Here is a 56264-nt window from a genome sequence, read left to right on the forward strand (position 1 = left end):
CTCGCCCCCCATGGCGCCGAGGGAGAGCTGGAGGCCCTGTGGGCCCGGCTCCAGCAGCCGCCCCGCCCCGACTTCCGCCTGCTGCAGGGAGTGGTTCCCGATGGGCTGGTCCCGGTGGCGGACCTGCCTGATTGTCTCTGCCTTGCGGAGGGCGCCCCCTTCCCCCGCCCCTGGCTGGAGGCCGGAGACGGCATGGTGCAGGACCGCAGCTCCCAGGCCCTGCTGGCCTACCAGTGGGAGCGGCCCGTGACCCGCATCCTGGACGCCTGCGCCGCCCCCGGTGGCAAGACCACCACCCTGGCCCGCCGCCACCCCGGTGCGGCCATCACGGCGCTGGAGGTGCATCCCAGGCGGGCGGCCCGCCTCCGCCAGACCCTCCAGCAGCGGGGCGTGGAGGCCCAGGTCATCCAGGCGGACGCCGCCGAGTGGCTGGAAGTCTGCGGCGCCACCTTCGATCTCATCCTGCTGGACGCGCCCTGCAGCGGCAGCGGCACCCTGCAGAAGCACCCGGAGTGGCCCTGGCTCAAGCACGACGACCTGCCCCGCCTGACAGGCCTCCAGCGCCGCCTGCTGACGGCCGCTGCCGACCACCTGGCCCCCGGCGGGCTGCTCATCTATGCCGTCTGCTCCTGGCTGCCCGAGGAGGGCCTCGCCCACCGTGGCTGGCTGGTGGAGGCCCGGCCGGACCTGCATCCGGCCGCGGCATGGCCTGCGGCCATGGGCGCCGAGGTTGATGCGGAAGCGGGGCTCAGCGCCACCTTCCGCCCCCACCCCCTGCGCTGGGAGGGGGAGGGCTTCCAGGGCTTCGCGGTGCGGCGGGCCTAACTTTCCCGCCGGGTTCTAACGCCCGAAGACCTGGAGGGACCAGGCGGCTTCGCCCTCCTTGATGAGGGCCACCAGCAGGTCCTTGCGGTCCCAGAAGGCCCAGATCTCGCCCGGCAGGCGCCGCTCCTGGGCCACCTTGGCCTGCTTGGCATCTAGGATCTGCAGGATGCTCTCCTTCTTCGCCTTGTCCCAGGAGCCCACCACGGCCTGGCCCTGGAGGACCACGGGATCGAGGAAGCGTCCCCAGGGGCCCTTGAAGAAGCCCATCTGGAAGTCCCCGGCCGCCGGGATGGGGCTGCCAGCCTTGCCACTGGCCAGATCCACCACGTGGATGCGGTTGTCCTTGGTGATGTAGATGACCTTCCCCTCGTGGACCACGGGCCAGGCGGAGCTCTTCTCCTTGTACTCCCAAGCCTGGGTGCCCGTGGCCAGGTTCAGGCAGGTGAGCCGGGTGCCGCCCATCATGCCCCACTCGATGCCCACGAGCCGGTCCACCTCCACTCGGAGGAGACTGGGACCGCCGATGTCGTATTTCCAGCGGGGCCTTCCCGTGGCGGCCTCGAAGGCGTACAGAGTGCCGCCGAAGGCGCTTTGCTGAGCGCCGTAGTGGCCCGCAGACATGAGCAGGGTGTCGCCCGCCACCTTAAACATCCACTGGTTGTCGCTGCGGGTGCCGGCCTTCCAGACCTGCTTGCCCGTCGCCAGGTCCACGCCGTAGCAGGCGGCGATGCCGCCGAACAGCACCAGGCCCTGGTGGACCACAGGCGGATTCTCCACCCCGTCCTCCGCCTCGAAGGACCAGAGCAGCTTGCCGTCCTTGCGATCGTAGGCGTAGAGCTTTCCGGTGCGCCCCTTGAAGAAGGAGCCGCCGAAGGTGCCCACCAGCACCTTGTCCCCCGCCACCACCGGTCCCTTGAGTCCGCCCCGGATCACCACCAGGTTGCCCCTGCCGAAGCCGGCATCGCCCTCCTTCACGATGGGCGCCTTCCACGCCTGCTGGCCCGTGCGGGCATCCAGGCAGGTGAGCTCGTACTGGGCGTTCATGAGGAAGAGCAGGCCGTCCTCCTCCCGCACGGGGTATCCATCCACCGCCACAGACCAGAGTTCAGCGCCATCCGCGAGGTTGAGTCGCTTGAGGGTGTCCCCATACCGGAGCACCACCGCATCCTGGCCCACGACGAGGCCCGGCATGCCGCCCGTGGCCTTGGCTGACCAGAGGGGCTTGTCTGAGAGCAGGCCCGGAGCCGCGGCCGCTACGGCGGCGGGGGGAGCCTGGGGCATCGATGTCGGCTGGGCTTGCAGGCAGAGGGCGCTCAGGCAGGCGGGAAGCCAGGCTGCGCGGCAGCGGCGAAGGACCATGGACACCTCATCGTGGGCCGGGATGGCGGCCACGGTGAGGGTGGGCCTGCCGGGCAGGTGGGGAAGGACCTCAGTGTATAGCAACCCACGGGGTCGTCATCCAGCAACCTCAGCGGATCCAGGTCATGGGTGCCGGGCCCGGATCAGACGATCTTGCAGGGAATCCAGGCGCCCTCGTCGAAGCCATAGATGGCGCACAGGCGGTGGTAACCGTCGGCCACCACCACCTTGCCATTCGGCGCATCCCGCACCAGTAGGAGGGGCGAGAGGGGGGCGCCCTTCTCGATCTTCTTCCGGTCCTTCTCCACCCGGGCGTTGCTCACGCCCAGGGAGGAGAGCCCGGAGGCCCGGAAGATGTCCTTGGCCTTGAACCGGACCAGGGGGGCCGCCCGCAGGCGCGCCACCAGGTCCGCGGCCCGGTCCTCCGGATAGATCAGGCCCAGGTAGGACTCCGCGGCCGGATAGTCGTGCTCTTCCACGTCGGGCAGCCAGAGGATCTCGGGTATGTCCGCCATGGGGCTGGTCTCAGCCCTTCCGGGGCGCGGGGCCCAGGGTGGCGCCCTCCAGGATCTGCACGGGGACGATGGTGTGCCGCACGGCCTCGCGGTCGATGGCGCCGAGGGCCAGGGTGACGGCCTCGTGGGCGATGGCGGGGATGTCCTGGGCCACGGAGGCCAGGCCCGGGTAGAGGTCCACCAACCCGTCGAAGCCAAGCACGGAGACCTGGGTGGGCACGGCCACGCCGAGATCGGCCAGGGCGCCCAGGGCCCCCACGGCCATTTCATCGGTGGCGCAGAAGATGCCCGTGGGCCGGTGGCCCTGCTGCCAGGCGTCGCGCATGAGGCGGTAGCCGCCCAGCACCGAGCCGCCGCCCCGCAGGATGACGGGCGCCAGGGAGCCTCCGACATGCTCGGCCAGGCAGCTCGTGAAGCCCGCCGCGCGGTCCACGGCCCACTGGTGCTCGTCGGCCACGGTGAGGTGCAGCAGGTCTCGGTGACCCAGGGAGAGGAGCTTCGCCGCGGCCAGGCGCCCGCCACCGATGTCGTCGGGAGCCACGCAGGAGACGCCGGGGTGATGCCCGATGAGGGCGCCGGGCACCCCGCGCCGCCACAGGGTGGCCAGGCGCTGGTCGATGTCGGCGCAGTGAAACATGAGCACGGCGTCCATGCGCCGCCGCACCGGCGTGATGTCCACCGGCAACTCCACGAACTGGGTGGCGTGGCTCTGCATCTCATGCAGGAGGGCGCGCCAGATGACGTTGAAGTAGGGCGACAGCCGGTTCTCGCCCGCGCCCACCCAGATGCCCAGGGTGTGCTTCGTGCGCCGCGATAGCTCCCGCGCCACAGGGTCGGGTTCGTAGCCCAGCTTCTTCATGACGGCCAGCACCGTGGCCCGGGTGTCGGCCGCCACCGTGGGCTTGCAGTTGATGACGCGGCTGACGGTTCCGGTCGAAACGCCGGACTGGCGGGCAATCTCGCCGATGGTGATCTTCATGGGGGGCCGCAGGAGTTGGGGAACGGAAGGAAGAAAGCGACTCCCCATGAATACCGTTTGGTTTCCGGAGCTGTCAATGCGTGGTTGCCGCCGGGGCGACGATTTCGCGCTAGGGAAGGCAGTCCGGCGCGTGGGCCGCGCCGTAGAGGCTGAGGTCGTAGTCGTGGACCAGGAACACGGGCGTGGCGCGGGTCAGGAGGTCCAGATGGGCCCGGTAGTTCCGCTCGAAGCGGGCCATGAAGCGCGGGTCCTCCACGAAGTGGGGGGCGTTCTTGGCGGCGATGCCGCCAGCGAGGAAGAGCCCCCCCGTGGGGAGGAACACGGCGCAGAGGTCGGCGCAGACTCGGGCGTAGAGGTCCACGAAGAGGGCCATGGCGCGGGCGCAGGCGGGATCCGAAGCGGCCTGGGCCGAGATGGCCGCAGGCTGGTCGGGGGCCGCCAGGGCCAGGATGGCCGTCGCAGCCGGGGTCCAGGCCGCGCGCCTGGAGTCCAGCAGGAAGCGGAAGAGGTGGGCGAGGCCCACGCCCGAGACTCCCATCTCCGCGCCCGGCGGGCCGGGCAGGCCTTGCTGCAGATGCCGCCACAGGGCCAGCGAGTCCTCGTCGAAGATGGGCAGGCCGATGTGGCCGCCCTCGCTGGGGAAGGCCCGGGCACCCTGGGGAGTGCGCACGACAAACCCCACGCCGAGTCCGGTTCCGGCCCCCACCACGAGGGCCAGCCCCTGCGGATCCGCGGCGGGCAGGCTGCCGTCGCCATGGACGAGGGGCGTCACCTGGGTGGGATCTTCCAAGTCGAGCTGGAGCACGCCGCAGGACAGGGCCGTGAAGTCGTTGACCAGCTGGACCGGCACCCCGAGGCTGCGCTCCAGGGCGCTGGCGTCGATGTCCCAGGGCGCGTTGGTCAGGTGGATGCGGCGGTCCAGGACCGGCCCCGCGCCCGAGAAGCAGGCCCGGGCGGGCCGCGGGGAGGGGTCGCCGCCGAGGAAGCGCCGGATGGGGTCCAGCAGCGACGTCTCCTCCTGGGTGCTGAAGCGCGCCTTGCGCAAGAGGCGGTAACGGGCGCCCTCCGGGGCCAGGAGGGCCAGGTTGAGGTTGGTGCCGCCCACGTCGGCGACCAGAACGGGATTGTCAACGCTTGCAGACACGGGACCTCACCACCACAGGACAGCAAATGGACTCAGGCACGGGCATCCAGCCTAGGCGGGTACCGATGTGACTTCCATGGTCCCCGGTCCCGCCCCTGGCGTCCACCTGGCGATGGCCGAAGTGGTCAAGGGCAAGCGGCGCACAATCAAGGCTTAACGCTGGGAGCCCTTCCACGGTGCGGGTTTGGTGAACTTTGACAAAAAGTTCCCGGGACCCCGATTTACCCGCTTGACAGGCCCGTGACGCCGGTTGACCATACCTGCGACCTTCTTGTAACCGTTTACACTCCCCCCGCAGCACGACCCCCCTGCCCCTTGAACCATCACCCGAACCAGGCAGGTGCACAGGCGAGATCCGATGCGTGTAACCGGTTACAAGGATAAATCGAGCTTCCACTCTCCGGGTCCCGTTTCGCTTCCACCGCCTTCTCTGGACGTCCCACCCATGTCATTCCTGCCGGCCCACACAGGTTCCCCGACCGTGCCAGCCCCTGAGGCGAGCGGTTCCCGGACCTCCGCCGAGTGGTGGCGCGGCGCCTCGATCTACCAGATCTAGCCGCGCAGCTTCCAGGACACCAACGGCGACGGCATCGGCGACCTGCCGGGCATCACGGCCCACCTGCCCTACGTGGCCGAGCTGGGTGTGGACGCCATCTGGGTCTCGCCGTTCTTCACGTCCCCCATGAAGGACTTCGGCTACGACGTGTCGAACTACCGAGACGTGGATCCCACCTTCGGCACCCTGGCAGATTTTGATCGCCTGGTGGCCGAGGCCCACCGCCTGGGCCTGAAGGTGCTCATCGACCAGGTGCTGTCCCACTCCTCAGACCAGCACGCCTGGTTCAAGGAGAGCCGCACCAGCCGCACCAACCCCAGGGCCGACTGGTATGTCTGGGCGGAGGCCCGGCCCGATGGCACCCCGCCCAACAACTGGCAGTCGGTCTTCGGGGGGTCCGCTTGGTCCTGGGAGCCGCGGCGCCGCCAGTACTACCTGCACAACTTCCTGGAATCCCAGCCCGACCTCAACTTCCACCACGAGCCGGTACAGGCGGAGATGCTGGAGGAGGTGCGCTTCTGGATGGAACGCGGCGTGGACGGGTTCCGTTTCGACGCCTGCAACTTCCACTTCCACGACAGGAAGCTGCGCAACAACCCCCCGGCCAGGCCGGGGAAGGTGGAGCTGACCTCGGTAAGGGAGGGCAACCCCTACGGCTGCCAGATCCACAAGTTTGACAAGAGCCGCCCCGAGAACCTGGCCTTCCTCAAGCGCCTGCGCAGCCTCCTCAACGCCTACGGCGCCATGAGCGTGGGCGAGGTGGGCGACGAGGGCGCCCTGGCCACCATGGCCGAGTACACCGCCGATGGCGACAAGCTGCACATGGCCTACGGCTTCAGCCTCTTCACGGAGGAGTTCAGCGCCGAGCGCATCCGGTCCGTGGTCCAGGAGTACGAAAAGCGCATCCGCAAGGGCGGCGGCTGGGGCTGCTGGTCCCTCTCCAACCACGACAACGTCCGGGTGGTCACCCGCTGGGGCAAAGGCGTGGACGACGCCGGCCTCGCCAAGCTGCTGGTGGCCGTGCTGGGCTCCCTCCGGGGTAGCTTCTGCATCTACCAGGGCGAGGAACTGGGCCTGCCCGAGGGCGAGGTGCCCTTCGACCGCCTCATCGATCCCTACGGCATCGCCTTCTGGCCGGACTACAAGGGCCGCGATGGCTGTCGCACCCCCATGCCCTGGACCAGCGACGCGCCCCGGGGCGGCTTCTCCACCGTGGAACCCTGGCTGCCCATGTCGCCGGGCCACCTGGACCGTTCCGTGGCCACCCAGACCAGCGATGCACAGTCGGTCCTGGGCTTCTATCGCCAGTTCCTGGCCTGGCGGAAGGATCTGGACCCGCTCTGGCGCGGTGGCATCCACTTCTATCAGACGGCGGAGCCGATCCTGGCCCTCCGGCGCGACCTGGGCCCGGACCGGATCCTGGCCGTCTTCAACCTCAGTCCCGAGCAAGTCCGGCATACCCTGCCGGCCACGGTGCTTTGCCTGGAGGGCCACGGCCTCGCGCCCTGCCCCTGGGAAGGCCGGGACATCCTTCTCCCCCCCTGGGGAGGGTTCTTCGGTCGCCTGGTCTGACCCCATGCGCCGACCCTCTCCGCCACCTGCCACTCACCCTGCCGCACAGCGGCATCACTCACTGGAGGCAAGACCATGAAGTCTCTCTCCCTACTCAAGGCCGCGCTGCCCCTGGCGCTGGTCTGCGGCTCTCTCGCCGCCGACGACGTCGTTGAGATCCACGGCTACACCCGCGCTGGCGTCGGTCGTTCTTCGAACGGCGGCGAGCAGGTGTCCTTCTTCCTCGCCAACACCGGCGGCAGCCCCACGGGCGGCCCCGGCTACCGCCTCGGCAACGAGACCGACAACTACCTCGAGCTGGCCGTGGACGTGAAGGCCTACGAAAAGGGCAACACGAACTTCAAGCTGCACTTCCGCCCCGCCTTCCGCCAGTACTACCAGGTCCGTGACGCGTCGGCCGACGCGGGCGGCGATGTGGACAACAGCAAGAGCCCCAGCCCCAACCAGCAGATCTGGATCCGTGAAGCCTGGGGCGAGGCCACCGGCATCTTCGGCAACAGCGGCGTCCTCAAGGATGCCTCCCTGTGGGCCGGCCGGCGCTTCTACATGCGCCAGGACCTCCACATCCGCGACCAGTGGTACTGGAACAACAGCGGCGATGGTGTGGGCCTCGAGAACATCGACTTCGGCTCCTTCAAGATGCACTACGCCTACATCCAGCACGACACGGGCAACGTGAACAGCGACTGGAACAACGGCGCCATCCGCGGCCAGCTCAACCCCTACAGCGGTTGGGTCGGCGGCGGCGGCCACGTGATCGTGGGTTCACACGACCTCCGCTTCTCTGATATCAAGCTCTGGACCGGCGCCTCCCTGACCCTGGGCGTGCAGTACAACGACGCGCACCCCAAGTCCGGCACCGAGAACGACGGCAACAAGAACAAGGGCACGCAGTTCAACGTGATCCTCAACCAGGCCGGCGTGCTGGGCGGTGACAACCGCATCTACGCCACCTACGGCAACGGTTCCACCTTCTGGAACTGGTACAACCCCGATGTGAAGACCGAGAACACCTGGTACCACATCATGGACGTCTTCTACATCAAGCCTATGGCGAACCTCGAGATGCAGGGCACCGTCCAGTACCGGAAGCAGAACGGCAAGGGCTCCATGGCTGGGAACACCAACACCTGGATCTCCGCCGGTGTCCGCCCCGTCTATTTCTTCACGAAGCACTTCAGCGTCGCCTACGAAGTGGGCATGGACAAGCTGAAGTTCGACAACGAGACCGAGGATCGCAAGCTCCTCAAGAACACCATCGCACTGCAGTGGAGCCCCCAGGCCTCCTTCTGGAGCCGCCCGGTCATCCGCATCTTCGCGACCCGCGCGGACTGGAACAAGAACGCCAACAACTGGAACAAGGTGGGTGAAGGCCAGTTCGGCAACTCCCTCCAGGGCATGACCTTCGGCGCCCAGGTGGAAGCCTGGTGGTAGTGCCGCTTTGATGGAACGGCCCGTCCCCTTGGACGGGCCGTTTCCTCGCTGGCTTTGAAGGGAAACCGACGTGATGCTCCGTCCCGTGCTGACCACCGCCGCCCTGCTCCTGGCTGGGCTGGCGTGCCATGGCCCCAGCGCGGACGCCAGCCGCTACCCCGTGGACTCCACGACCATCGGGCCCGGGCAGCAGCTGGAGAGCGCCCCCGGCTGGCACGGAGACGCCGTGATCTACCACGTCTGGGTGAAGGCCTTCGCCGATGGCGCCTATTCGGACGGCATCGGCGACCTGCCCGGCCTCCAGGGCAAGCTGGACTACCTCCAGTCCCTGGGCGTCAACACGCTCTGGCTGTCGCCCATCTTCGAGTGCGACAACAAGGGCACCAACATGCACGGGTACGACACGACGGACTACTACGCCGTGAATGACCGCTTCGGGACCAGGGCCGACCTGAAGGCCCTCATTGACGCGGTACACGCCAGGGGCATGCGGATCCTCTTCGACTTCGTGCCCAACCACACGTCCACGAAGCACGGTTGGTTCACCAACGCGGCCACCCGGGACAGCTGGTACCTCTGGAACGGGGGCCAGCCTGCCGGCTGGGGCCTCCCCTGGGGTGGCGGCTCACCCCAGGATGTCTGGCGCTCCGGTGCCTCCGGCTACTTCTACACCTCCTTCAGCACCGACTCCCTGGCCGATCTAAATTTCTACAATCCCGCGGTTCAGGCCGAGATGCAGAAAGTGCAGGCCTACTGGCTGGATCGGGGTTTCGACGGCATGCGGGTGGATGCCGTGCGCTACCTCTGTGAGACCGGTCCCGGGCAGCAGGCGGACCAGCCCGATACCCATGCGCGGTTGCGGGTCTTCCGGACCCTGCTGGACGAATACAACACCGGGGATCTGCATCCCCACCCGGGCGGCGACCCGGCGAAGCACGCCAGCAAAGTGATGATCGCCGAGGCCTGGACCAACGACGCCTCCGGCGTGGCGCCCTACTACGGCAACGGGGCCAACGAGTTCCACCTGTGCCTGGATTTCAGCGCGCCCTGGGCCATTTCCAACGCCATCTCCCGGGGGGATGCCACCCAGGTGACTGCCCTGTGGGAGTTCGAGCAGAGCCACTACCCCGCGGGGTACCGGTCAGCCGTCTTCGACTCCAACCACGACAACCTCATCTCGCGGCCCGGCACCCAGTACGGCGGCAGCAAGGCCAGGATCATCCTGGCCGAGGCCCTGACCCTGCTCTCGCCGGGCACGCCCATCCTCTACTACGGCAACGAGGTCGGCATGACCGGCCAGTCCGGCACGGATCTCAACCTGCGCCAGCCCATGGACTGGGCCGCGGTCACGGCCCAGTCCGGCCAGCCCGACTCCATCCTCAGCTGGTGCAAGTACCTCATCCAGGCCCGCAAGACCTACCCGGCCCTGCGTGGCGGCTACACCACCCTGGGCACCGATGTCGGCCCTACCAAGGCCCTGGCCTACCTTCGCGACGCCGGTACCGAGCGCGTGCTGGTGGTGGCGAACCTGAGCGCCGCCACCCAGACCGTGGTGGTGGGCGGCCTCACGGCGCACGGGGTGCCCTCGGGCGGCCCCGTCCAGGCCATCCTGGGCGACCTCAAGGGCGTGACCGCCCTCGCGGGTGACGCCTACACGGCGACGAGCATCCCACCCTACGGCGTGCGGGTGCTCTACCTCGCGGGCACAGGTTTCCAGACCACCCTCCACGGCGACCTCCCCTGACCTCTCCGGACTCCCCCATGGCCAACCTCCAGTTCAAAGCCCTGCGCAAGTCCTTCGGCGACTTGGAGATCCTCCACGGGATCGACCTCGAGATCGAGGACGGCGAGTTCATCGTGTTCGTGGGCCCCTCGGGCTGCGGCAAGTCCACCCTGCTGCGCTGCATCGCAGGGCTGGAGGAGATCACCAGCGGCAAGCTGTCCATCGGCGGCCAGCCCATGAACGAGGTGCCGCCCTCCAAGCGCGGCATCGCCATGGTGTTCCAGAGCTATGCCCTCTATCCCCACATGACCGTGGCCGAGAACATGGCCTTCGGTCTGAAGCTGGCCGGCCATTCGAAGACGGAGATCACGGAGGCGGTTCAGAAGGCCGCCGAGATCCTCCAGATCGAATCCCTGCTCGATCGCCGTCCCAAAGCGCTGTCGGGGGGACAGCGCCAGCGGGTGGCGATCGGCAGGGCCATTGTCCGCAAGCCGGGCGTCTTCCTCTTTGACGAGCCGCTCTCCAACCTTGACGCCGGGCTGCGTGTGCAGATGCGTGTGGAGCTGGCCCGCCTGCACAAGGACCTGGCCACCACCATGGTGTATGTGACCCACGACCAGGTGGAGGCCATGACCCTGGCCAGCCGCATCGTGGTGCTCAACCAGGGGCGCATCGAGCAGGTGGGGGCCCCGCTGGACCTCTATCGCCGCCCCGCCAACCGCTTCGTGGCCGGCTTCATCGGCTCCCCGAAGATGAACTTCCTGTCCTGCCAGCTGGTCTCGGCCACGGAGGCGTTGGCCACGGTCCGGCTCGAGGACGGCACCCAGCTCACCGCCCAGGTCGATGCGCGGGGCCTGGCGGAGGGCACCAGCCTCACCCTCGGCATCCGTCCTGAGCGCCTGGTGGCAGACACCACTGGCGGCGAGGGCGCCGTCGGAGCCACGGTCATCGTGTCCGAGCACCTGGGGGACACCGTCTTCCTCTACGTCCAGGCCCCGGGCGGGCAGGGCCAGCTCACGGTGAAGGCCCCGCCCGAGACGCCGCTCCACTCCGGCGACGCCACCTACCTCAAGTTCCCCGCCAAGCACTGCCACCTGTTCGGCCCGGACGACCGGGCCCTCCCCCGTCTCATCTAGCACCCCCTTCCCTCCGGCCCTTCCGGCCTTCCCAAGGAGACTTCCGTGAGCCATCCATCCTCCCTCCGCAGACTGGCGGCCACCACCGCCACCATCCTCGTCGCGGGCGCCCTGACCCTGGCCCAGGCCTCCGAGAAGGGCAAGCTCCTTGTCTGGATCAACGGCGACAAGGGCTACAACGGCCTCCAGAAGGTGGGCGACGAGTTCACCAAGAAGACCGGCATCAAGGTCGTGGTCGAGCACCCCGAGGATGCCCCCGGCAAGTTCCAGGCGGCGGCGGAGGAGGGCAAGGGCCCCGACATCTGGATGTGGGCCCATGACCGCGTGGGCGAGTGGGCCGAGAACGGCGTCATCAACGCCCTGACCCCCGGCAAGAAGATCAAGGAGGACATCGACGCCACCGCCTGGCAGGCCTTCACCATCAAGGGCAAAATCTGGGCGTACCCCGTGGCCATCGAGGCCGTGTCCCTCATCTACAACAAGGCCCTCGTCAAGACCCCGCCCAAGACCTTCGAGGAGATCTTCGCCCTCGACAAGAAGCTGGCGGCCCAGGGCAAGAAGGCGATCCTCTGGGACTACACCAACACCTACTTCACCATGCCCATGCTGGCGGCCAATGGCGGCTACGCCTTCAAGATGAAGGCCGACGGCACCTACGACGCCAAGGACACCGGCGTGAACAATGCCGGGGCCCTCATCGGCGCCGAGATGCTCACCCGCCTGGTGAAGGAGGGCGTCATGCCCAAGGGCGCCACCTACGCCGACATGGAAGCCGGCATGGCGCAGGGCAAGATCGCCATGATGATCAGCGGCCCCTGGGCCTGGGACAACCTCAAGAAGGCCAAGGTCAACTTCGGCGTGGCCAAGATCCCCAGCGTGGGCGGCAAGCCCGCCGCGCCCTTCGTGGGCTACCTCGGCGCCATGATCACCAAGGCCGCCTCCGGCGCCGGCAACGTGGACATCGCCCGCGAGTTCATCGAGAACCACATGCTGAGCCAGAAGGGCCTCGAGACCATGAATGCCGACGTGGCCATCGGCGCCCCCGCCAACAAGGCCGTCTACGCCAAGATGAAGAACGACCCCTTCATCCAGGTCTCCATGGCCAGCGCCAAGGACGGCGTGGTGATGCCCAACAACCCCCAGATGGGCCGCTTCTGGGCCGCCATGGTCTCGGCCCTGAACAACATGACCGAAGGCCGGCAGACCCCCAAGGAAGCCCTGGACGCCGCCGCCAAGCGGATCCTGAAGTAGCCCAGACCTCGATGCGGGGCGGGCCCAGGCCCGCCCCGCACGCCTCGCTCCGGACCGCGCCATGCCCAAGGCCCTCAAGCGCTTCCTCCAGCCCGCCCTGATGATCCTCCTGGGCCTGGTGGGGCTGTACTTCATCACCATCATCTACGCCACGGGCGAAAGCCTGCTGGCCGGCGTGATGCTGGTGACCCTGGCGGCGTTCATCTGGATCTACAGCTCCCCGAGGACCTACGCCTACCGCTACCTCTTCCCGGGCATCGGCGCGGCGCTGATCTTCGTGGTGTTCCCGATGCTCTACACCGTGCGCATCGGCTTCACCAACTACAGCTCCAAGAACCTGCTCACCTACAAGCGGGCCACGAACTACCTGCTTGAGGAAACCTACCGCGCCGAGGGCCCCACCTACACCTCCACTCTCCATGCCGAGGGCGGGAAGTGGCGCCTGCGCCTGGAGGATGCCGAGGGTGGCAGCGCCACCCTGGTGACGGAACCCTTCGTCGTGGGCCCACCCAAGGCCTGGACCCTCAAGGCGGAGCCCCTCGCCGCGCCCCTGGCAGGCGAAGAGATGCCCCTGCGCAATCTCATCGAGCACCAGGACTTCATGAAGGGCCTCACGGTGCTGCTCCCCAGCGGGGGCCAGGTGCGCATGACCGGGCTTCGGGAGTTCGCCTCCGCCCGCGCCCTCTACACCCTGAACAAGGACGGCAGCCTCACCAACAACCAGGACCAGAGCCGCCTGAACCCGGACTTCAAGACCGGCTTCTATGTGACCGCCAGCGGCGACCCCGTGGATCCGGGCTTCCAGGTGGACATCGGCTGGAAGCACTACGTGGAGATCTTCACGGACGCCGCCCTGCGCGAGCCCTTCCTGCGGATCTTCGTCTGGACCCTCGTGTTCTCAGCCCTCACGGTGGTCTTCTGCACGGCCCTGGGCATGGTGCTGGCGGTGCTCCTGAACTGGGAGAACCTGCGCTTCCGCTCGGTCTACCGGCTCCTGCTCTTCCTGCCCTACGCCATCCCGGGCTTCATCTCCATCCTGGTGTTCAAGGGCCTGTTCAACAACAACACGGGCGAGATCAACCTCGTGCTGGGCGCCCTCTTCGGGCTCAAGCCCACCTGGTTCTCGGACCCCTTTCTGGCCAAGACGATGATCCTCATCGTCAATACTTGGCTGGGTTTCCCCTACATGATGGTGGTCTGCATGGGCCTCATCAAGGCCATCCCCAACGACCTCTACGAGGCGTCGGCAGTGGCGGGCGCGGGGCCCCTCACCAATTTCTTCAGCATCACCATGCCCCTGATCCTGAAGCCCCTGACGCCCCTGCTCATCTCCTCCTTCGCCTTCAACTTCAACAACTTCGTCCTCATCAGCCTGCTCACGGGCGGGCTTCCGGACTTCCTTAACACCTCGGTGCCCGCGGGCACCACGGACATCCTTGTGTCCTACACCTACCGCATGGCCTTCCAGGATTCCGGGCAGAAGTTCGGCCTGGGCGCCGCCATCTCCACGGTGGTCTTCCTCATGGTGGCCGCCATCTCCATCATCCAGATCCGGTCGACGAAGATCGCCGAAGACACGAAGCGCTGAGAGGGGGAGCCATGGCCATCGTCATCGACAAGTCCCAGCGCTGGCGCGTCATCGTCGCCCATGCCTTCCTGATCTTCCTGTGCTGCCTGGTCCTGTTCCCGGTGCTGGTGACCATCTCCATCTCGTTCCGCCCCGGCAACTTCGCCACGGGCAGCCTCATCCCCAAGGAGATCAGCCTGGAGCACTGGCGCTTCGCCCTGGGCCTGCCCGTGACCAACGCCGACGGCCGGGTGATCATCCCCGACCTGCCGGTGCTGCGCTGGCTCTGGAACTCCGTGAAGGTGGCCACCTTCTCGGCCGTTGTGGCCGTGCTGCTCTCCACCACCGCGGCCTATGCCTTTGCCCGCCTGAAGTTCGCGGGGAAGAAAGCCTCGCTCATGGGCCTCATGCTCATGCAGATGTTCCCCACGGTGCTGGCCCTCATTGCCATCCACTCGATCTTCTCGCGTCTGGGCCACACCTTCCCGCTCGTCGGCATCGACAGCCCCTGGGCCCTGGTCCTCTCCTACTCGGGCGGCATCGCGCTGCACATCTGGACCATCAAGGGCTTCTACGAGACCATCCCCTCGGAGATCGAGGAGGCGGCCACCGTGGACGGCGCCACGCCCTGGCAGGCCTTCTGGCGGGTGCTGCTGCCCATGGCCCTGCCCATCCTCATGGTGGTCTTCCTGCTGGCCTTCATCGGCGCGGTGAACGAGTACCCGGTGGCCTCCATCCTGCTGCGCAGCCAGGACCAGCTCACCATCGCCGTGGGCTCCAAGCAGTTCCTCTACGCCCAGAAGTACCTCTGGGGCGACTTCGCCGCGGCCGCCGTGCTGTCCGGCCTGCCCATCGCCATCGTCTTCATCCTCGTCCAGCGTTGGATGATCTCCGGCCTCACCTCCGGCGCCAACAAGGGCTGACCTTCCCCAACCCGAGGGCCCTCGCCCTCCCATCCCCCCACAAGGAGCCACGCATGAGCCTCCGCTCAAGCCTCCTCAAGGCGATCGCCGTGATCGCCCTGGCCATCTCCCCCGCGATCGCCGCTCCTCCCGACGGCAAGATCGAGATCAACTACCACCGCTGCGACGGCAAGTACGAGAAGTGGGGCGTGCATCTCTGGAAGAGCCCCAACATGCCGCTGCCTGACATCGAGTGGCCCAACCCCATGATGCCCACCGGCACCAACGACTTCGGGGTCTATTGGCACGTGGACCTGGAGGAGTTCAACACCGGCTCCAAGACCCAGGTGAACTACATCATCCACAAGGGCGACATCAAGGAGCAGGGCGCCAAGGACATGGCCTTCGACGGCCGCGCCCACAAGGCGATCTGGGTGGTGACGGGCGACCGCACCATCCATTTCTCCAAGGAAGAAGCCCTGAAGGAACACACCTGCAAGAAGTAGGGCCGGATGCCTCCGGAGCGCTGCTCCGGAGCCGGGCTTTCGCCAGGGAAGGGGATTCGACCTTCCCTGGCGTGTTTCTCCGAATCTGAGCCCAGGGGGTTCCATGCGTTTTGCCACCCGTTCTCTCCTCTTGGCCGCGGCCCTTCTCGCGGCCGGCCAGCGCAGCGTCGCCCAGGAACCCCAGTCGGTCCCCGGCACCTTCGCCGAGAACCCCATCGTCTACTTCGTGATGACGGACCGCTTCGTCAACGGCAACCCGGCCAACGACCAGAGCTATGGCCGGCAGCGGGAGGCCAGCCCCAAGGCGGATGTGGGCACCTTCCATGGCGGCGACCTCAAGGGGCTCACCCTGAAGCTCAAGGAGGGGTGGTTCAAGGCCCTCGGCGTGAACGCGCTCTGGATCACGGCCCCCTACGAGCAGATCCACGGCTGGGTACAGGGCGGGCAGAAGGAGTTCAAGCACTACGCCTACCACGGCTACTACGCCCTGGACTACACGGTGCTGGACAAGAACATGGGTACAGCCGAGGAGCTGCGCGAGCTCGTGGACACGGCCCACGCCCAGGGCATCCGCATCCTCTTCGACATCGTGCTGAACCACCCCGGCTACCTGGACATCCAGTCGGCGAAGGACCTCAAGGTGGAGGTGCTCTGGGCTGACTGGGAGAAGGACGCCAACCTCCTGCGGAACTACCACAACTACATCGACTACAACTCCTTCAAGTTCGGCGACTGGTGGGGCCGCCCCTGGGTGCGCGCGGGCCTGCCCGGCTACATCGACGGCGGCCGCGACGACCTCAGCATGCAGCTGGCCTACCTGCCGGACTTCCGCACCGAGAGCACCGAGTTCGTGAAACTCCCGAAGTTCCTGAAGGAGAAGGCCGACACCCGAGCCGTGGACCTGCCCAACACTACTGTGCGTGGCTACCTCGTCAAGTGGCTCACGGACTGGGTGCGGGAGTTCGGCATCGACGGCTTCCGGGCCGATACGGTCAAGCATGTGGAGGCCGAGGCCTGGGCTCAGCTCAAGGCCGAGGCGGCAAAGGCCCTGGCCGAGTTCAAAGCCAAACACCCCACCCGCAAAGTGGACGACGCCCCCTTCTGGATGGTGGGCGAGTACTGGGGCGTGGGGCCGAGCAAGCACAAGCTCACCGCATCGGGCTTCGACGCCATGATCAACTTCGACTTCCAGCAGCAGGAGGGCGGCTTCGCGAAGCCCGAGAAGCTCTTCAAGAGCTACGCCGCGGCCCAGGTCGGCAAGCCCGTCCACATGCTGAACTACATCTCGTCGCATGACACCGAGCTCTTCGAGCGCGAGCGCCTCGTGGAAGGCGGCACAGCCCTCCTCCTGGCGCCGGGCGGCGTGCAGATCTTCTACGGCGACGAGACGGCGCGCCCCCTGGGCATCTCCCCGCGCACCGACCAGCAGCAGGCCACCCGCTCGGACATGAACTGGGACAAGGTGGATGCCAAGGTCCTGGCCCACTGGCGCAAGCTGGGCACCTTCCGGGCCCGCCACCGCGCCCTGGCCTCCGGCGAGCACCGGCAGCTGGGCGAGGCCCCCTACACCTTCAGCCGCGTGGATGCCACCAGCGGCGACCGCGTGGTGGTGGCCCTGGACGCCAAGGGCCAAGTGAGCTTGCCCGTGGCCGGCGTCTTTGAAGATGGGCAGACCCTGCGCGATGCCTACACGGGTCACACCGCCAAGGTGGCGGGCGGCAAGGTCGCCCTCCAGGCCGAGTCGGTCGTCCTACTGGAGCGCGTCCAGGGCGAAGCCCGCTAGTACCCCCTTACGCGTCATTCGGAACGAAGGGCGCGCCGAGCACAGACTTTGATCGAGAACGAAGGAGCCCGCATGTCCACCAAGAAGCTGCCCCGGGTCGCGTACTTCTGCATGGAGTACGCCCTCGATAGCCCGTTCAAGATCTACGCGGGGGGCCTGGGCATCCTGGCCGGCGACTACCTCAAGGGCGTGAAGGACCACGGCTACCCCATGGTGGGCATCGGCATCCGCTGGAAGCAGGGCTACGGCGAGCAGATGGTGGACGCGGATTCCGGCAAGGTCTACGACGCCTACCGGAGCGGCAACCACGAGTTCCTGGAGGACACCGGCGTCCTCGTCGAGATCGAGATCAAGGGCAAGCCCATCAAGATCAAGGTCTGGCGGGTGAACACCTTTGGCGTGGATTCCCTCTACCTGCTGGACACGGACATCGAGGAGAACGACGGCGAGGCCCGCTGGATCACGGGCCAGCTCTACGGCTGGTTCGGCGAGGAGCGGGTGGCCCAGGAGATGGTGCTGGGCATTGGCGGGGTCCGGGCCCTCCAGGCCCTGCGCATCAAGCCGGATGTCTACCACTTCAACGAGGGGCACGCCCTCTTCGCGGGCTTCGAGCTCCTGCACCAGCGCATGGCCAAGGGCGCCACCTTCGAGGCCGCCCTGGCCAAGACGCGTGACGAGGTGGTCTTCACCACCCACACCCCCATCGTGCAGGGCAACGAGTCGCATCCCATCGACCGCTTCCTGTACATGGGCGCGAACCTGAGCCTGACCAGGGCCCAGCTCAAGCAGCTGGGCGGCAGCCCCTTCAACATGACCGTGGGGGCCCTGCGCCTGTCGCGCATCGCCAACGCCGTGGCCGACCTGCACCGGGTGACCTCCAACAAGATGTGGAAGGACATCTCGGGACGCTGCGAGATCATCGGCATCACCAACGCCATCCACCGTCCCACCTGGGTGGACCCGCGGATGCTCGACCTCTCCGCCGCCTGCGACCGCTCCAAGAAGTCCAAGGACGCGCTGTGGAAGGCGCACATGGACAACAAGAAGAAGCTCATCGCCTTCGTGGAGGGGCGTACCGGCGTCAAGCTGGATGCCGACAAGCTGCTCATCGGCTTCTCCCGTCGCGCGGCCCCCTACAAGCGCTCCAACTTCATCTTCACGGACCGCAAGTTCATCGAGCCCCTGCTCAAGACCGGCCGCCTCCAGATCGTCTTCTCAGGCAAGGCCCACCCCCTGGATGACAATGGGAAGAGGATCGTGGAGAACATCCTGGAGATGACGAAGCGCTACCCCAACAGCGTGGTCTTCCTGGAGAACTACGACATGGAGATCGGCCGCATGCTCACCCGCGGCTCGGACGTGTGGCTCAACAACCCGCGGCGACCGAAGGAGGCCTCCGGCACCTCGGGCATGAAGGCCGCCATGAACGGCGTGCTGAACCTTTCCATCCTGGACGGGTGGTGGCCGGAAGCCTGCGACCACGGCGTGAACGGCTGGCAGTTCGGCGACGGCTTCGAGAGCGAGGACGAGGCCTTGCTGGACAAGCACGACTTCAAGGCCTTCAAGAAGGTGCTGGCCGAAGAGGTGCTGCCCACGTACTACGAACGCCACGACGCCTGGGTGGACATGATGGTCGCCTCCATCCAGAGCACCCGGGAGGCCTTCGGCGTCCAGCGCATGCTCGACGAGTACTACAGCCGGATGTACAAGCGCACCGCCCGCTAGCCCTCTGCCCTGAATTCATCTGGAGTTCCCATGACCCGCCTCCTCGCTTCCCTCCTGGCCTCCGGATTGGTCCTGCTCCTCGGCTGCGGCGGGGGAGGGGGAGGAGGTGGCTCCACGCCTTCCACGACGGATGCTATGGCCCTGGACAAGGACACCAACGCCACGCCTCCGGCGGATCCCGCCTACTTCAAGGTGCCCAGCAATGCCCTGGGCGCCCTCGTCAGTGGCGGCAACGTCACCTTCAACTACTGGAACCCCAATGCCGGCACCGTGAGCCTGTGCCTGTACGCCACCTGGAATGATGCCCTCACCTCCCCAGCCGCCACGGTGGCGATGACCCGCGGCACCGGCGGAGTCTGGTCCACGGGCACCATCCCGCTTCCGGCCCAGGCCTTCTACGTCTACAAGGTGGGCAGTGGCTACGTGCTGGACCCCTACGCCAAGTCCATGGCCCAGTGGGTGCACGCCAACGGAACCATCATCCCGGGCGACAGCATCGGCAAGGGAGCCATCGTCAGCCCGGCGGCGTCCCTGCCGGACGGGGGAGGCTGGACCAACTACGGCGCCAGCGCCACGCCCTACTTCAACGGCTCGGGGATGAAGGGGCCCGATGGCACCACCGCCGCGCCCTACGCCTACACCTCCAACCGGGACGCCATCGTCTACGAGGCGGGCATCCGCGACCTGACGGTTGATCCGGCCCTCACGGGATTCAGCGCCGGACGCCCCTGGGGCACCTACAAGGGCCTCGTGGCCATGCTGCCCCACATCCAGAAACTGGGCGTCACCCATGTGCAGTTGCTCTGCCCCCTGGCCAACTACAACTACGACCAGACCAAAATCGGCCAGCGGGAGATGGACATCACCAAGACCTCCGGCGCCAACTACAACTGGGGCTACGATCCCCAGAACTACTTCACGCCCTCGGGAATGTATTCCGCCAATCCCCTGGACCCCGCCGCCCGCATCAACGAGCTGAAGACCCTCATCAACGAGATCCACAAACAGGGCATGGGCGTTGTCCTCGACGTGGTCTACAACCACACCGCCAACAACAACGTCCTGGGCGATGCGGGCATCCAGGGCTACTTCTACCGCAGCACCTCCCGGAACGGCGCCGGCAGCCAAGACGTGCGCTCCGACGCCAAGATGGTGCGCAAGCTGATCCTGGACTCCGTCGTCCACTGGGTGGGCGAGTACAAGGTGGATGGGTTCCGCTTCGACCTCATGGGCGTCATGGATACCCAGACCGTCAAGTCGGCCTACCACGCCGCCAAGGCCCTCAACCCCAACGTGCTCTTCCTGGGCGAGGGCTGGAACGGCTTCTACAGTGGCGTGGCCACGGACTACAACGGTGATGCCACCACCGGCGCCGACCAGGTGAACTCGGCCCAGTTCAACGGCCTGAACGTGGCCATGTTCTCCGACAGCTACCGCCAGATCTTCAAGAACGGCTACCCCAGCGATGGCGCCCAGGCCTTCCTGTCCGGCCTGGCCCAGAGTCCCGCGAACCTGTTCTCCAACGTGGCCGGCGTGCCCACCAACGGCTTCGCACCCGGCTCCACGGACAACGTGGTGGGCTACCTCACCTGCCACGACAACCTCTGCCTCTACGATGTGCTGGCCATGGCCACAAACGTGACCAAGGACGCCGCCGGCGACGCGGAGATCCTGAAGCGGGCCAAGGTGGGCTACGCCGTGATGCTCACGTCCCAGGGCCTGGCCTTCCTCCATGCCGGGGACGAGATGTTCCGCACCAAGGAGACCACGGGCGGCTTCGCCAACACCAAGTCCAGTACCGGCTCCCACCGCTCCTTCGTGGACAACTCCTACAACGCCTCGGATGCCATCAACCAGGTGAAGTGGTCCACGGTCTACGCCGGCGATCCGATCACTGCGGGCTTCACGAACTACGACGGCAGCCAGAACGGCTACAAGCTCTACAGCTACGTGCAGGGCCTCGCGGCCATCCGGAAGAGCACCAACGCCTTCCGCCTGCCCGATGCGGTCCGCGCCGTTAACCTCACCCGCATCGACCCGGTGGGCCTCGGTGCCAGCACCCTGGCCTTCGGCTACAAGTGCGTGGCCACGGATGCGACCGCCTACTATGTGTTCCATAACGCGGGAAGCACGCCCCAGTCATTCACCACCACGGGCGAGAACCTCAGCACTGCTGTCCTGCTGGCAGACGGTACCCAGGCGGGCCTGACGCCCATCCTGAGCTCGGCCGTCATTGTCATCACCACAGGCGGGAGCAGCACGGTGACGCTCCCCGCCCTCACCTCGGCCATCATCCGGAAATAGGCCCAGCCGGTTCCTGACTCCAGGAAACCTTCCTCGGGTTTCCTGGAAGCCTCACTCCCCTGCCTCGGCAGCCCGTTCCCGCCAGGAAAGGAAGGCCGGAATCAACAACAGGGCGACACGAAGGCAGACATGGACGGCTGCGAACTTCAGCATCGCTCCGAGGCCCGATACCGGCGGAAAGCCTTTTCCAGGCTCACGAGGGGCAGCACCAGGAGGCTCACCCCCAGAGCCTTGAGCCACTCACCCGCATCCAGGGCTGTGGTGTGGAAGAGCTTCTGGAGCGGAGGAACGTGCACCAGCGCCACCTGGAGAAGCACAAGGACCAGGATGCCGCCGTACACCAGCGGATTGGTGAACAGTCCCATCTTCCAGAAACCATCCTTGAGGCTGCGGCAGTTGAGCAGATAGAAGGCCTGCATCAAGGCCAGGGTGGTGACCGCCAGGGTCTGGGCCTTGCGCAGGGCGAGCTCCGGATCCAGCCCCTTGGACTGGTTCACTTCCCAGAGGAAGAGTGCCAAGGTGCCCAGTGCAAAAAAGGAGCCGACCAGGATGGTCCGGGCCAGAACGAACCGGCCCAGGAGCGGCTTCCCTGGCCGCCTCGGCGGACGCTCCATGAGAGACGGCTCCGGGGCCTCGAAGGCGATCGGAAGGGACAGGGTCACCGTCACGACGAGGTTGATCCAGAGGATCTGCACCGGGAGGATCGGGAGCAAAGGGACGCCATCCTGGAACGGGAAAAAGAGGACCGCCGCCAGGAGGACCATGGCCTGTCCGAGGTTGGTGGGCAGGGCGAAGGCCAGGGCCTTGACCAGGTTGTCGTAAACCCGGCGGCCTTCCGCCACCGCCGACCGGATGGAGGCGAAGTCGTCGTCTAGCAGCACCATGTCCGCCGCCTCCCGACTCACGGCCGTGCCGGTGATCCCCATGGCCACGCCGATGTCGGCGCGCTTCAGGGCCGGGGCGTCATTCACGCCATCCCCGGTCATGGCCACCACCTCCCCCTGGGCCTGCAGGGCCTGCACAAGCCTCAGCTTGTGCTCCGGGCTGACCCGGGCGAAGACATGGGCCTCCCGGGCGATCCGCGCGAAGCCTTCGGCGTCGAGGGCATCCAGCTCCCGACCCGTGACGGCCCCCCGCGGGCTGTTAAGGCCGAGTTCCCGACCGATGGCCTCGGCAGTGCCGGGATGATCCCCGGTGATCATCTTCACGGTGATTCCCGCGCGCCTACAGTCTGCGATGGCCTGGATGGATTCGGGCCGGGGCGGATCGATCATGCCCTGGAGCCCCAGGAAGGTGAGGCCCTGCACATCGTCATGGGAAACCCGCTCGCCCGGGAAGGGTCGCTCCGCCAGGGCCAGCACCCGCATGCCTTGGCCGGCCAGCCGCGCGGCCTCCGCCTCAACCGCCGGGACGTCCAGGGGCACGCCCTGTGCATCCCGGACGCAACGCGATAGCAGCACCTCTGGGGCCCCTTTGGCGAGCAGAACGCGGCCGCGGTCCAGGTCATGGAGCGTCGCCATGTACTTGTGCTCGCTCTCGAAGGGAATCACGTCCAGACGGGGATGGTCCTTCCGCAGCTCCTGGGTCCTCAGTCCGGCGCGCTCGGCCGCTACCACCAGGGCCCCTTCCGTGGGATCTCCGTGCAGTACGATCCTGCCCTCTTCCTCCGTGAAAGTGGCGTCACTGCAAAGGCCCCCTGCCTGCAGTAGCCGCTCCAGGTCGGGCGGAGCGGCTTCCAGGGCTCGCCCGTCCATCAGGAGCCGCCCCGCAGGGGCATAGCCCACCCCCTCCACCCGGACCTCGGCGCCCCCAGTCCAGAGGACTCGCACGCTCATCTCGTTGCGAGTGAGGGTGCCGGTCTTGTCCGAGCAGATGACCGTGGTGGAGCCGAGGGTTTCCACTGCCGGGAGGCTGCGGATCACTGAGCGGCGCTGGGCCATGCGGCGCACACCGATGGCGAGGGCGATGCTGATGACTGCGGGCAGGCCCTCCGGGATGGCCGCCACCACGAGGCTCAAGGCTGCGAGCGCGCCGTCCGCCGCCCCCCAGCCCCGGACCAAGCCCACCAGGAAGACCAGGAGTGCCACCCCAAGGACGGCCCAGGTGAGCTGCTTCCCCAGGCGGCCCATGTCGCGCATGAGTGGCGTCTCCACCTGAGTCGTGTCCCGCATGAGCTCAGAAATGTGACCCAGCTCCGTCCGGGTGCCGGTACCCACCACCAGGCCCGTGGCGGTGCCGAAGGTGACGAGCGTTCCGCTGAAGGCCATGGAGGCGCGATCCCCCAGGGCGGCCCCGGCTGGGACTTCCGGCACGGCCTTGGAGACGGGCAGGCTCTCCCCCGTGAGGGCGGATTCCACCACCTGGAGATCCCGGACCTCGATCAAACGCAGATCCGCGGGCACCCGGTCCCCGCTCTGGAGGAACACCAGATCGCCCCGCACCAACTCTGAAGCAGGGAGGCCCCGGCGTTGCCCATCCCGCAGCACCATGGCCTGCTCCGGGACCATGTCCGCGAGGGAGGCGATGGCCCTTCCAGCTTTGAATTCCTGGACAAAGCCGATGAGGGCATTGAGCACCACCACGGCCAGGACCACCCCGGCATCCGTGGGCTTCCCCATGAGCAGGGCCAGGACAGCGCTTCCCAGCAGGACCAGGATGAGGGGATTGGCCACCTGACGGCCGAGCAGCACCAGGATGGATTCCCCCGAGGTCCGGGGCAGGAGGTTGGGACCGTCCTCTCCCAGCCGCTGCTGGGCCTCGGGAGTGTTCAGGCCCTCGATCCGCCCCTGGGCAGAGCGAAGGGATTCCTCCCGGGAAAGGGCATGCCAGTGAAGCTGAAGGTCCCCACTCATGCAGACCTTTCCGAATAGCGGTTGAAGACCAGGAGGGCCATGGTCACCACGGCGATGGCGGCACCGAGCGCGAGGGTTTCGAAGGGCTTCTCCCATTGCACCAGGTGCTCGACGAAAACGATGGCCATGACCAGCACCAGGATGCTGGAAATGCGGGCCTTGATGTCATGCAGGGTATGGACGTCCAGCCACTTGGGCAGGTTCAGCTCGCCGATGAAGAGGTCGTAGAGCCCCACGGCGAAAATGTACAGGCCCGTGGCGATCAGGAACTTGTCCATGAGCTCGATCAGGCGCACTGCCAGCAGGGGCTGGTTACCACCGCTGCTGGCGAGGCTCCAGAGGAGCAACCCAGTCTTCCACGTTCCCCAAAGGAAGGCCCCCGCGGAGGCCACGAGACTGGAGACCACCCCAAGCAGGACAAGGTAGCGAGAGGATTCCAGGGTGCGCTTTAACATGTTTGAAACATTCCCTTCTCCGCGCGCGAGGCTGGAACCAACCTGGCGTTTTTGGCGTAGTTGAAGCCAAGTGTAGGCTCCCCATCACCGGAGAAGGCGGCCCAGGGCGCCAAAAATGCCTCCAGGTTCCTTCTGGGCGACCTGCTCCAGTTCCCCGGCGTCCAGGAAGATCCCCTGGCAGGCCGGGCACTGATCAATGCGCACCCCCCGGTATTCGATCTCCTGAAGCGTCGACCCGCACTTCGGACAGCGCATCCAGTGGGCCTCCTTCTGGCGCTGGCGCTCGCCCTCTTCCTGCCGGGCCGCCGTTTCCCGGGCGACGCTCCGGCGGCGCTCCAACTCCTGCTGGAACATGTATTCCTCTTCCTTGCTGCTGGGCTTGAAAGTCATGAAGTTCTCCTGTGACCAAGAAGGTGAATGGAGGCCTGCGGCTCAGGCCGCGAGGCCGGGGCGGCGCGAGTGATCCCGCAGCCGGGCCACCCGGACCTCCAGCGGTGGGTGGGTGCTGAACCAGCGGAGGAGACCGCCGCCGGCGAAGGGGCTGGCGATCATGAGGCTGGCGGTGGCGGGCTGGGCGGTGGGGCCGGGTTCCACCACCTCCTGGAGGCGGCCCAGCCGTTCCAGGGCCAGGGCCAGGCCCTCGGGATCGCCCGTCATCCGCGCGGCACCGGCGTCCGCCATGAACTCCCGGGAGCGGGAGATGGCGAACTGGATGAGCGAAGCCCCGATGGGCGCCAGGAGGGCGAAGATGAGGCCGCCGAAGGGGCTGCCGCCCCCCTCTTCGTCGCTCTGGGAGCCGCCGCCCAGCAGGGCGCCCCACTGGAGCACGTTCGCGAGGAGGCTCACGGCGCCGGCCAGGCCCGCGGCCACCGTGGCCACCAGGATGTCCCGGTTCTGGATGTGGGCAAGCTCGTGGGCGATGACACCGCGAAGCTCCCGGCGGGGCATGGTCCGGAGCAGGCCCTCGGTGAAGGCCACGACGCCATGCTCGGGGTTGCGGCCCGTGGCAAAGGCGTTCGGGGCGTCATCCCGGACCACGTAGATCTTCGGCTTGGGGATGCCCGCCCTCGCCGCCAACTCCGCCACGTCGGCATGGAGGGTCGGGGCCTCTTCCTCGGGAAGCGCTTCCGCGCCCTGCATGCGCAAGACGAGCCGGTCGCTCCAGAAATAGGCCCCCAGGTTCAGGGCGAAGGCGGCGATGGTGCAGCCGATGAGCCAGCCCTTGCCCAGGTTTGCCCCGAGAGCGATCAGCAGGCTGGTGACCAGGCCGAGCAGCAGAAAAGTCTTGAAGCGGTTCATGGGGTCCTCCTAGATCTTGGCCTGTTCGAGCATCCGGGCCACGCGCCGGCCGGCCTTCACCGCCGCCTGGTCCACCGCGAAGTAGAGATCCGCATCCCGCGCCTCCACGGATTCGGGGCCGAGGCCCTTCACGGTGAAGCCAACCCGGCAGACCTTGTCGGAGCCGCCCCTGGGACCGTTCAGATCGCTGAACCGGACAACGATGCGCTCGAGCTGCGCAGAGAAGCGGGACAGGGAGAAGGCGATGCGGCGCTCGATGTGGGCCGCCAGCGCCTCCGTGGGGGGGATTCCGATGCCTCGGATCTGGATGTTCATGGGACCTCCGAACCCAGAGTCTCGGGCTCGGGAACAAATAGATCCAATAGATAAAAAACCTGAAAACATAGTTTAATTAGATGAATAGGAGGGTGCCGTGGAGTGGCTGAACTACCACCATCTGTTCTATTTCTGGACCACGGCCCGGGAAGGCAGCGTCACACGCGCGGCAGAGCGCCTCCGACTGGCCCAGCCCACCCTCAGCGCCCAGATCCGCAGCCTGGAAACAGCCCTGGGCGTACGCCTGTTCGAAAAGCAGGGGCGGGGCCTGGGGATGACCGAGGCCGGGCGCACGGCCTTCCGCTACGCCGACAGCATCTTCGGGCTCGGGCGGGAGCTGCAGGAGTCGCTGGCGGGATCGAGGGGGGGCAGCCGGCCGGTGCTGGCGGTGGGCATCTCGGACGCCCTGCCCAAGCTCATGGTCCGGAACCTCCTGGAACCCGCCCTCCACCTGCCCGAGGCCATCCGCCTGGTCTGCCGCGAGGACCGGACGGACCGCCTGCTGGCGGAGCTCACCCTCCACGACCTGGACCTAGTGCTCTCGGACCTGCCCCTGCCCCCGAACAGTGCGGTCAAGGCCTTCAGCCACCTGCTGGGCGAATGCGGCGTGGAGATCTTCTCCACCGCAGCCCTGCGGAAAGAGCACCCCGGTGCCTTCCCCCGCTGCCTGGAGGGCGCGCCCTTCCTGCTTCCGCCGGAGGGTGCCGCCCTGCGCCGGGGACTGGACCAGTGGTTCGAGCTGGAGGGGCTCCATCCCCGGATCATCGGGGAGTTCGATGACAGCGCCCTGCTCAAGAGCTTCGGCCAGAAGGGGCTGGGCTTCTTCGCCGCGCCGGCAAACCTGAGGGCGGAGGTCGAGCGCCAGTATCAGGTGAAGCACCTGGGCACCGCCGAGCGGGTAAGGGAACGGGTCTATGCCCTCACCCTGGATCGCCGCCTCCGGCACCCCGCCGTGGTGGCCATTTCCGAATCTGCGAAAAGCCGGGTCTTCGGATGAAGGGGCGCTGGCCGGCGTGCCCCCAATCCCGGCCAGGGTCCGGTAGTTTCACTTCAAGGCGGTGAAGGTCACCGCCACCTTCCGCCGGCCCGGGAACCCGGGCAGCGGAAGGCTGGTGCGCGTGGTGGCGCTGCCTTCAAAGACATAGGGCCGCAGAAGGGCCTTGGCACTCGGCGGCGCGAAGTAGAGGATGGCTGCCTGGCGGTGCAGGGCCTGGGCCGTGAGGTAGCCCACCAGGGCGTGCTCGGCGGAGTGGTAGCCGCTCTTCCACTGGTGGATCTTGGGGCCCTGCCAGGGCTCGAAGCCGGGGGCGCCCCCGGTGCCGCCCCAGACCTCGTGGTGCACCGGGTCCACCATGCGCTTGAACCAGAACTCCGCCGTGCGGGGCAGGGGCGCGGTCTGGGCCGGGTCCGTCAGCGCCAGGGTGGCCGCCAGCTGGTCCAGCTCCGCGTAGATCCACCACTCCTTGCCGGTGCCAACGCTGCCGTCCGGGCGGAGCCGCGAGCCCCAGGTGCCCGAATCCGGCAGGTAGGCCTGCTTCAGCACGGCCTTGGCGCCAGTGGTGGCCAGGTCGATGAGCGGTTGCTCGCTCGTGAGCCGCCCGATGCGCTCCAGCATCCAGTACGCCTTGGCCGTGTGGCCGAAGTCCGTGTGCCGAGAGCCCAGCTGCTTCTGGGCCGGATCGTGGAGGCTGCCCCAGAACAGGTGGCGGTCTGCATCGTGATAGTCGCGCACCATCACCTGGGCTAGGCGCTTCAGATCCGCCGCCCACTCCCGGCGGTCCGCCGGCGGCAGGATGGGCGTGAGCAGCAGCAGGTAGGCATTGACCTGGTCCAGCTGGGCCACCAGTTCCTGGCGCAGGTGCTCACCGTCCGGGGATTCCTTCTTCACCCAGCGCAGGGCCTGCCACTCGGGATTCCAGTACTGGCTGAAGATGTGCCGCTTGAGCTTCCTGATGTCGCGCAGGGTGGCCTCGTCCCGGGTCAGGTAGTAGTACATGGCAAGGCCCAGCTGGGCGTAGGCGAGGTCCTGCGTGGTGCGGGCCAGCATCTCGGGCTTGGGCACGCCCTGCTCCCAGTAGGACACGGCACTGCCGGTCTGCGGATCGAGCGCCCGCCTGCGGATGAAGGTGGCCCCATCCCGGGCCAGCTCCAGCATCTTCGGATCGCCGGTCAGGTGATAGGCCACGCCATAGAAGTAGGTCTGGCGGGACTTCATGCGCACGTACTCGCGGCTGAACTGCTCCTTGATCCAGCCTAGCGCCTCCGCCAACTCCGCGGGCGGCTTGGCCCAGTCCACGGCCTGGCCATCGTTGCCACGGAAGGTGGGAAAGTCGCCCCGGGGCGTGCCCCAGGCGGCCGGGACATTCCAGAAGGGCAGCAGGTCCTCCCTGAAGTGCCTCAGCCAGCGCTCCCCCGTGGGCAGGTCGGCCGGAATCGTGGCCGTCGGGGCGGGAGTCGGCTGGGCAGGCAGGGCCAGCCCGCTCAGGGAAAGCGTGGTCCACAGAACGAAGGACGTGAAGCGCATGGGCACCTCGGACGAGATCGGTCCTCAGGATACTGGCGTCACGTCGCTTGCGCTGGACGCAGAAACGCGGAGGGGCCAGGGTTGGCCGCCTCCGCGTTTCGGTTGGATCGGGCCGGGCCCGGCCTACTTCGAGATGACGCGCACCATCTCCAGCACCTTGCTGGAGTAGCCCCACTCGTTGTCGTACCAGCTGACCACCTTCACGAAGGTGCCGTCGAGGGCCATGCCGGCCTCGGCGTCGAAGACCGAGGTGCAGCTCTCGCCGCGGAAGTCGGTGCTCACCACCTTCTGATCCGTGTAGCCGAGCACGCCCTTCATGGGGCCTTCCGAGGCGGCCTTCATGGCGGCGCAGATGGCCTCGTACGTGGTGGCCGTGTTCAGCTCGACCGTGAGATCCACCACGGAGACGTCGGAGGTGGGCACCCGGAAGGCCATGCCCGTGAGCTTCTTGTTCAGCTCGGGGATGACCTTGCCCACGGCCTTGGCCGCGCCGGTGCTGCTGGGGATGATGTTCTCCAGGATGCCGCGGCCGCCGCGCCAGTCCTTGTTGCTGGGGCCGTCCACGGTCTTCTGGGTGGCGGTGGCGGCGTGCACGGTGGTCATGAGGCCGCGCTTGATGCCGAAGGCGTCGTTCAGCACCTTGGCCACGGGGGCCAGGCAGTTGGTGGTGCAGGAGGCGTTGCTGATGATGGTCTGGCCGGCGTAGCTCTTGTCGTTCACGCCGAAGACGAACATGGGGGTGTCGTCCTTGCTGGGGGCGCTCTGGATCACCTTCTTGGCGCCGGCAGTGATGTGCTTCTGGCAGGTCTCTTGGGTGAGGAAGAGCCCCGTGCACTCGATGACCACGTCCACGCCGATCTCGTCCCACTTCAGCTCGGCGGGATCCTTCACGGCCGTGAGGCGGATCTTCTTGCCGTTCACGATGAGGGTGTTGCCGTCCACGGCGATGGTGCCCTTGAAGCGGCCGTGCACGGAGTCGAACTGGAGCATGTAGGCCAGGTACTCAGGTTCCAGCAGGTCGTTGATGCCCACGACCTCGATGTCCTGGAAGTTCTGCACCGCGGCGCGGAACACCATGCGTCCGATGCGGCCGAAGCCATTGATGCCTACTTTGATGGCCATGGGTCTGCTCCTGGGAAAGATGGGCCGCTCGGGACCAGAAGACCGAGGCCCGGCGCGCCAACCTTCATGATGACCTGCCCGCCGCCAGGCACCAAGGGGCTCTTGGGGCGGGGTGCGTCAGCCGGGTAGCCACCTAGACCGGCAGGTTGCCCGGGGCATAGGGAACGGCGCCATTCCCGGGCTCGGGCACGACCGGCCCGGCCGCGCTGCGCGCCGCCACCGAGGGATCCACCGCCACGGTGCCTGGGAAGCCCCGGGGTCCGAGGATCACGCCGGGCAGGGTCCAGGGCAGGTGCGCCCAGGGCTGGTGGGACACCCCGGCCGGATCGGGCTGCAGGGCCCCCGCCGCGCCCGGGGTGAAGCGCACGCCCACGGTCTCCAGCTGGGCCAGCATCCAGGCCAGGGCCACGTCCGACAGGCCGCTCTCGCGGTTTGTGGCTGGGTAGCCGCCGCCCACGTCCCCGTGGGCCCCCGGGAACAGCACCTGCACGATGCGCCCCGCGGGCTCCCAGAGGGTGGGCACGAAGTCGCTTCGGCGCTCGTCCAGGGCCACCGCGTGGAAGCCCTGCTGCACCTTGGCGCTCAGCTTGGTGTCCGCGAACTTGAAGGCATCCACCCGCTCTCCGCCGGCGGCGTAGTCCGGGAAGCCCATGGCGCCCACAGTATCGAACACGCCCACCGCGGTGATGGCGTCCACCGGGATGAAGTCCTCGTCCTTCAACGAGCCCTGGGACAGGAAGGCCGGCAGGTCCGCCACGATCTCGCCCAGGCTGGCCAGGCTGAAGGGATTCTTGAGTGAAGCCCGACGGTAGCGGTACCAGGCCTGGGCGCCGCAGCGGTAGGCGTAGGACTTGTCGCTGGTGATGGGCGTGTTCAGCAGGCCCTGGCCGGCGATGAGCCCCGCCAGGGCCCGGGCCGTGTAGGCGCCGCGGCTGAAGCCCACGATGACGATGCTGTCGCCGGGCTGGTAGTTGCGCGAGATGAAGGTGTAGCCCCGGACGATGCGGGAGATGATGCCCGAGCCGAAGGCACCGCCCATGAGCTTGATGATGGGGTTGCGGGAGTCGCCCACCCCGTGGAGGTACTTGGCCACCTGGGTGGTGAGCCCTCCTTCGGCCAACTCCTTCTCCTGCTCGTCCGCCAGCAACAGGGATTGCGCGGTCAGCGCCCCGTCCAGGGCCGTGAACAGCTTGTAGACGTTGGTGGGATCCGCAGTCTGATCCTGGTTCTGGTCCTCGTTTGGGTTGTTCCAGGTGCCGTCCGCGCAAAACACGATGGTCTTCGCCATGCCCGCCTCCCGTTGGATTCTGGTCATTGATTCCAGAAAGAAGCTTAATCAGATCCGGGGCGGATTGGGAAAGAACCGAGGCCGACCGGACCTCAGGCCCGGAACAGGGGCCGGTAGCTCTCGCGGTGGTGGTAGGCCAGGAAGCCGTTGGCAAGCACCAGGAAGACCGCCAGGGGCAGCCCCTCGGGCGCCAGGAAGGCATGGATCAGCAGGATGTTCACGATGATGGGGGCCAGCAGCACCGTGGCCAGGGGCACGAAGCGGCCCGTCACCAGGGCCAGCCCGCAGGCCAGCTCGAGGCCCTTCACCGTGGGCAGCAGGTAGCGCGCCGCCTCCAGCCCGGCACTGAAGGTCTTCATGGCCCCCGTGGGCTCCGGCGGCGTGATGAGCTTGAAGAAGTAGGTCACCGAGGCGAAGAGGAACAGCAGCCCCATGAGGGTGCGCACGATGATAGCGGCGATCTTCACGGCGGCGGCTCCCCGGGCCAAGGCCCGACAGGCGGGGGGCTTCCGGGCCCCGCGACATTGATGCAGAAAAACACATCAATGGTAGCCCGGGCCGGGGCCGCCGCAAGGGCGGGTGGTGGCTACTGGGCCTTGGCCTTGGCTAGGACCTTCTGGCGCAGCTCCTGGAACTCCGCGTCGCTGATGAGGCCATCCTTCTTCAGCTTCTCCAGCTTCTCCAGCTCCGTCCGCAGGTCGAAGGCCGGGGGGGCGGACGCCGCAGGCTGGGCGATGGCGGGGGCGGCAGGGACCGCCTTGGGTGCCTCGGCGCGCAGCGTCGAGCGTCCGGCCTTCAGGTCCTCCGGGGTGCCCACAGCTTCCACCTTGCCGTCCACGAAGCGCACGAACTGCGAGCGGCTGTTGATCTTGATGGCGCCGTAGCGCTCGTAGGCCTCGTATTCGTGCAGCTCGGTGGTGAGGTTGACCTCGGTGACGCGCTTGGGGCTCCCCACCCGCTCGATGACCTCCTTCTTGGTCATGCCAACCCGCAGCTTGGTGACATCCAGGTCAGGCTTGGTGCAGCCCAGGGACAGGAGGGCGGGCAGTAGGAACAGGGCGGCGGCTCGGCGCATGGGGATCTCCTGGTGGGGCTGAAATCAGAGGGTGGGCCAAGGCCCCTTCTCATATGGTGGCCGGAATTCAGGGTAGGCGCCTGGCTGGCCAAAACCATAGTCTCGGTCATGGGCTGGGGTCTGCCGTCCTGGGGCTCGAGGCGCCGTGCTACCTCGCGGTCTTGAAGGCGGGCTTGCTCGGGGCGTTGGCCACGGCCTGGCCCAGGTCGAAGGTGAACTGGGCCTGCTGCACCATGCCGCGCAGGTCCCAGGTGGAGTCGTACTCATCCGTGACCTGGTGGTAGCGCTTGCCATAGGCGGAAGCCTTGGCCTTGAGGGCGGGCAGGTCGGTGCCGAGGTAGTCGCGGCCGCCGCCCACGGAGAGGGCGGGCACGCCAGCCTGCACGAAGCTGTAGTGGTCCGAGCGGAAGTAGCCGCCGCCGGTGTCGGGCCGCGTGGGGGCCACCGTCAGGTTCGAAGACTTGGCCACGGCCTCGGCCACCTCGCCCAGGGTGCTGCGCTCCCGGAAGGGCAGGCCGATGTCCCGGGTGGGGGCCACGAAGTTGAGGCTGTCCAGGTTGAGGTCCGCCGCGGTCTTCGCCAGGGGCCAGAGTGGCGCCTCGGCGTAGGCCCGGGAGCCCAGCAGGCCCTGCTCCTCGGCGCACACGAAGAGGAACATCTGGCTGCGCTTCGCCGGGGCGTGGCGGGCCGCCTGGGCCATGGCCAGCAGGGCCGCGCAGCCCGAGGCGTTGTCGACAGCCCCGTTGTAGATGGTGTCGCCCTCGTGGCCCGGCTCGGCCTGCGGGGGGTGGGCGTCCACGGCCAGGCCCGGGCCCTTGCCCAGGTGGTCCCAGTGGGCGCTGTAGATCACGAGCTCGTCCTTCAGGACGGGATCCGTGCCCGGCACCACGCCCGCCACGTTGAACTGCGCCACGCTGCGGACCTCGCTGTGCAGGGTGCCCTTCAACTGCAGGTCCAGCGCCACGGGCCGGAAGGCGCGGCCCTGGGCCTTGGCCCGAAGGGCGTCCAGGTCCTGTCCACCCTGCTTCACCAGGGCCTTGGCCACCTCCTCGGTGACCCAGCACTGCAGCCCGGTGCCGCGGGGCCCCGCGGCCAGGGAGAAGCGCTCCGCCTCCCAGCTGGGCCGCACCACGGCCCAGCCGTAGGTGGCCGACGGCGTGGTGTGGACCAGCACCACGCCCGCGGCGCCGTGCTGCGCGGCCATCTCGAACTTCTTCGTCCAGCGGCCGTAGGCGCTCAGGTTGGCGCCCTCGAAGAGGCCTGGCTCCTCGGGGGTGGGGGCGGGCTCGTTCACCAGCATGAGCAGCACCTTGCCCTGCAGGTCCAGGCCCTTGTAGTCGTCCCAGCGCCATTCGGGCGCGTCGATGCCGAAGCCCACGAAGACCATGGGCGCGTCGAAGGTCTGCTCGGCCTGGGCGAGGCCCGATCCGAAGACGATCTCGCTGCCGAACTTGGGCGTGGCGCAGGCCCCGCCGCCCAGGAAGCTCAGGGTGCTGCGCCCGGGCAGGGTCTTCAGGCCCAGCAGGGCCACCGGCTGGCGGTACGAGGCGCCGTTGCCAGGTCGCAGGCCCAGGCTCTGGAGCTGGGTCTCCAGGTAGCGCACCGTGAGCTCCGCGCCACGCTGTCCCGTGCCGCGACCCTCCAGCAGGTCATCGGCCAAGAAGGCCAGGTGGGCGCGCAGGGGCCCCTCCTGCACCTTGGGTGCGGTGGGCACCTGGGCCAGAAGGCTGGAAGCGGCCAGGATGGGCAGCAGAAAACGCATGAAGGCTCCCGGGGGAGCCTTCAGCATACCTCGTGAGTTGGTGCTTAGATCTGGCTGGCGCTGGCGGGGATGGTGACGCCGGCGACGCCGGCCACCTTGGCATTGGCCAGGAGCTTGCCACCGGTGCCCGCGCCCAGGCCCAGCACGGCACCCTGGCGGACGCCCGCCTCGGTGGTGGCCACGGTGGGGACCTTGGCGGCGGCCATGCGCTGGATGAGGAAGGCGGCGCCCCCTGTGCCGTCGCCGGCCACCTTGTCGCCGGCCACGAGCACCACGGCGTCGGGGTGGCGGGTGCCCAGGGTGCTGAGGGCCTTGCCCATGTCCTGCTGGCCCTTCACGTCCACCACGATGAGCTTCATGCCGGGCATGGCCCCGGCGATGGCGTCGATGGCGCCCTTGTGGGTGGTGGAATCACAGACCACGGCCACGGTGCCGACCGAGGGCCAGGCGCTGCGCACGGCTTTGCCGAGGGCGTCGTATTCGCCGGCGGCCAGGGTGGTGGTCATCAGGGCGGCGGCGGACAGAAGGGTCACAAGCTTCATGGTTCAATCTCCTTGGGGCCAGCCGGACGCACGCCGGACCGGGCACATGAAGGACTCATCGACCCCTCCCCCCGTGCCTTTACTGAAAGTCAGGAAATGGGGCCGGATTTGAGTGCGATCCGCAGACCACCCCCGATCAGTGGGGCGGGCGGTAAACCTAGGCGGGGGGTGGTCTATCCCCGGCCGCTATCCTCCGGCAATGGTTTTTCCGGCATTGAGCCATCGAAGTGGACCTAGGCGGAGCGGCCCCCGCCCAGCTGGTACTGTACAGCGCCCAGCAGGGCTACGGGGGCTGTGACGGCCCGGAGGATGCTGCGGCCAAGGCTCACAGGCTGCCAGCCGGCGGTGCAAAGGGCCGTGAATTCGTCCTCCGTGATGCCGCCTTCGGGACCGCTGGTGAAGGCCAGGGGCTCACGGCGCCAGGGGGGGTTGGCCTGGCCCGTGGCCAGCTCGTAGGCCACCCACTTCTGGGGGGCCTCCCAGGTGAGCAGGGCGGCGAAGGGAACGGGGGGCCTGAGCTCCGGCAGCCGGCTGCGGTGGCTCTGTTCGCAGGCGGACTGGATGAGGCGCGCCCAGCGCTCCATTCGGGCGGCGGTCTTGGCGGCGTCGAACTCGCTACGCCGGTAGGCCACGGGCTGGATGAGCGTGACCCCCAGCTCCACCAGGGGCGGCAGCCACTCGTCGAAGAGGCTCAGCTGCGCGGGCAGGGGCAGGCAGGCCTGGAGGGCCACGGGGGGCTCCCGGACTTCGTGTAGGGGCGCCACCAGCCGCGCCAAGGCCCGGTCCCGGTCCAGCTCGGCCAGGTCCGCCGTCCAGGTCTGCCCGCCCAGCACCAGCTCCAGGGCGGCACCGGGCTTTAGGCGCAGGGCCTTGAGGTGGCGGGCGGCCTCGGCGTCGAGGGGCACGAGGGCGTTCTCGGCGGCGGGCAGCGGCGCCAGGAAGAAGCGGGGCAGGCTCATGGGGACATGATGAGGGATTCCCCCGGCTCCGTGTGGGGCCGTGGTGAGGCAGGCTGCGACACGGCCCAAGGGACGGTGGGGCAAGGTTCCACGTGACATCGCTTCAACCCTTTCCGATGCCTTGGGGTCAGAAGGGATGCCCATTTGGCACGGGCCGTGAAACAGACACCAGCGGGGCCGTCGCCCCCCCCACCCAAAGGAACCGCCATGAACCTCCGCCGCCTTTCCGCCGCCCTGATCGGATCCCTCGTCGCGGGCGTCGCCCTTTTCGCGCAGGCCCCCCAGCCCGGTACCCAGACCGTGACCCCCAGGCGCGAAGCCCGCGCGGAGAAGCGCGCCGAGAAGCAGCAGCAGCGCATCGCCAAGGGCGTGGCCAGCGGCCAGCTCACCCCGAAGGAGACCGCCCGCCTGGAGCGCCAGGAGGGGAGGATCAACAAGGACATCGCGAAGGCCGAGGCCGACGGCAAGATCACGAAGAAGGAAGCCACCAAGATCGAGGCCGAGCAGAACCGCGAGAGCCGCCGCATCAAGCGCCAGAAGCACGACGCCCAGACCCGCAAGTAGGAGGCGATCCAGGTGAAGGGAGGGGGCCAAGATGGCCCCCTCCTCGCGTACGGCAGCAGGCCACTGGGTAACCCAGGTAAGCTGGGGAGTCTGGAGGATTCTTGGTCGACGCCCTGCTCCAAGCCGCGCCCTGGTGGGCCTGGGCTGGTTTTCACGCCTTCGTGTTCCTGATGCTGGCTCTGGATCTGGGCGTGTTCAACCGCCGGGTCCACGCTCCCTCCGTGCGCGAGGCGGCCATCTGGAGCGCCGTGTGGATCACCCTGGCGCTGATCTTCAACGGCCTCATCTGGCACGCGGAGGGCACCCAGAAGGGCCTGGAGTGGTTCACGGGTTACGTGCTGGAGAAGTCCCTCAGCGTGGACAACCTCTTCGTGTTCGTGCTGGTCTTCCGCAGCTTCCAGGTGGACCTGCGCCACCAGCACCGGGTGCTGTTCTGGGGCGTGCTGGGCGCGCTGATCATGCGTGCCGCGATGATCCTGGCGGGCACGGCCCTGCTGAACCGCTTCGAGTGGATGATGTACGTGTTCGGGGGCTTCCTGGTCTACACGGGGCTGAAGATGCTGCTGGTGGCCGAGGAGGATGCGGATCCCACGCAGTATCCGCTGGTGCGGGCCTTCCGCCGCCTTGTGCCCTACGACGAGAGCGGAGGCCACGAGCGCTTCTGGGTGATCCGCGAAGGCAAGCGCTTCGCCACGCCCATGCTGCTGGTGCTCATCACCATCGAGGTGACGGACCTGGTGTTCGCCGTGGATTCCATTCCCGCGGTGCTGGCGGTGAGCCGCGATCCCTTCGTGGTCTACACCTCGAACATCTTCGCGATCCTGGGCCTGCGCAGCCTCTACTTCCTGCTGGCCAAGATGATGGACCGCTTCCACCGCCTGAAGACCGGCCTGGCCGTGGTACTGGCCTTCGTGGGCGTGAAGATGTGCATCGCCCAGTGGTTGCATATCCCCGTGCAGATCAGCCTGCTGGTCATCGCGGCGGTGCTGGCGGGCAGTGTCGTGGCCAGTCTGGCTTGGCCCGCTGAGCAGGACGGGGCGGAGTGATGGAGGTCTGGCGCCACGAGCTGGAGGAGGCTCCGGCCGCCGGCCCCTTCGTGGTGACCCTGGGCACCTTCGATGGCGTCCACGCGGGACACCGGGAGCTGCTACAGATCGCGGCGGGCCGCGCCCGGCTGCTGGGCCACCGGGCGGCAGTGGTGACCTTCGACCCCCACCCCACCCTGGTGGTGGCGCCCCAGCGCAAGCCGAAGCTGCTCATGACGCTCGAGCAGCGGTTGGCGGCCTTCGAGGCGGCGGGCATGGACCTGGCCTGGGTGATCCCCTTCAGCCGCACCTTCTCGGAGCTGAGTCCGGAGGCCTTCCTGGACCGGATCCAAAGCATCCTCGCGCCGGTGGAACTGCACGTGGGCCGTGCCTTCTGCTTCGGCCGTGACCGCAGCGGCACCGTCGAGACCTTGGAGGCCTGGGGCTCCACCCATGGCTGCGCGGTGCGCACCCTGGCCCTGCGGGCCCCGGATGGCGGCCGCCTCTCCAGCACGCGCATCCGCGAAGCCCTCGACGAGGGCGATGCAGAGGCGGCGACGGCCCTGCTGGGCCACCCCTACACCCTCACCGGCGTGGTGGTAGAGGGTGATCGCCGGGGCCGCCACCTGGGCTTCCCCACGGCGAACTTGGCCTGGGAGCAGGAGCAGCTTCCCGCCTTCGGCGTCTATGTCACCGAAGTGGCCCTGCCCCACCAGGGCGGGACGCGCCTGGGGCTCACGAATGTGGGCGAAAAACCCACCTTCGAGGGCCGCCGCCTCACGGTGGAAACCCACCTGCCGGGCTTTGATGGCGACCTCTACGGCACCCAGCTGACCGTGCGCTTCCTCCACCGCATTCGCGGCGAGGTGAAGTTCGCCTCGGTGGACGAACTGAGGGTACAGATCGCCCGGGACGTGGCCGAGGGCAAGGCCTGGTGGAAGGCCAACCTAGAATAGTGGCGAATAGGCGACGGGCCCAGGTCCCTAGCTGGCGGCGTCCACGCGCCAGCGGGTGAGCGGACGCTCGGCCAGGTCCCAGACCTGGAGCCCCAGGGGCAGGCGGGACACGCTCAGGCGCTGCCGGATCTCGGCCTTGGCCGCATCCAGGCTGTCAGCCTCGATGGGGCCATATTCCATGAAGTAGCCGCTGAACTTGTAACCAAACCTGCGAGAAGGGGTCGACATGGGGGCTCCATCTATCCCGTTTACCCAGTATTCGTTTTTAATTCGCTTTTGTCAAGACCTGGGGCGAATTTTTTGTGGCTCCGGCTGTCCCGCCCTGATCCAGTGTCTGGTCGGGGGTTGGACAGGGACTGTCGAAGGCGCGCTTAGCGGAGGTGGATGACCACCTGCCCGCGGAGCGGGGGCAACAGGGGCCTGGGCAGGGGCAGGCCGAGCACGAGGCGGTCGTCGCCACAGTCGTGGCGGCCGTAGGCGCGGCGGCGCTCCCAGCGCTCATCCCGGCGGTCGTCCCAACGTCGGTCGTCCCAGTGCCGGGCCTCCCAGCGGGGATAGGGGGCGCAATAGGGGCGCTCGACCACCACGACCCGGCGGGGGCCGCGCCCATGCCCGTGGGCGGCAAGGGGCAGCGTCGCGAGGATCGCGAGGGCAAGCAGGACCAGGCTTCGCATGGGACCTCCTCCATGGGGCGGGAAGGTGCGAGCCCCATGCAAGTTAGGAGTTCACGAGCCGTGCCAAGGTTGGAACATCAACAAAAACAATGATTTGAATCAGTGGCCAAGACTGGCCAGACGCGAACTGCAACGCGACGGCGCCATCCTGTGGCAAGAGGCGCCACCAGCTTCGCTAGCGCTCCCGCCGGTCGCCCACCACTCCCGCGGGCACCCCGGCCACGATGGCCCAGTCCGGCACGTCCTTCGTCACCACGGCGCCCATGGCCACCACGGCGTGGTCGCCGATGCTGACGCCATCGGTGACGCCGGCATTGGCGCCGATCCACACGTCGCGACCGATGCGGATGCCGCGGGAGCGCACCGGCTGCTCCCTGATGTCGCGGTCGGCCTTCAGGCCGTGGTCGAAGGCATAGATCGCCGCGCCGCTGGCGATGCGCGTGCCATCCCCAATGACGAGCCCCTTGCGGCCGCCGTCCAGGCGGGCCCCGGCGTTCACGCTCACGTCGTTCCCTAATAGGAGCGGCCCGTGCAGGAAGGCCTGCGCGGCGATGGCGCAGCGGTCGCCGATCACCACGGCCCGACCCGGCTCACCGAAGATGGCGGCGTCCGGCGCGAGGAAGCAGCCCGTGCCGAGCTGGACGGTCTCCTGGGCCAGGAGCCGCGCCTGTACCTCCGCCTGCCAAGCATCCGCCCAGGCACGATGACGCGCCTTGAGCGCGAAGTAGAGCCAGGGCATCCAGGCGAGACGCCGCTTGTGCTGTTCCCGCAGGGCCTCCGGATCGCGCATGGCACCAGGGTAGCGGTACGACCCGCGCCGGAAGACTACTTCAGCGCGGCCTCGATGGCGGCCTTCAGCTCCGCGCTGTCCGGGGCCACCTTGCTGCTGAAGGCCTGGAGCACCTGTCCGTCCTTGCCGACCAGGTACTTGTGGAAGTTCCAGGCGGGCTCGCCGTGCTTGGCGGTGAGGAACTGGTAGAGCGGTGCCTGCTTCGCGCCCTTCACGTCGAGCTTCTCGAAGAGGGGGAAGGTCACGCCGTAGGTCTTCTGGCAGAAGCTCGCGATCTGGGTGGAGGTGCCGGGCTCCTGGCCCCCGAACTGGTTGCAGGGGAAGCCCAGTACCACCAAGCCGCGATCCTTCTGCGCCGAATAAAGCTTCTGGAGGCCCGCGTACTGGGGCGTGTAGCCGCACTCGCTGGCCACATTGACGACGAGGACGACCTTGCCCTGGTAGGCGCCCAGGGACTGGGGCTTGCCGTCCAGGGTGTTGAGGGAGATGTCGTGCAGGGACATGGGGGCCTTCCTTTCGGCGGCGGGCAGGGCCAGGGTGGCGAGCAGGGCGAGACACAGGGCAGGGCGCATGGGGACTCCGGGTGATCCTTGGGTGCCGGCGACAGCACCGCCGTTCCAGGACAGGCCGCCGGCCCTGGCCGCCGGATGGGCGGTCACGGGAACCCGTCCGGCGACCCCCGCCCCGGATGCCCCAGCCCCGGTCATGCTGGAGGGCATGCGAATCGGTTCCCTCCAGCAACACTTCCGGTCGCGCCTGCGGAAGCGGACGCCCTGGGTGATCGTGCTGCTCTTCGCGGCGCTCTTTGCGGGCCTGCAGTTCCTGGTGGTGCCCATGGCCACCCAGCTGCGCCACCCTGGCGCACTGGCCAATTCCCTGGTCATGCCGTTCCTGGTGTCCTTCTCCTACGGATTCCTGGCGCCCCTGCCCTGGCGCTGGAGCGGGGATGACCGCTCCCGGCCGGGGTTCGGGCGGGGCCTGGCCCAGGCTGTGGCCTGCAATGCCCTGCTGATCTTCCTCCTCGTGGCCATCAGCTGGTTCCTGGTGCGGAACGCCAACCTGAAAGTGGAGGCCATGGGGCTGGCCCCAGGCGTCAACGGCAGCTTCAAGGGGGTGCTGGTGCTGAACCTCCTCGTGGGGCTGCCCATGATGACCATCCTGGGGGCGATCATCTCCTTCTCGGTGATCTCGGAAGAGGAGAAGGCCGCCGCCGAGTCCCGGCTGGAGGAGGCCCAGTGGGTGCTGCTCCGGGGTCAGCTCAGCCCCCATGTCCTCTTCAACTCCCTGAATGGCCTGGCGGAACTGGTGCGGCAGGATCCGGTGGCCGCCGAGCAGGCCATCCTCGATCTCTCCGAGCTTTACCGGGCCCTGCTGCGCCATGGCGACCGGGCCCGGGCCCCCCTGGCCGATGAGCGTTCCCTGGTGCAGCGGTTCCTGGCAGTGGAGGGCCTGCGGCTGGGCGACCGCCTGCTGGTGCAGTGGGACTGGGATGCAGGGCTCGACTTGGTGGAGACCCCGCCCTTTCTGATTCAGCCCCTGGTGGAAAATGCCCTGAAACATGGCATCGCCCCCCATCCCGAAGGCGGCACCCTGGCGATCTCCATGCGCCGCCACAATGGGGGCCTGATCCTTCGGGTCTCGAACACAGGCCGTGCCCTGGGCCTGGTGCCGGGCGCGGGGGTGGGCTTGTCGAACCTGGAGGCGCGGCTGCGCCTGGCCTACGGCCCCGGTGCCGCCCTGCACCTGCGCAGCGAGGGCCCCCGCACCGTGGCCACCGTGGAGCTGCCCAGCCTGGAGATGCGCCGATGAAGATCCTGCGGGTGGCCCTGGCCGACGACGAGCCCCTGGCGCGAACGCGGCTGGCGCGGCTGCTGCGGGAGGCTGGCTGCGACGTGAAAGCGGAGCTGGCGGATGGCCCGTCGGTGCTGGCCTGGCTGCAGGAACCCCGGGAGGTCGATGCCCTATTCCTAGACATCCAGATGCCGGGAGCCACGGGCCTGGAAGTGGCCGCCGAGCTGGGGGACTGCCGCCACTGCCCGCCAGTGGTCTTCGTCACGGCCCACTCGGAGCACGCCGTGCAGGCTTTCGAAGCCGCCGCCGTGGACTACATCATGAAGCCCATCTCCGCCGAGCGGCTGGCCAAGACCCTGGCCCGCCTGCGGGAGGGCGGGCTGCGCCGCAGCGAGGCCCCGGCCGTCCTCCCCCAGCGCTTCCCGGTGAAGGCCGGGGAGGGCCATGTCTTCCTGGACCTGAAGCGCACCACCCACTTCGAGGTGGAGGAGGAGGTGGTGTGGGCATGGGCCGCCGGCAGCCGCCACCGCACTTCCTGGACCACCCTGGCCGAGGTGGAGGCCGCCTTCCCCGGGGCCGGTCTTCTCCGCATCCAGCGGCACCTGCTCCTGCGGCCTGAAGCGGTGTTGGGCCTGCGCCCCCTGGAGGGTGGCCGGGCCTCGGTGCGCGTGGCGGAGGGGCTGGATCTGGAGGTCAGCCGCAGCGTCACGCCCAGGATCAAGGAGCTGCTGGGGCTCTGAGGGGCGTAGGATCGTGAGAGGAGCCGTGGTCGTCCCCCATGTCCGAACCGATCCAGATCCATTCGAAGGGCGGCACCTCCAGCACGGCCGGGGCGCTGAGGGTGGTCCTCCTCTACGCGGGGTTCTCCGGCCTCTGGATCCTCCTGTCGGACCGGGCCGTGGAGGCCCTGATCCAGGACCCGGCGGCCATGACCCTGGTGAGCATCCTCAAGGGCTGGTTCTTCGTGGCCGTCACCGCGACCATGCTCTTCGTCATGGTCCGGCGCCTGGTGGAGAAGGTGGCCAGCCGCGAGGCCCGGCTCCAGTCCCTGCTCCGCACCATTCCCGACCTGGTCTGGCTGAAGGACCCCGAGGGCGTCTACCTCGGCTGCAACCGCGCCTTCGAGCGCTTCTTCGGGGCGAAGGAGGCCGACATCCTGGGCAAGACCGACCACGAATTCGTGTCCCGGGAACAGGCCGACTTCTTCCGCCAGAAGGACCGGGAGGTCATCGCCGCGGGGGAGACCCGGGTGAACGAGGAGTGGGTCACCCTGGCCAAGTCGGGCCATAAGGTCCTTCTGGAGACCCTCAAGACTCCCATGTACGACGCCGAGGGCCGCCTGACCGGTGTGCTGGGCATCGGCCGGGACATCACCGAGCACCACCGCCTGGTCGCCGAGCAGGGCCGCCTCGAGGCCCAGCTTCAGCAGGCGCAGAAGATGGAGCTGGTGGGCCGGTTCGCGGGGGGCGTCGCCCACGACTACAACAACATGCTGGGCGTCATCCTCGCCAACGCCGACCTGGCCCTGTATCACCTGCCCCAGGTCCACCCCGAGCGGAAGTTCCTGGAGGAGATCCAGCGGGCGGCCCGCCATTCCGCGAACCTCACCCACCAGCTGCTGGCCTTCGCTCGCCGCCAGCCGGTGGAGCCGTGCCTGCTGGACCTGAACACCTCCGTGGCGGGCATGAAGGGGGTCCTGGGTCGGCTGGTGGGGCCTGAGGTCCAGCTGGTGTGGACCGCGGCGCCGACCCTCTGGGAGATCCGGATGGATCCCACCCAGCTGGACCAGGTGCTGACCAACCTCGTGGTGAATGCCCGGGATGCCATCACCGGGAGCGGCCGGATCGAAGTGGCCACGGCCAACCGGACCCTGGAGGCAGCGGACTGCGCCGTCCTGGTGGAAGCTCGTCCCGGCGACCATGTCTGCCTGAGCGTCTCGGACAGCGGCTGTGGCATGGCCCGGGAACTGACGGAGCAGATCTTCGAGCCCTTCTTCACCACCAAGCAGACGGGCCGGGGGACGGGGCTGGGCCTGGCCACCGTGCACGGCATCGTGAAGCAGAACCATGGGGTCATCCAGGTGGACAGCGAGCCCGGGAAGGGCACCACCTTCAGGATCTATCTCCCGAGGGCTACTTCCGCAGCTTGAGCAGGTCCAGGACGATCACGAGGGCCATGAGGGAGGCCAGCAGCAGGAAGCCGCCGGTGAGGATCCTCTCCTTCAGCTCGATGGTGAGGTCCTTGCGGCGCAGCTTCTCGTAGGTGAGCAGGGCCATGTGGCCGCCGTCCAGGGCGGGGATGGGCAGGGCGTTGAGAATGGCCAGCTGCAGGCTGATGGCTCCGCACATAAAGAGGAAGACATCCCAGCCGGACTTCGCGGCCCGGCTGCCCTGGCGGATGATGCCGATGGGGCCGGCCACCTCGGCGCTCTTGGCCTGGAAGGTGACCAGCTTCTTCAGGAAGCCGAAGACCTGGCCGCTCATGCGCCAGGAGGTGGTCAGGGCGTAGCGGCCACCCTCCAGGAAATCGCCGGGGCGGTAGGCGCGCCGCTCGAGGGGCGTGGCCATGGGCAGGGGCATGAAGCCGAGGCGGCCCTTGCCGCCATCCAGGCGAGGCGTGAGGGGCAGCTCCAGGGGCTTGCCTTCCCGGGTGATGCGGAACGGCACGGCCTGGCCGGGATGGGCCTGGATGTAGGCCACGGCAGCCTCCCATTCCGAACCCGGAAAGCTCAGGTCCCCGATGCCGCGCAGCTCGTCGCCGACCTTGAGGCCACCCTGGTCGGCGGCGCCGCCGGGGATGACCTCGATGACGGTCCAGGAGTCCTGCACCTTGGTGACCCGGGCCTGGTCGGCCCCCACGAAGGTGAAGAGGACCAGGGTGGTGGCCAGGTTGGCGAGGATGCCGCCGCTGTAGAACAGCATCCGCTTGCCGTAGGGCTGCTTGAGGAAGCCGTAGGGGTCGTCCGCGCCAGGCTCCTCGGGGTTGAAGCCCGCCAGCTTCACATAGCCGCCCAAGGGCAGGGCCGAGAGCCGCACGTCCGTTTCCCGCCACGTGAAGCCGAAGAGCCGCGGGCCGAAGCCCAGGGAGAAGACCTCCACGGGCATGCCCATATACTTGGCGGCGAGGAAGTGGCCGCCTTCGTGGAGGAAGACCAGGCCACCCAGCATGAGGATGGGGCCCCAGAATCCGGCGCCGGGCATCTTGATCGCGAAGGCGAGCACGGCCACCAACGCCACACAGAAGGAAAAGGAGAGGGGAAGACGGCGCATGGACATCCGGAAGGATCAGGCCCGGGCTTGGACCCAACCTTCAGCATGACGCCTTGCGGCCCCGTCCGCACCCAGCACTTCTTCGAGGGACCCCGCCGGGACGGCGGGTATCCGGGCAAGGGTCTCGCGGTTGCAGGCCTGGATGTCCCAGAATCGCAGCCGGCCTTGGAGGAAAGCGGCCACGGCCACCTCGTTGGCGGCGTTCAGAAGGGCCGGGGCGGTGCCGCCCGCCTGGAGCGCCTCGAAGGCTAGGCCCAGGCAGGGGAAGCGGTCCAGGTCCGGGGGTTCGAAAGTCCAGGCACGGGCCTCGTCCCAGGCATAGGGCGCCACGGGGCCCGGCTGCTTGTCCGGGTAAAGGAGGCAGTACTGGATTGGCAGCTTCATGTCGTTGGCGCAGACCTGCAGCTGGTAGCTGCCGTCGTGGAAGCCCACCATGGCGTGGACCTGGCTCTGGGGATGAACGGTGACGGCCACCTGGTCGGGTCGGAGGCCGAACAGCACCGAGGCCTCGATGACTTCGAGCCCCTTGTTCATGAGGGTCGCGCTGTCGATGGTGATCTTCGGGCCCATTTTCCAGGTGGGGTGGTTCAGGGCCTGGGCCACGGTGGCGGCCTGGATGCGGGCCAGGGGCCAGTCCCGGAAGGGCCCGCCGCTGGCGGTGATGCGGACTTCGCGGATGGTGGAGGAGTCCCGGTCGGTCAGCAGCTGATGCAGGGCGGCGTGCTCGCTGTCCACGGGGAGCAGCTCCCCGCCTCCGGCCAGGGCGGCCTCGTGCATCAGGGCCCCGCCCACCACCAGGGATTCCTTGTTGGCCACGCAGACCCGGCGGCCGGCCCGGAGGGCTGCTTCGGTGCTGGCCAGCCCGGCGCTGCCCACCACGGCGGCGACCACGGTGTCGGCCTCGGCGTGAAGTGCACAGGCCAGGAGCCCCTCGTCCCCCCAGTGGACCTCAGGCTGGTAGGGCAGGCTGGACTTCAGCCAGAGCGCATCCTCCCGGGTGCCCACGGAGACGCAGCGGGGCCGGAAGGCCTCGCACTGGGCCTTCAGCAGGTCCCGGTTCCGGCCTGCCGCCAGTGCCACCACCGCCAGTCGCTCCGGGTGGGCCTTGACCACATCCAAGGTGGAGGTGCCGATGCTCCCGGTGGAGCCGAGGAGGGCGAGGCGCCGCACCTAGTTGAACCCGTGGACGAAGTGCACGTAGGCATAGAGTACCGGAGCGGCAAAGACCAGGCTGTCGACGCGGTCCAGCATGCCGCCATGGCCCGGGATGGAGACGCCGCCGGCGTTGGAGTCCTTCACGCCGGCACTGCGCTTCCAGGTGCTCTCCACCAGGTCGCCCAGCTGCCCGGCGGTTCCCAGCAGCAGGGCCAGGGCCACCACATCCACCAGGCTCCACTCAGGACAGACCGTGACCTTCATCAGAAGAGCGCCGAGCAGGTTGCCCCCCAGGTTGCCGAAGGCGCCCTCCCAGGTCTTCTTCGGGCTGACGTGCGGGGCCAGCTTCCTGCGGCCGAAGAAGCTGCCCACGAAGTAGGCGGCCGTGTCCCCGAACCACGTGATGATGAAGAGGGACAGGATCAGCCGGCTGCCGGTCCTGGGCAGGGTGCCCTGCAGCATGAACAGCTTCAGCTGGAGGCCGAGGCCCAGGCCCAGGTAGAGGGCCCCGAGCCAGGTGATGGCCTGGCTCGGCAGGGACTCCTCCAGCTTGGGGTCGAAAAAGAGGGCCCCGAAGTGGATCACGAAGGCACCGAAGCCGAGCACCATCCAGAGGGGCAGGGGGTCCTGACGACCGGTGGCCAGGAAGAAGTGACCGAGAAAGCCCCAGGCCACCAGGACGCCCGCCACGAGCGAGGGGTTGAAGCCCCGGGCCCGACCCATGAGGGTCATCTCGCGCATGCCCATGACGATGGCGCCAGCCATGACCGCCAGGTAGGTCCAGGGGGCCCAGGGCTGATCCCCGAACCAGAGGAGGCTGAAGAAGAAGACGCCGAAGACCAGGGCCGTGGTCACGCGGACGGTCATGTTCTTGGTGTCCACCTTGGGCGTGGTGCGTTCCATCAGATCCCCCCGAAACGCCGTTCGCGCTGGGCATAGTCCTCAAGCGCCACCTGCAGCTCCCCGGAGCCGAAGTCCGGCCAGAGGAGGTCGGTCATGTAGAGCTCGGCGTAGGCGGACTGCCAGAGCAGGAAGTTGGAGATGCGGTGCTCACCACTGGTCCGGATGAGGAGGTCCACGTCGGGCACTCCGGCGGTCCACAGGCGGGCGGACAACGCGTCTTCGTTGATCTCCCCAGGCCGGAGCCCATCTTCCACGCAGCGCCGGGCAGCCTGGGCCAGCTCCAGCCGGGAACCATAGTTCACCGCCAGATGGAAGACCATGCCCGTGTTGTGGGCCGTGGCCTCCTCCAGGGTGCGCATGTCGGCCAGGATGCCTGCGGGCATGCCCTCCGTGGCACCCAGGTGGTGGAAACGGATGCCCTTCTGGGCCAACTGATGGAGGAACATGCGCAGGTACATGCGCAGGAGGGCCATGAGGGCCCCGACCTCCAAGGGCGGGCGCTTCCAGTTCTCGGTGGAGAAGGCGTACAGGCTGAGGTGCTGGACACCGGCGTCGGAGGCGGCCTCGAGGATGCGCTCCACCGTCTGGACCCCAGCCTTGTGCCCCTTGATCCGGGGCCAGCCCCGCTGGGCCGCCCAGCGGCCGTTGCCATCCATAATGATTGCGACATGGGCCGGGACGGTCATCGCGCTGGGAACCTCTGAGATGGGGAAAGTTCATGCTAGCACGGGGCTTGCCGTTGAATCGGAGAGGCGCCTTGTGCCCCGGCCCACCGTGGTAGGCTGAATTCCACTATTTTCCTGGCGAACCCATGGTTCAGTTCAACACCCGTGCCAATGAGATCCTGCTCAAGCTGGTCTATTACGGGCCGGGCCTATCGGGCAAGACGACCAACCTGCAGTCCCTGCACGCCATGTGCTCGGACCAGCAGCGTGGTGAGATGTTCTCCGTCAACACCCAGGAGGACCGCACCCTCTTCTTCGATCTGCTGCCCATCAACTTGGGCTACATCTACGGCAATGCGATCCACCTGCAGATCTACACGGTGCCGGGCCAGGTGCAGTACGACGCCAGCCGACGGGTGGTGCTGGGCGGGGCCGACGGAGTGGTGTTCGTGGCGGACTCCAGCGAAGCCAAGATGCAGGACAACGTGGACTCGCTGTCGAACCTGTACCACAACCTCAACGCGAACCGCCTGAACATCAAGCAGATCCCCTTCGTCATCCAGTACAACAAGCGCGACCTGCCGGACGCCATGGCCGTGGGCGTCATGAACCGGAGGTTGAACTTCCGCAGCGTGCCCTACTTCGAATCCGTGGCCAACCGGGGCACCGGCGTGCTGGACACCTTCCTGTCCATCACCCGCGAGACCGTGGGCTACACCTTCAAGAAGTATCACCTGGACAAGAAGATCAAGGACTTCGACGAGATGCTGAACCTCATCGAGTCCAACGTGCGCTCCAGCATGCGGGAGCTCCCGCCGCCCCAGGAGGCGCCCCTGGCTCCCGCCGTGGAGTCCACGGTCCTGCGCCACAGCAATGTCAGCGTGGCGGATCTGGTTCCAGGCAAGGTCGCCGATGCCCAGGAACTGCTGGAGGACGCCCTCAAGTCGAACATGGAGACGGCGCGGCTCTATTCCGAGCTGAAGCAGGCCAAGGACACCCTCGAGAAGAAGAACGAGGAGCTGAGCCAGCTCTACACCCAGCTGGATCGCGCGAACCAGGACAACCTCAAGACCCGGAAGTACCTGGAAGGCCTGGTACAGAACATCGGCGAGGCGGTCATCTCCTACTCGCCGGACGGGAAGATCCTCACCTGGAACATGGCCGCCGAGCGCATCTTCGGCTATTCCCGCCCGGAAATCGTCGGACGGAACATGGCCCAGCTCACCCCGGACAACCTGCTGGGCGAACTGGAGCAGGTGGCGCAGCAGATCGGGCGCGGGCAGGTCATCCGGGACATGGTCACCACCCGGCTGCGCAAGGGGGGCGTCGCCTTCCGGGCCCACATCACCTATGCACCGGTTCGTGGCAACGACGACCGGGTGCTGGCCTATTCGGCCCTCGTCCGTGACATGAGCGAACAGCAGGAGCTGCAGGATCAGCTCGTGCACTCGCAGAAGCACGAGGCCCTGGGCCGCCTGGTCCCATCGCTGTTCCATGAAGTGGCCAACCGCCTCACGCCCGTGCTCCTGGAGTCGCGCCTACTCGCCGAGTCGGCCATGGATCCCCATCAGGCCGAACAGGCTTCCCGGCTGGTGAAGGCCGTGGACTCAATCCAGGTCCTGCTTCAACCCCTGCTGACGGTTCTGAATCCCCCCAGTGCCAGGCCCCTGCCGGCACAGCTGAACCAGCTGGTGCAGGAGTCGGTCTCCCTGGTGGAGGCCAAGGCCCAGCGGCAGGGCGTCACGCTTGAGCTGAGCCTCGACGCGTCCCTGCCCGAGACCTCGGTTGACCCCGGGCTGATGGTCCAGGCGCTCACCAATCTCCTGCTGAACGGCATCCAGGCCATGGCCCTCAGCCCCATCAAGCGCCTGCGGGTCGCGACCCGGAACAATGGTCAGACCCTGCAGGTGGTGTTCCAGGATACGGGCCCGGCCCTTGGCGAGGCCCAGCAGGCAGGGCTGTTCGATGTGGCCACAGCCACCACCACCGAGGCTCTGGGTCTCCCCATCGCAGACATCATCGCCCGCCAGCATGGCGGCCGTGTCAGCTCCCGCAGCCAGGAGGGCCTGGGCAACGCCGTCCTCCTCGAGCTGCCCGTCCTAACGACGCCCACCGCGCCACCGGCTCCCACCTCCTCGGCCCCACCCATGGGACTCAAGGGCGCGCGCGCCCTCGTAGTGGACGATGAGGCCTTCCTCCTGGAGTGCCTCGTGGATGCCCTGGGGGCCTGGGGCCTGGAGGTCGCCTCCAGCACCCGTGGCGACGAAGCCATCCAGTGCCTCGAATCCGGCAGCTTCGACGTGATCGTCTCCGACATCCGGATGCCCGGCCTCTCTGGCATGGACCTGTTCGAGTGGCTCAAGACCAACCGGCCCGCCATGACCCGGCGGATCCTCTACACCACTGGGGATGCCTTCGACGCCAAGACCCGGGAGTTCCTGGAGGCGAGCCAGGTGCCGTACCTGGGTAAACCCTTCGATCTAAAGCAGCTCAAGCAAAGTCTCGAGCGTCTCCTAGAGACTCCGGTCGAGGCGTGAGGTTGTCGCCTGCTGCATAATGAGGGCTTGCACCGCACCCTCACCGAGGAGTCCTTTATGCAGCGACGCTGGGCCATGGCCCTCATCCTGGCCTCTGGCCTCTTGGCCCAGACGCCACCCGCCGAACCGCCGTCCGCACCGGCCCAGGTCCCCGCTCCCGAGGCGAAGCCCGCCGACATGAAACCGGAAGTCCCCGCCGCGCCCAAGCCTGAAGCTGTAAAGCACGCCGAAGTGAAAGTGGCGGAGGCCAAGCCCTTCGATCAGCTCCGCCCCACCCAGCGCAAGCTGGCCTACACCCTGCACCGGGCCGCCCTGGCCACCCATGAGCTGGGCACCTATCGCAGCCACCCCCGGGCCATCGAAGTGCGGGAGACGCTGAAGGCCCTGCTGAACGCCAAGCTCGACATCCCGGAGAAGGCCTCTGCCGTCCTGCCGGCAGCGGAAGCCTACCTCGCGAAGCTGCGCGCCAACCATGGCCTGTATGACGCCGACGGGAAGAAGATTCTCCTCGAAGGCAGCTGGAAGGATCTCCAGGCTGCGGCGCGCGCCGCCGCCAAGACCGGCCCCAAGGGCCTGGAACCCCGGCTGGCCAAGATCAAGGGCCTGCTCCTCGATCCCAAGGTCGATGCCGCTGCGCCCACCTGGGCCGAGCCCGAAGCGCCTGCCAAGGGCAAGAAGGCCAAGGCCGCGAAGGGCCCCAAGTCACCAGAGGGGTTCTCCGAGCAGAAGGCCATCACCGCCCTATGGGTGAAGCGCGCCCAGGCCTGGATCGAGAACACGCCCCAGGAAGTCGAGATCAAGGGCGAGAAAAAGACCCGCCGCTTGCCCGATGCGGCGCAGACGAAGGCCCTCAATGACCTGGCGGCCTGGCTGGACAAGGATGACCTCGACCTGCTGCGCGACCCCGGCTTCGGCTGGCTGGATCTGCGCAGGCTCGGTGCGACGCCCGGCGCGACACTGCTAGCCAAGGCCTCCGACATCGCCGCGGCCAAGGCGCCGGAAGGCGTCGCGGGAGAATTGGCCATGCTGCCCAGTTTCGAACCCGTGGTGGGCGACAGCAAGTTCAGCAAGGGCGAGGAGAAGCGCGGCGTCCTCGTCGAGGTGAAGCAGGGCCCCGCCCCTGCCAGCCTCGGCGATCAGTTTGCGAACTTCGAGAAGCTGGGCCGCAGCCGGGAGATCGACGTCAAATAGGTCCTGCTGGAACCAGACAAGGGGGCGCCGGTGCGCCCCCTTGTCTATTCCTCGCCCTTCCGCTGCTTGCCCTCGGGATCGAACTGGTAGCCCACGCTGCGGATGGTGTGGACCCATTTCGGGTGGTGGGGATCGTCCTCCATGACGCGGCGGATGCGCACGATGAAGTTGTCCACGGTGCGGCTGGTGGGGTAGGCGTCCTCGCCCCAGACCTTGTCCAGGATGTCCGTGCGGCTCACCACCTGGCCGGGACGCTCCATGAGCAGCTTGAGGATCATGGATTCCTTCACGCCCAGCTGGAAGGCGCCGCCGGGGCCCTCGCCGCAGAAGTTGTCGAAGTCCACCCAGTAGGGGCCGAAGGGCTGCCGGCTGCTGATCTCGCGGCTCTTGTACCAGGACTCCCGGCGCAGGATGGCGCGCACCCGCAGCAGCAGCTCCCGCACCTGGAAGGGCTTGCCCAGGTAGTCGTCGGCCCCGGTCTCGAAGCCGTGGACGCGGTCGTCGTCGGTGTTCTTGGCGGTGAGGAAGAGGATGGGCGTGAAGTTCTTGGCCTCGCGCACCTTTTCGCAGATGGTGAAGCCGTCCATGCCGGGCAGCATCACGTCTAGGATCACCAGGTCATAGCTTTCCGCCAGGATCTGCTTCAGGGCCTGGTCCCCCCGCGGGATCCAGGTGCAGGCGAGACCCTCCAGCTCCAGATTGAGCTTGATGCCCTCGGCGAGGCTGAGCTCATCTTCCACCAGCAGGATCTTGGGCTCGGACATGGGGAACTCCTCTGCTGATCCTACTAGAATGGACCCTCCGGAGCGCCCATGGACCCCTACCTCAGCATCGTCATCCCCATCTACAACGAGGAGGAGAACATCCCGGTCCTGTGGGAGCGGCTGTCCAAGGTGATGGCGGACTCCTTTTCGGATCCGGGCAAGCCCTGGGAGATCATCTTCACGGATGACGGCAGCCGGGACCGCAGCCTGTCGATGCTCATCGACCTCGCCAAGACCGAGCCCCGTATCAAGATCGTTGAGTTCAACCGCAACTACGGCCAGCACAGTGCCATCTTCGGGGCCTTCGCCGAGGTGCAGGGCCAGATCGTGGTGACCCTTGATGCCGATCTGCAGAACCCCCCCGAGGAGATCCCCAAGCTGGTGGCCAAGGTCGAGGAGGGCTTCGACGTGGTCGGCGGCTGGCGCCAGGGCCGCCAGGACAACGACAGCTTCTTCCGCACCATGCCCAGCAAGATCGTCAACGCCGTCACCCGCAGGACCACGGGGGTGAAGCTCCACGACTACGGCTGCATGCTGCGGGCCTACAGCCGCGAGGTGATGAACGCCATGCTGCTCTGCAAGGAGCGCTCGAGCTTCATCCCCGCCCTGGCCAACAGCTTCGCCAAGCGCATCACCGAGGTGCCCGTGGCCCACGCCGAGCGGGCGGCGGGCACCAGCAAGTACGGGATGTGGAAGCTCATCAACCTGCAATTCGACCTGCTCACCAGCTTCAGCCTGCTGCCCCTGCAGATGCTCAGCGTCTTCGGCGTGATCACGGCCGCCGTGGGTTTCCTGCTCTTCCTGGGCCTGGTGGTCTACCGTTTCCTGCACCCTGAGGGCACGGCCCAGGGCGTGTTCACCCTCTTCGCCATCCTCTTCTTCTTCGTGGGCTGTCAGTTCATCGCCTTCGGCCTGCTGGGCGAGTACATCGGCCGCATCTACCAGGAAGTGCGCGACCGGCCCCGCTACATGGTGAAGAAAGTGCACCAGACGAAGTAGCCGCCTACACCTCGCCCGCGTCGCTCCAGCCCTCGCCATCCTCTTCCTGGGGCTTCTCTGGGATGCGGTAGCTTTCGCTGGCCCAGGCACCGAGGTCCCGGGTCTGGCAGCGCTCTGAGCAGAACGGCTTGAAGGGGCTCCCCTCCCAGGAGGTCGGGATGCGACAGGTGGGGCAGGGCCGAAGGGTCATGGCTTTCAGCATATCCATGAAAATCGAGATTTTATTTAAGAAGAAAATATGAGTATGTTATGGAAGATCATGTTGACAAACCAGACATAGCCCCTATCCTCAAGAGCACCGGCCCGGGCGATGCCCCGACCGGCCCCCAGGAGGAACGACATGGGCAAGATCATCGGCATTGACCTCGGCACCACCAACAGCTGCGTGGCCGTGATGGAAGGCGGCGTCCCCAAGGTGATCCCAAACCCCGAGGGCGCGAACACCACGCCCTCCGTGGTGGGCTTCAATCCCAAGACCAGCGAGCGGCTGGTGGGCACCTCGGCCAAGCGCCAAGCGGTGGCCCAGCCCAAGATCACCATCTATTCCATCAAGCGCTTCATGGGTCTGCCCTTCGCGGATTCCGACCGGGAGCAGAAGCTCGTGCCATACACCGTCGAGCGGGCCGACAAGGGCGGCTGCACGGTGGATGTCCTGGGCAAGAAGCTGAGCCCCGAAGAGATCAGCGCGGCGGTCATCACCAAGATGAAGGAGGCCGCCGAGGCCTATCTGGGCGAGAAGGTCACGGAAGCCGTCATCACCGTGCCCGCCTACTTCAACGACGCCCAGCGCCAGGCCACCAAGGACGCCGGCGCCATCGCGGGCCTGGAGGTGAAGCGCATCGTCAACGAGCCCACGGCCGCGGCCCTGGCCTATGGCCTGGACAAGAAGAAGGACGGCACCATCGCGGTCTTCGACTTCGGCGGCGGCACCTTCGACATCAGCATCCTGGAAGTGTCCGAGGGCGTGGTGGAGGTGAAGTCCACCAATGGTGACACCCACCTGGGCGGCGACAACATCGACCAGGCCATCATCGACTGGCTGGCGGACGAGTTCCAGAAGGCCGAGGGCATCGACCTTCGCAAGCAGGCCGACGCCATGCAGCGCCTCAAGGAGGCCGCCGAGAAGGCCAAGATCGAGCTGTCCAGCACCACTCAGACCGACATCAGCCTCCCCTACATCACGGCCGATGCCAGCGGCCCCAAGCACGTGAACCAGACCCTCAGCCGCGCCAAGTTCGAGCTGATGATCGAGCCCGTCCTTCAGAAGCTGAAGGCGCCCTGCGAGAACGCCGTGAAGGACGCCAAGCTTGCCCACCACGAGATCGACGAAGTGGTCATGGTCGGCGGCTCCACCCGCATCCCCAAGGTGCTGGAGATGGTGAAGCAGATCTTCGGCAAGGAGCCCAACCACAGCGTCAACCCCGACGAGGTTGTGGCCATCGGCGCCGCCGTGCAGGCCGGTGTCCTCTCGGGCGATGTGAAGGGAGTGCTGCTGCTCGACGTGACGCCGCTGTCCTTGGGCATCAACGCCAACGGCGGCCAGATGAGCGTCATCATCCCCCGCAACACCACCATCCCCACCAAGCGCTCCGAGGTCTACACCACCGCCGTGGACAACCAGCCCGGCGTGGACATCGAGGTCTTCCAGGGCGAGCGCCCGGTCGTTGAGGGCAACAAGCTGCTGGGCCAGTTCCACCTGGGCAACATCGCTCCCGCGCCGCGCGGCATGCCCCAGATCGAGGTGGTCTTCGACATCGACGCCAACGGCATCGTGCACGTCACCGCCAAGGACAAGGGCACCGGCAAGGACGCCAGCATCACCCTGACGGGCAGCACGGGCCTCTCCAAGGAGGAGATCGAAGCGAAGGTAAGGGACGCCGAGGCCCACAAGGCCGAGGATGAGGACCGCAAATCCATGCTGGAGGAGAAGAACCACCTCGACCAGATGGTCTACCAGGTGGAGAAGCTCCTGAAGGACAACGGCGACAAGCTGCCCGAGGCCGACAAGAAGGAGGCCGAGGAGGCCATCGTGGAGGCCAAGGCCGCCCTGGCCAGCCTGGAGAAGGAGCGCATCAAGAAGGCCTTGGAGACCCTCACCGCCAAGAGCCACAAGCTGGCGGAGAGCCTCTACAAGCAGGAGCCCCCCCAGGATGGCTCCACCCCCGGCGCGCCCGGCGCCCACTCCGGCGGCGAGAAGAAAGCCGAGGACAACGTGATCGACGCGGAAGTGGTGAGTTAGTCTTCGCAGGAAAACGGGGAGCTTCCGGGCTCCCCATTTTTCTGCGCGAACGAAATCTTAGTGCCCTAGACTAAGACCATGCCCCACCCCGACTACTACAAGATCCTGGGCGTTCCGAAATCCGCCTCCGACGAGGACATCAAGAAGGCGTACCGCAAGCTGGCGCGGAAGCACCACCCGGACCTGAACCCGGGCGATGCCAAGGCGGAGGCCGAGTTCAAGAAGCTCTCCGAGGCCAACGACGTGCTGTCGGATGCCGAGAAGCGGAAGAACTACGACACCTACGGCGACCCCGCCGGGCCCGGTGCGCAGATTCCGCCAGGCTTCCAGCAGGGCCCGGGCTTCGGCTTCGAGGACATCTTCGCGGGCTTCGGCGGCCGGCCCATGCGGCAGGGCCCCGAGCGCGGCGAGGACCTGATCCACGCCGTTCGCCTGGGCTTCCGCGAAGCCTTCGAAGGCACCCGCCTCAACCTGCGGGTGAACCGCTCGGAGCCCTGCCTCACCTGTCGCGGCACGGGCGAGTCCAGCCGCAAACAGGAGCCATGCCGCACCTGCCAGGGCAAGGGCAAGGTGGGCGGGGGCTCCGGCTTCCTCTCCTTCGGCCGCACCTGTCCCGACTGTGGCGGGCGCGGTTCCAAGGCCCCGGCCTGCCCCGACTGCGGGGGCGCGGGCCGCCACGGCCGCCAGGAGACCGTCACCATCGCCATCCCGGCCGGCGTGGAGGACGGCGCCAAGCTGCGCGTGGCTGGCAAGGGCGAGGCGGGGCGCCGCGGCGGCGGGCCCGGCGACCTCTTCCTGCAGATCAGCATGGAGCAGGACGCGCGCTTCGAACGCAAGGGCCCGAACCTGTATGTGAAGCTGCCCATCTCCTTCACCGAGGCGGCCCTGGGTGCCAAGGTGGATGTCCCGACCCCTGAGGGCCAGCAGACCATCAAGGTGCCGCCCGGCACGCAGACCGGCGCGAAGCTCCGCCTCAAGGGCCAGGGCATGCCCATCCCCCGGGGCAGCCAGCGGGGCGACCTAATCGCCGAGGTGGCCCTGGTGACCCCCGCCATCCAGGATGAGCGCAGCAAGGAGCTGCTGCGGGAGCTGGCGGACCTGAACGACGAAGATGTGCGCAAGCAGCGGAGCAATCAGCATGGCTAAAGATCCGAGACTGGGTGCCTACATGATCGGGGTGGTGTCCATGCGCTACGGGGTGCACCCCCAGACCCTGCGGCTCTACGAGCGGGAGGGTCTGCTCACGCCCAGCCGCACCGAGGGCAAGA

The 56264-nt window shown here is 67.6% G+C and carries 52 protein-coding genes (1 of these 52 running past the window's edge); 25 read left to right on the forward strand and 27 right to left on the reverse strand.

Translation table 11 applies throughout. The features are described from left to right. Positions 1-825, forward strand: an 825-nt coding sequence (locus tag WAS25_RS11060; RefSeq protein ID WP_422312019.1) for a methyltransferase domain-containing protein, incomplete at its 5' end; no start/stop codon positions are given. Between the two features lie 15 nt (positions 826-840). Here WAS25_RS11060 and WAS25_RS11065 read toward each other — a convergent pair. From WAS25_RS11065 to WAS25_RS11080, 4 genes are all read right to left on the reverse strand, one after another. Continuing rightward, positions 841-2268: a PQQ-binding-like beta-propeller repeat protein gene (locus WAS25_RS11065; RefSeq protein WP_422312021.1), complete on the reverse strand. Its 1428-nt coding sequence runs from the start codon at positions 2266-2268 to the stop codon at positions 841-843. A 59-nt stretch (positions 2269-2327) separates the two neighbouring features. Beyond that, positions 2328-2699, reverse strand: a complete 372-nt coding sequence (locus WAS25_RS11070; RefSeq protein ID WP_422312023.1) for a hypothetical protein — start codon at positions 2697-2699, stop codon at positions 2328-2330. 10 nt (positions 2700-2709) lie between these two features. Beyond that, a complete protein-coding gene (locus tag WAS25_RS11075; RefSeq protein WP_422312025.1) occupies positions 2710-3678 on the reverse strand; it encodes a LacI family DNA-binding transcriptional regulator in 969 nt (322 codons plus the stop codon). A 109-nt stretch (positions 3679-3787) separates the two neighbouring features. Next, the gene (locus WAS25_RS11080) at positions 3788-4822 is read right to left on the reverse strand and encodes a glucokinase (protein ID WP_422312027.1); all 1035 of its coding nucleotides are present in this window, start codon (positions 4820-4822) and stop codon (positions 3788-3790) included. 598 nt (positions 4823-5420) lie between these two features. Here WAS25_RS11080 and WAS25_RS11085 point away from each other — a divergent pair. The 11 genes from WAS25_RS11085 (at position 5421) to WAS25_RS11135 (ending at position 21281) form a co-directional block, all read left to right on the forward strand. Next, complete coding sequence (locus WAS25_RS11085) at positions 5421-6950, forward strand: alpha-amylase family glycosyl hydrolase (RefSeq protein ID WP_422312122.1); 1530 nt, start codon at positions 5421-5423, stop codon at positions 6948-6950. Between the two features lie 75 nt (positions 6951-7025). Then, positions 7026-8384, forward strand: a complete 1359-nt coding sequence (locus WAS25_RS11090; RefSeq protein ID WP_422312029.1) for a carbohydrate porin — start codon at positions 7026-7028, stop codon at positions 8382-8384. A gap of 73 nt (positions 8385-8457) precedes the next feature. Then, positions 8458-10128 (forward strand): alpha-amylase family glycosyl hydrolase, encoded by a 1671-nt coding sequence (locus WAS25_RS11095; protein ID WP_422312124.1) that lies wholly within the window; start codon positions 8458-8460, stop codon positions 10126-10128. A gap of 17 nt (positions 10129-10145) precedes the next feature. Continuing rightward, complete coding sequence (locus WAS25_RS11100; protein WP_422312031.1) at positions 10146-11243, forward strand: ABC transporter ATP-binding protein; 1098 nt, start codon at positions 10146-10148, stop codon at positions 11241-11243. Between the two features lie 45 nt (positions 11244-11288). Beyond that, a complete protein-coding gene (malE, locus tag WAS25_RS11105) occupies positions 11289-12494 on the forward strand; it encodes a maltose/maltodextrin ABC transporter substrate-binding protein MalE (protein WP_422312033.1) in 1206 nt (401 codons plus the stop codon). A gap of 61 nt (positions 12495-12555) precedes the next feature. Beyond that, the gene (gene malF, locus WAS25_RS11110; RefSeq protein WP_422312035.1) at positions 12556-14082 is read left to right on the forward strand and encodes a maltose ABC transporter permease MalF; all 1527 of its coding nucleotides are present in this window, start codon (positions 12556-12558) and stop codon (positions 14080-14082) included. Positions 14083-14093: 11 nt separating this feature from the next. Continuing rightward, positions 14094-14984 carry a maltose ABC transporter permease MalG gene (gene malG, locus WAS25_RS11115; RefSeq protein ID WP_422312037.1) on the forward strand — a complete coding sequence of 297 codons (891 nt, stop codon included), beginning with the start codon at positions 14094-14096 and terminating at the stop codon, positions 14982-14984. 53 nt (positions 14985-15037) lie between these two features. Further along, positions 15038-15469: a pullulanase-associated domain-containing protein gene (locus WAS25_RS11120; RefSeq protein WP_422312039.1), complete on the forward strand. Its 432-nt coding sequence runs from the start codon at positions 15038-15040 to the stop codon at positions 15467-15469. Between the two features lie 103 nt (positions 15470-15572). Then, positions 15573-17252: an alpha-amylase family glycosyl hydrolase gene (locus tag WAS25_RS11125; protein ID WP_422312041.1), complete on the forward strand. Its 1680-nt coding sequence runs from the start codon at positions 15573-15575 to the stop codon at positions 17250-17252. A 72-nt stretch (positions 17253-17324) separates the two neighbouring features. Beyond that, on the forward strand, positions 17325-18977 hold the full coding sequence (gene glgP, locus WAS25_RS11130) for an alpha-glucan family phosphorylase (protein ID WP_422312043.1): 1653 nt from the start codon (positions 17325-17327) through the stop codon (positions 18975-18977). Between the two features lie 30 nt (positions 18978-19007). Then, on the forward strand, positions 19008-21281 hold the full coding sequence (locus tag WAS25_RS11135; protein WP_422312045.1) for an alpha-amylase family glycosyl hydrolase: 2274 nt from the start codon (positions 19008-19010) through the stop codon (positions 21279-21281). Between the two features lie 146 nt (positions 21282-21427). Here the strand turns inward: WAS25_RS11135 and WAS25_RS11140 are convergent, their stop codons facing one another. The 5 genes from WAS25_RS11140 to WAS25_RS11160 form a co-directional block, all read right to left on the reverse strand. Continuing rightward, positions 21428-24133, reverse strand: a complete 2706-nt coding sequence (locus WAS25_RS11140) for a cation-translocating P-type ATPase (RefSeq protein WP_422312047.1) — start codon at positions 24131-24133, stop codon at positions 21428-21430. After that, the gene (locus WAS25_RS11145) at positions 24130-24588 is read right to left on the reverse strand and encodes a YqhA family protein (RefSeq protein ID WP_422312049.1); all 459 of its coding nucleotides are present in this window, start codon (positions 24586-24588) and stop codon (positions 24130-24132) included. The genes WAS25_RS11140 and WAS25_RS11145 overlap by 4 nt, the downstream gene beginning before the upstream one ends. Positions 24589-24672: 84 nt before the next feature. Next, the gene (locus WAS25_RS11150; RefSeq protein ID WP_422312051.1) at positions 24673-24978 is read right to left on the reverse strand and encodes a zf-TFIIB domain-containing protein; all 306 of its coding nucleotides are present in this window, start codon (positions 24976-24978) and stop codon (positions 24673-24675) included. 42 nt (positions 24979-25020) lie between these two features. Further along, positions 25021-25887: a zinc metalloprotease HtpX gene (locus WAS25_RS11155; RefSeq protein ID WP_422312053.1), complete on the reverse strand. Its 867-nt coding sequence runs from the start codon at positions 25885-25887 to the stop codon at positions 25021-25023. A 9-nt stretch (positions 25888-25896) separates the two neighbouring features. Further along, a complete protein-coding gene (locus WAS25_RS11160) occupies positions 25897-26202 on the reverse strand; it encodes an HPF/RaiA family ribosome-associated protein (RefSeq protein ID WP_422312055.1) in 306 nt (101 codons plus the stop codon). A gap of 97 nt (positions 26203-26299) precedes the next feature. Between WAS25_RS11160 and nhaR the strand changes: the two genes are divergently transcribed. Next, positions 26300-27199 carry a transcriptional activator NhaR gene (nhaR, locus tag WAS25_RS11165; protein ID WP_422312057.1) on the forward strand — a complete coding sequence of 300 codons (900 nt, stop codon included), beginning with the start codon at positions 26300-26302 and terminating at the stop codon, positions 27197-27199. A gap of 48 nt (positions 27200-27247) precedes the next feature. On the opposite strand, the gene WAS25_RS11170 is transcribed toward nhaR, so the two are convergent. The 8 genes from WAS25_RS11170 to WAS25_RS11205 all read right to left on the reverse strand — a co-directional run bounded on the left by WAS25_RS11170 (position 27248) and on the right by WAS25_RS11205 (position 35474). Beyond that, on the reverse strand, positions 27248-28726 hold the full coding sequence (locus WAS25_RS11170; protein ID WP_422312059.1) for a hypothetical protein: 1479 nt from the start codon (positions 28724-28726) through the stop codon (positions 27248-27250). Positions 28727-28849: 123 nt separating this feature from the next. Next, on the reverse strand, positions 28850-29848 hold the full coding sequence (gene gap, locus WAS25_RS11175; protein ID WP_422312061.1) for a type I glyceraldehyde-3-phosphate dehydrogenase: 999 nt from the start codon (positions 29846-29848) through the stop codon (positions 28850-28852). Between the two features lie 133 nt (positions 29849-29981). Beyond that, positions 29982-31136, reverse strand: coding sequence for a DUF2235 domain-containing protein (locus WAS25_RS11180; protein ID WP_422312063.1), 1155 nt, complete (start codon positions 31134-31136; stop codon positions 29982-29984). A gap of 92 nt (positions 31137-31228) precedes the next feature. After that, positions 31229-31603, reverse strand: a complete 375-nt coding sequence (locus tag WAS25_RS11185; RefSeq protein WP_422312065.1) for a DoxX family membrane protein — start codon at positions 31601-31603, stop codon at positions 31229-31231. A 119-nt stretch (positions 31604-31722) separates the two neighbouring features. After that, positions 31723-32211 (reverse strand): SHOCT domain-containing protein, encoded by a 489-nt coding sequence (locus tag WAS25_RS11190; RefSeq protein ID WP_422312067.1) that lies wholly within the window; start codon positions 32209-32211, stop codon positions 31723-31725. 148 nt (positions 32212-32359) lie between these two features. Then, positions 32360-33973 (reverse strand): M28 family peptidase, encoded by a 1614-nt coding sequence (locus WAS25_RS11195; RefSeq protein ID WP_422312069.1) that lies wholly within the window; start codon positions 33971-33973, stop codon positions 32360-32362. Between the two features lie 44 nt (positions 33974-34017). Continuing rightward, positions 34018-34515: a hypothetical protein gene (locus tag WAS25_RS11200; protein ID WP_422312071.1), complete on the reverse strand. Its 498-nt coding sequence runs from the start codon at positions 34513-34515 to the stop codon at positions 34018-34020. Between the two features lie 233 nt (positions 34516-34748). Continuing rightward, positions 34749-35474 carry an RsmE family RNA methyltransferase gene (locus tag WAS25_RS11205; RefSeq protein WP_422312073.1) on the reverse strand — a complete coding sequence of 242 codons (726 nt, stop codon included), beginning with the start codon at positions 35472-35474 and terminating at the stop codon, positions 34749-34751. Between the two features lie 207 nt (positions 35475-35681). On the opposite strand from WAS25_RS11205, the gene WAS25_RS11210 reads away from it, so the two are divergent. The 3 genes from WAS25_RS11210 (at position 35682) to WAS25_RS11220 (ending at position 38019) form a co-directional block, all read left to right on the forward strand. After that, positions 35682-36038, forward strand: coding sequence for a hypothetical protein (locus tag WAS25_RS11210; RefSeq protein WP_422312075.1), 357 nt, complete (start codon positions 35682-35684; stop codon positions 36036-36038). Positions 36039-36139: 101 nt separating this feature from the next. After that, positions 36140-37084, forward strand: a complete 945-nt coding sequence (locus WAS25_RS11215) for a TerC family protein (protein ID WP_422312077.1) — start codon at positions 36140-36142, stop codon at positions 37082-37084. Next, entirely contained in the window at positions 37084-38019 is a 936-nt protein-coding gene (locus WAS25_RS11220; protein ID WP_422312079.1) for a bifunctional riboflavin kinase/FAD synthetase, read from the forward strand. The genes WAS25_RS11215 and WAS25_RS11220 overlap by 1 nt, the downstream gene beginning before the upstream one ends. 27 nt (positions 38020-38046) lie before the next feature. Here the strand turns inward: WAS25_RS11220 and WAS25_RS11225 are convergent, their stop codons facing one another. The 4 genes from WAS25_RS11225 to WAS25_RS11240 form a co-directional block, all read right to left on the reverse strand. Continuing rightward, positions 38047-38247 carry a hypothetical protein gene (locus tag WAS25_RS11225; RefSeq protein ID WP_422312081.1) on the reverse strand — a complete coding sequence of 67 codons (201 nt, stop codon included), beginning with the start codon at positions 38245-38247 and terminating at the stop codon, positions 38047-38049. A gap of 143 nt (positions 38248-38390) precedes the next feature. After that, positions 38391-38693 (reverse strand): hypothetical protein, encoded by a 303-nt coding sequence (locus tag WAS25_RS11230; protein WP_422312083.1) that lies wholly within the window; start codon positions 38691-38693, stop codon positions 38391-38393. 175 nt (positions 38694-38868) lie between these two features. Further along, positions 38869-39483, reverse strand: coding sequence for a DapH/DapD/GlmU-related protein (locus tag WAS25_RS11235; RefSeq protein ID WP_422312085.1), 615 nt, complete (start codon positions 39481-39483; stop codon positions 38869-38871). 35 nt (positions 39484-39518) lie between these two features. After that, positions 39519-40055, reverse strand: coding sequence for a glutathione peroxidase (locus WAS25_RS11240; protein WP_422312087.1), 537 nt, complete (start codon positions 40053-40055; stop codon positions 39519-39521). A 145-nt stretch (positions 40056-40200) separates the two neighbouring features. Here WAS25_RS11240 and WAS25_RS11245 point away from each other — a divergent pair, with 145 nt between their 5' ends. The 3 genes from WAS25_RS11245 to WAS25_RS11255 are packed head-to-tail and all read left to right on the forward strand — an operon-like array spanning position 40201 to position 43423. After that, positions 40201-41292 carry a sensor histidine kinase gene (locus tag WAS25_RS11245; protein WP_422312089.1) on the forward strand — a complete coding sequence of 364 codons (1092 nt, stop codon included), beginning with the start codon at positions 40201-40203 and terminating at the stop codon, positions 41290-41292. Continuing rightward, positions 41289-42014: a LytR/AlgR family response regulator transcription factor gene (locus tag WAS25_RS11250; protein ID WP_422312091.1), complete on the forward strand. Its 726-nt coding sequence runs from the start codon at positions 41289-41291 to the stop codon at positions 42012-42014. Before WAS25_RS11245 ends, WAS25_RS11250 begins: the two co-directional genes overlap by 4 nt. 38 nt (positions 42015-42052) lie before the next feature. Then, entirely contained in the window at positions 42053-43423 is a 1371-nt protein-coding gene (locus tag WAS25_RS11255) for a two-component system sensor histidine kinase NtrB (RefSeq protein ID WP_422312093.1), read from the forward strand. Here the strand turns inward: WAS25_RS11255 and WAS25_RS11260 are convergent. Genes WAS25_RS11260 through uppS form a run of 4 tightly spaced genes read right to left on the reverse strand, consistent with a single transcriptional unit; the run spans position 43407 to position 47287 of the window. Then, positions 43407-44543, reverse strand: a complete 1137-nt coding sequence (locus tag WAS25_RS11260; protein WP_422312095.1) for a M50 family metallopeptidase — start codon at positions 44541-44543, stop codon at positions 43407-43409. The genes WAS25_RS11255 and WAS25_RS11260 overlap by 17 nt on opposite strands. 15 nt (positions 44544-44558) lie before the next feature. Further along, a complete protein-coding gene (gene dxr, locus WAS25_RS11265) occupies positions 44559-45713 on the reverse strand; it encodes a 1-deoxy-D-xylulose-5-phosphate reductoisomerase (RefSeq protein ID WP_422312097.1) in 1155 nt (384 codons plus the stop codon). Continuing rightward, entirely contained in the window at positions 45714-46601 is an 888-nt protein-coding gene (locus WAS25_RS11270; protein WP_422312099.1) for a phosphatidate cytidylyltransferase, read from the reverse strand. Further along, positions 46601-47287, reverse strand: coding sequence for a polyprenyl diphosphate synthase (gene uppS, locus WAS25_RS11275; protein ID WP_422312101.1), 687 nt, complete (start codon positions 47285-47287; stop codon positions 46601-46603). The genes WAS25_RS11270 and uppS overlap by 1 nt, the downstream gene beginning before the upstream one ends. Before the next feature lie 125 nt (positions 47288-47412). Here uppS and WAS25_RS11280 point away from each other — a divergent pair, with 125 nt between their 5' ends. Both WAS25_RS11280 and WAS25_RS11285 read left to right on the forward strand, forming a co-directional pair. Further along, positions 47413-49803, forward strand: a complete 2391-nt coding sequence (locus WAS25_RS11280; RefSeq protein ID WP_422312103.1) for a PAS domain S-box protein — start codon at positions 47413-47415, stop codon at positions 49801-49803. 57 nt (positions 49804-49860) lie between these two features. Continuing rightward, positions 49861-50994 (forward strand): hypothetical protein, encoded by a 1134-nt coding sequence (locus tag WAS25_RS11285; protein WP_422312105.1) that lies wholly within the window; start codon positions 49861-49863, stop codon positions 50992-50994. A gap of 44 nt (positions 50995-51038) precedes the next feature. On the opposite strand, the gene WAS25_RS11290 is transcribed toward WAS25_RS11285, so the two are convergent. Then, entirely contained in the window at positions 51039-51758 is a 720-nt protein-coding gene (locus tag WAS25_RS11290) for a response regulator transcription factor (protein ID WP_422312107.1), read from the reverse strand. Positions 51759-51806: 48 nt separating this feature from the next. Between WAS25_RS11290 and WAS25_RS11295 the strand changes: the two genes are divergently transcribed. Beyond that, on the forward strand, positions 51807-52757 hold the full coding sequence (locus tag WAS25_RS11295; RefSeq protein WP_422312109.1) for a glycosyltransferase: 951 nt from the start codon (positions 51807-51809) through the stop codon (positions 52755-52757). Between the two features lie 4 nt (positions 52758-52761). Here WAS25_RS11295 and WAS25_RS11300 read toward each other — a convergent pair whose 3' ends face one another. Continuing rightward, positions 52762-52965 carry a DNA gyrase inhibitor YacG gene (locus tag WAS25_RS11300; protein ID WP_422312111.1) on the reverse strand — a complete coding sequence of 68 codons (204 nt, stop codon included), beginning with the start codon at positions 52963-52965 and terminating at the stop codon, positions 52762-52764. Positions 52966-53097: 132 nt separating this feature from the next. Between WAS25_RS11300 and dnaK the strand changes: the two genes are divergently transcribed. From dnaK to WAS25_RS11315, 3 genes are all read left to right on the forward strand, one after another. After that, a complete protein-coding gene (dnaK, locus tag WAS25_RS11305) occupies positions 53098-54996 on the forward strand; it encodes a molecular chaperone DnaK (RefSeq protein WP_422312113.1) in 1899 nt (632 codons plus the stop codon). Positions 54997-55074: 78 nt separating this feature from the next. After that, a complete protein-coding gene (dnaJ, locus tag WAS25_RS11310) occupies positions 55075-56142 on the forward strand; it encodes a molecular chaperone DnaJ (RefSeq protein ID WP_422312115.1) in 1068 nt (355 codons plus the stop codon). Next, on the forward strand, positions 56135-56264 hold the 5' portion of the coding sequence (locus WAS25_RS11315) for a MerR family transcriptional regulator (protein WP_291203796.1). Its footprint extends 245 nt past the window's final position; the window shows 130 of its 375 coding nt (coding positions 1-130); its start codon is at positions 56135-56137; its stop codon lies beyond the right edge, outside the window. Before dnaJ ends, WAS25_RS11315 begins: the two co-directional genes overlap by 8 nt.

Source organism: Geothrix sp. (genome assembly GCF_049292215.1).
GTDB lineage: Bacteria > Acidobacteriota > Holophagae > Holophagales > Holophagaceae > Geothrix.

Bases quoted from the DNA above. Each gene is read 5' to 3' on its own strand.
- WAS25_RS11070 (WP_422312023.1), bottom strand. From the start codon at position 2,699: ATGGCGGACATACCCGAGATCCTCTGGCTGCCCGACGTGGAAGAGCAC.
- WAS25_RS11075 (WP_422312025.1), bottom strand. From the start codon at position 3,678: ATGAAGATCACCATCGGCGAGATTGCCCGCCAGTCCGGCGTTTCGACC.
- WAS25_RS11090 (WP_422312029.1), top strand. From the start codon at position 7,026: ATGAAGTCTCTCTCCCTACTCAAGGCCGCGCTGCCCCTGGCGCTGGTC.
- WAS25_RS11095 (WP_422312124.1), top strand. From the start codon at position 8,458: ATGCTCCGTCCCGTGCTGACCACCGCCGCCCTGCTCCTGGCTGGGCTG.
- WAS25_RS11100 (WP_422312031.1), top strand. From the start codon at position 10,146: ATGGCCAACCTCCAGTTCAAAGCCCTGCGCAAGTCCTTCGGCGACTTG.
- malF (WP_422312035.1), top strand. From the start codon at position 12,556: ATGCCCAAGGCCCTCAAGCGCTTCCTCCAGCCCGCCCTGATGATCCTC.
- malG (WP_422312037.1), top strand. From the start codon at position 14,094: ATGGCCATCGTCATCGACAAGTCCCAGCGCTGGCGCGTCATCGTCGCC.
- WAS25_RS11120 (WP_422312039.1), top strand. From the start codon at position 15,038: ATGAGCCTCCGCTCAAGCCTCCTCAAGGCGATCGCCGTGATCGCCCTG.
- WAS25_RS11125 (WP_422312041.1), top strand. From the start codon at position 15,573: ATGCGTTTTGCCACCCGTTCTCTCCTCTTGGCCGCGGCCCTTCTCGCG.
- glgP (WP_422312043.1), top strand. From the start codon at position 17,325: ATGTCCACCAAGAAGCTGCCCCGGGTCGCGTACTTCTGCATGGAGTAC.
- WAS25_RS11135 (WP_422312045.1), top strand. From the start codon at position 19,008: ATGACCCGCCTCCTCGCTTCCCTCCTGGCCTCCGGATTGGTCCTGCTC.
- WAS25_RS11140 (WP_422312047.1), bottom strand. From the start codon at position 24,133: ATGAGTGGGGACCTTCAGCTTCACTGGCATGCCCTTTCCCGGGAGGAA.
- WAS25_RS11145 (WP_422312049.1), bottom strand. From the start codon at position 24,588: ATGTTAAAGCGCACCCTGGAATCCTCTCGCTACCTTGTCCTGCTTGGG.
- WAS25_RS11150 (WP_422312051.1), bottom strand. From the start codon at position 24,978: ATGACTTTCAAGCCCAGCAGCAAGGAAGAGGAATACATGTTCCAGCAG.
- WAS25_RS11155 (WP_422312053.1), bottom strand. From the start codon at position 25,887: ATGAACCGCTTCAAGACTTTTCTGCTGCTCGGCCTGGTCACCAGCCTG.
- WAS25_RS11160 (WP_422312055.1), bottom strand. From the start codon at position 26,202: ATGAACATCCAGATCCGAGGCATCGGAATCCCCCCCACGGAGGCGCTG.
- WAS25_RS11170 (WP_422312059.1), bottom strand. From the start codon at position 28,726: ATGCGCTTCACGTCCTTCGTTCTGTGGACCACGCTTTCCCTGAGCGGG.
- gap (WP_422312061.1), bottom strand. From the start codon at position 29,848: ATGGCCATCAAAGTAGGCATCAATGGCTTCGGCCGCATCGGACGCATG.
- WAS25_RS11180 (WP_422312063.1), bottom strand. From the start codon at position 31,136: ATGGCGAAGACCATCGTGTTTTGCGCGGACGGCACCTGGAACAACCCA.
- WAS25_RS11190 (WP_422312067.1), bottom strand. From the start codon at position 32,211: ATGCGCCGAGCCGCCGCCCTGTTCCTACTGCCCGCCCTCCTGTCCCTG.
- WAS25_RS11195 (WP_422312069.1), bottom strand. From the start codon at position 33,973: ATGCGTTTTCTGCTGCCCATCCTGGCCGCTTCCAGCCTTCTGGCCCAG.
- WAS25_RS11200 (WP_422312071.1), bottom strand. From the start codon at position 34,515: ATGAAGCTTGTGACCCTTCTGTCCGCCGCCGCCCTGATGACCACCACC.
- WAS25_RS11205 (WP_422312073.1), bottom strand. From the start codon at position 35,474: ATGAGCCTGCCCCGCTTCTTCCTGGCGCCGCTGCCCGCCGCCGAGAAC.
- WAS25_RS11210 (WP_422312075.1), top strand. From the start codon at position 35,682: ATGAACCTCCGCCGCCTTTCCGCCGCCCTGATCGGATCCCTCGTCGCG.
- WAS25_RS11220 (WP_422312079.1), top strand. From the start codon at position 37,084: ATGGAGGTCTGGCGCCACGAGCTGGAGGAGGCTCCGGCCGCCGGCCCC.
- WAS25_RS11225 (WP_422312081.1), bottom strand. From the start codon at position 38,247: ATGTCGACCCCTTCTCGCAGGTTTGGTTACAAGTTCAGCGGCTACTTC.
- WAS25_RS11230 (WP_422312083.1), bottom strand. From the start codon at position 38,693: ATGCGAAGCCTGGTCCTGCTTGCCCTCGCGATCCTCGCGACGCTGCCC.
- WAS25_RS11235 (WP_422312085.1), bottom strand. From the start codon at position 39,483: ATGCGCGATCCGGAGGCCCTGCGGGAACAGCACAAGCGGCGTCTCGCC.
- WAS25_RS11240 (WP_422312087.1), bottom strand. From the start codon at position 40,055: ATGCGCCCTGCCCTGTGTCTCGCCCTGCTCGCCACCCTGGCCCTGCCC.
- WAS25_RS11245 (WP_422312089.1), top strand. From the start codon at position 40,201: ATGCGAATCGGTTCCCTCCAGCAACACTTCCGGTCGCGCCTGCGGAAG.
- WAS25_RS11250 (WP_422312091.1), top strand. From the start codon at position 41,289: ATGAAGATCCTGCGGGTGGCCCTGGCCGACGACGAGCCCCTGGCGCGA.
- WAS25_RS11255 (WP_422312093.1), top strand. From the start codon at position 42,053: ATGTCCGAACCGATCCAGATCCATTCGAAGGGCGGCACCTCCAGCACG.
- WAS25_RS11260 (WP_422312095.1), bottom strand. From the start codon at position 44,543: ATGCGCCGTCTTCCCCTCTCCTTTTCCTTCTGTGTGGCGTTGGTGGCC.
- WAS25_RS11270 (WP_422312099.1), bottom strand. From the start codon at position 46,601: ATGGAACGCACCACGCCCAAGGTGGACACCAAGAACATGACCGTCCGC.
- uppS (WP_422312101.1), bottom strand. From the start codon at position 47,287: ATGACCGTCCCGGCCCATGTCGCAATCATTATGGATGGCAACGGCCGC.
- WAS25_RS11280 (WP_422312103.1), top strand. From the start codon at position 47,413: ATGGTTCAGTTCAACACCCGTGCCAATGAGATCCTGCTCAAGCTGGTC.
- WAS25_RS11285 (WP_422312105.1), top strand. From the start codon at position 49,861: ATGCAGCGACGCTGGGCCATGGCCCTCATCCTGGCCTCTGGCCTCTTG.
- WAS25_RS11290 (WP_422312107.1), bottom strand. From the start codon at position 51,758: ATGTCCGAGCCCAAGATCCTGCTGGTGGAAGATGAGCTCAGCCTCGCC.
- WAS25_RS11295 (WP_422312109.1), top strand. From the start codon at position 51,807: ATGGACCCCTACCTCAGCATCGTCATCCCCATCTACAACGAGGAGGAG.
- WAS25_RS11300 (WP_422312111.1), bottom strand. From the start codon at position 52,965: ATGGATATGCTGAAAGCCATGACCCTTCGGCCCTGCCCCACCTGTCGC.
- dnaK (WP_422312113.1), top strand. From the start codon at position 53,098: ATGGGCAAGATCATCGGCATTGACCTCGGCACCACCAACAGCTGCGTG.
- dnaJ (WP_422312115.1), top strand. From the start codon at position 55,075: ATGCCCCACCCCGACTACTACAAGATCCTGGGCGTTCCGAAATCCGCC.